This is a genomic window from Enterobacter cloacae complex sp. P13B (assembly GCF_014895915.1).
GTDB lineage: Bacteria > Pseudomonadota > Gammaproteobacteria > Enterobacterales > Enterobacteriaceae > Enterobacter > Enterobacter bugandensis.
This window is the reverse complement of sequence record NZ_JADBQN010000048.1, coordinates 1-57,671: the sequence shown is the minus strand read 5'-3', so window position 1 is coordinate 57,671 and position 57,671 is coordinate 1. Positions and strand designations below refer to the sequence as shown.

Genomic DNA, 57,671 nt, shown 5'->3' with positions numbered 1-57,671 from the left:
GCGCGCCGCGGCCAATCATCACCGCATCGCAGCCGGTGGCTTTCAGGCACGCCTGCGCGCTCTCGTAATCCCAGATTTCGCCGTTGGCGATCACCGGAATAGTAAGTCGTTTGCGGATCTCACCAATCGCCTGCCAGTTAATGCGCTCGGCTTTGTAGCCGTCTTCTTTAGTGCGGCCATGCACCACCAGCTCGGTGGCCCCGGCCTGCTGCACCGCATCGGCAATTTCAAACTGTCGGGCGTCGCTGTCCCACCCCAGGCGCACCTTAACCGTCACCGGCAAATGCGAGGGCACGGCCTCACGCATGGCTTTCGCGCCGCGGTAAATCAGCTCAGGATCTTTCAGCAACGTCGCTCCACCGCCGCTGCCGTTTACCAGCTTCGACGGGCAGCCGCAGTTAAGATCCACCCCGTAAGAGCCAAGCGCTACCGCGCGGGCGGCGTTTTCCGCCAGCCATTCAGGATACTGGCCAAGCAGCTGAATACGCACCAGCGTGCCGGAAGGGGTCCGGCTCTGGCGATGCAGTTCAGGGCAGAGACGATAGAATGACTTTTCTGGCAGCAACATATCGACCACGCGCAGGAACTCCGTTACGCAGAGATCGTAATCGTTCACCTCGGTCAGAAGCTCGCGCACGAGGGAGTCGAGCACGCCTTCCATTGGGGCCAGTAAAACACGCATAGCAGTACCTGTGAAAAAAGACGCGCTATAGTAGCCGCTCTCTATATCGCTGGGAAGCGCTTCTGTTCAGGCAGAAAATCACCCGGCGTTGCCCCAACAATAGCGCGAAACGCCGCCGCAAATGCCGCCGGGCCGGAAAACCCCAGCATCCAGGCCACCTGCTTAACCGGGTATCCGTTGGCGAGGAGATCCAGCGAGGCACAAATCCTTGCGCGCTGTCGCCAGGCCCGGAAGCTAAAGCCGGTATCGTTGATAAACGCACGTGAAAATGTGCGTTCAGACATCGCGGCCCGTTCCGCCAGCCTTTCCAGAGAGAGATCCCAGAGATTGTTGGCAATGATGTCACAGGCCACGCGATGTAAGCGCTCATCCACGGGCATCGGCAGTTCGGCAGAAATCTGCTGCGTCTCGCTGAGGATGTCGAGCAGCAAAACGGCCATGCTGCGCTGGCTTGCCGGCCGGTATTCCGCGCTGAACAGCCCGGCAATCAGCTCTTTGAACAACGCTGTGGCCATAATCACGTGAACCTCGTCTTTCCGCTTAAAAGGTTCGCATTGCGAAATCAGTGCCGGGCTAAACCAGACCGCGCGAAGCTCCGTTGCGGATAACACGCTGTAGGTATGCTCCTGAAAGGGAGGGATCCACAGCGCGCGCTGCGGCGGTATGACCCAGCGTTTGCTGCCGGTTTCAACCAGCATAACCCCCTTAATGGCAAACAAAAGTTGTCCCTGCGAATGCTGGTGAGGCGGATCGACTTCGCCGCGCGTATAGCGAATTGCCCCTCTTGACCATCCGATAGCATCGTCGTGAATTGGCGTTTTATCGATAACGGTTGGCATTTCACATTCCCCCCTTCCTCTTATGATGCTGCTTGTACACGTAACCAGAGAGAGACGCAATGCACATCCATTTTATTATTCATGAACATTTCGAGGCGCCAGGCGCCTATGAAATCTGGGGGAAAAGCCGCGGCTGCAGTCTGAGCTACACCAGAGTGTATCAGGGCGAACCTTTACCTGAGGAACTGGGGGGCACAGACCTGCTTATCATCATGGGAGGCCCGCAATCCCCCGCTACCACGCTCGAGGAATGCCCCTGGTTTGATGCGCAGGCGGAAAAGGCACTCATCAGCCGCGCGATAGAGGCAGGTAAAACGGTGATAGGCGTTTGTCTGGGCTCACAGCTTATCGGCGAAGCGCTGGGCGCAGCGTTTTGCCACAGTCCGGAAAAAGAGATCGGCAAATTTCCCGTCAGGCTCACAGATGCAGGCAAGGCGAACCCGCTGTTTGAGGACTTTGGCAGCGTGCTGAACGTCGGTCACTGGCATAACGATATGCCTGGGTTGACGCCGCAGGCTAAGGTTCTGGCTTACAGCGAGGGCTGTCCCCGCCAGATCGTGCAATACAGCGAACGGGTTTACGGTTTCCAGTGCCATATGGAGCTGACGCCGGAGGTGGTAGAGTTGCTGATTGAGCATTCGCAGAATGACCTCCGCCGTGCGGGTGAATTCCGTTTTGTCGAAACGGCGGAAAAACTCCGCTCGCATGATTATCGCGAAATGAACCAGGTGCTGTTTTCTTTTCTCGATAAACTGACCGCCTGACGCTGATACCTTCTCTGGCGCGTTACTTCGCCAGCGCAATCCCTTTCCTCTAAACTGTAGCCTGCACCAGTAAGGTGATACCGGACGTTCCATTCCGGAATGTCTGGTATGCTCAAAATTCATGATGTGATCCGTGGCACATTTTTAGGTTTAATTGTATGATGAATGCGTTTCAGCAAGGACTATCACCATGAGCAAACCATTGAACATTATCTGGCAATATCTGCGCGCATTCGTCCTGATTTACGCCTGCCTGTATGCCGGCATTTTCATCGCGTCGCTGCTGCCTATCACCATTCCCGGCAGCATTATCGGTATGCTGATCCTCTTCGTTTTACTGGCGCTGCAAATTCTGCCTGCAAAGTGGGTCAATCCAGGCTGCTTCATTCTTATCCGCTACATGGCGCTGCTGTTCGTGCCTATCGGCGTGGGCGTCATGCAGTATTTTGATTTGCTCAAGGCGCAGTTCGGCCCGATTGTCATTTCCTGCGCGGTCAGTACGCTGGTGGTTTTCCTGGTGGTGAGCTGGAGTTCTCATCTGGTACATGGAGAACGTAACGTGGTCGGGGAGAAAACAAAAAAATGATGGCTAATATCTGGTGGTCACTGCCGTTAACCCTGCTGGTATTCTTCGCCGCGCGCAAGCTTGCCGCACGATTTAAAATGCCCTTGCTGAACCCCCTGCTGGTGGCGATGGTGGTGATTATTCCCTTCCTGCTGCTCACCGGCATTCCTTATGAGCGTTACTTTGCGGGCAGCAAAATTTTAAACGACCTCCTGCAGCCCGCCGTTGTCGCGCTTGCCTTTCCTTTATATGAGCAGCTGCACCAGATCCGCGCACGGTGGAAGTCCATCATTACTATCTGTTTTGTGGGAAGCTTGGTGGCGATGATTACCGGCACGTCGGTGGCGCTGTTGATGGGGGCCTCCCCGCAAATTGCCGCCTCTATCCTGCCTAAATCAGTGACCACGCCTATCGCGATGGCGGTAGGCGGCAGCCTCGGCGGTATTCCGGCCATCAGCGCGATGTGCGTGATTTTCGTCGGTATTCTCGGCGCGGTGTTTGGCCACACTCTGCTGAACGGGATGCGTATTCACACCAAAGCGGCGCGCGGGCTGTCGATGGGCACCGCCTCGCACGCGCTGGGTACCGCCCGCTGCGCGGAGCTGGACTATCAGGAAGGGGCGTTTAGCTCGCTTGCGCTGGTGATCTGCGGGATTATCACCTCCCTGCTCGCCCCGTTCATTTTCCCGCTGATTCTGGCGGTGATGGGCTAAAATTTGCGATGCGTCGCGCAAATTTCGTTTTGATTTCATAAGTTGCATACATAATGAGATGTGGATCACATATAAAGGCCTTGCGGCTCCGTAAACTACCGATCCATTAACCTTTATGAGGCAAACGCCATGCACCCACGTTTTCAAGCTGCCTTCGCTCAGCTTGCAGAGAATTTGCAGTCAGCCCTGGCTCCCGTTCTGGCAGATGCACATTTCCCCGCCCTGCTGACGGCGGAGCAGGTCACGGTGCTTAAACAGGCAACCGGGATGGATGAAGACGCGCTGGCTTTCGCACTGCTGCCCCTGGCTGCCGCCTGCGCCCGGGCCGATCTTTCCCACTTCAACGTCGGCGCCATCGCGCGCGGCGTCAGCGGAACCTGGTACTTCGGCGGGAACATGGAGTTCCTCGGCGCAACCATGCAGCAGACCGTTCACGCGGAGCAGAGCGCCATCAGCCACGCCTGGCTGCGCGGTGAGAAAGCCCTGAGCGCCATCACCGTAAACTACACCCCATGCGGCCACTGCCGCCAGTTCATGAACGAGCTGAACAGCGGGCTGCAGCTGCGCATTAACCTGCCGGGCCGCGCGCCGCACACGCTGGGCGATTACCTGCCGGATGCCTTTGGCCCGAAAGATCTTGAGATCAAAACTCTGCTGATGGACGAGCAGGATCACGGTTTCGCCCTGTCCGGCGATGACCTGAACCAGGCGGCCATACGCGCGGCGAACAAGAGCCACACCCCGTACAGCAACTCCCCGAGCGGCGTGGCACTGCAGTGCCGCGATGGCCGTATCTTCACCGGCAGCTATGCGGAAAACGCCGCGTTTAACCCAACGCTGCCGCCGCTGCAGGGCGCACTCAACCTGCTGAGCCTGAACGGCTACGATTATCCGGACATTCAGCGTGCCGTTCTGGCCGAAAAGGCCGATGCGCCGCTGATTCAGTGGGATGCCACCGCCGCAACGCTCAAGGCGTTAGGCTGCACGACGATCGACCGCGTCCTGCTGGCGTAAACCTTCCGGCGGACAGAAATGTCCGCCACGTTGCTGAAAAACCCCTCAGTTGAGTCGCTGTTTCTTGCGCTAACCAGGCGGGTAAAGTAGCCTGAGTTAAATTTCATCCACGAACGAGCCATCTTCATGTTAAAGCGCGTTTTTTACAGCCTGTCTGTCCTGGTCGGCATACTGCTGTTTATCGTGCTGGGTCTCGACCGCTGGATGAGCTGGAAAACGGCCCCCTACATCTTTGATGACCTGCAGGATCTCCCCTACCGTCAGGTGGGCGTGGTGCTCGGCACCGCCAAGTATTACCGCACCGGGGTTATCAACCAGTATTACCGCTACCGCATTCAGGGCGCGCTGAACGCCTACAACAGCGGCAAGGTAAACTACCTGCTGCTGAGCGGCGATAACGCGCTGCAAAGCTATAACGAGCCGGTGACGATGCGGAAGGATTTGATTGCCGCGGGCGTCGATCCGGCCGATATCGTGCTCGACTACGCCGGGTTCCGCACCCTGGACTCCATCGTGCGCACGCGCAAAGTCTTCGATACCAACGACTTCATCATCATCACCCAGCGCTTCCACTGCGAGCGCGCGCTGTTTATCGCCCTGCACATGGGCATTCAGGCCCAGTGCTACGCGGTGCCGTCGCCGAAAGATATGCTGAGCGTGCGCGTCCGCGAGTTTGGTGCCCGCTTTGGTGCCCTGGCCGATCTCTATATCTTCAAACGCGAACCGCGCTTTTTAGGCCCTCTGGTGCCCATTCCGGCGATGCATGAAGTGCCGGAAGACGCGCAGGGTTACCCGGCGGTGACGCCGGAGCAGCTGCTGGATATGCAGAAAAAAGAGAAAAAGTAGGCCTGCCTTTATACTTTCTTTACGCCGGCACTGACGCTTTTTATCCCCCCTTTACGCCAGCTCTTTTAACCTGAGTTCACTGCCGCTACGGCTTCATTGAAGAATGACTATGAACTCGATAATGAATGCGTTTTTCCTCAAAAGTCTCCGCCCTTACTTTAACTTTCCCGGATTATCACTCCCCGGCGCACTTAATTCTGGTCTCTGGCTGGATGAAAAAATTGACGCCCTCCAGCACAATATTGCCGTGGAAGTGGCCGACTATCTGGAACGCTACCCGCAGACGAAACACGTTGACGTTTACCTGAACGATATCAACGGCACGATGCGCGGCAAGCGCCTCACGGTGGAGAGCATGCTGAGTCTGGAAAAAGGCTGTTATTTTCCGCTTTCCGTCTACTCCATGGATCAGAAGGGAAAAATCGCAGCCCCGGTTTATGATGAACCCGACCGGCTGTGCGTCCCGGTCGCCGGTTCTCTGCGTCCCTGTCCGCAGGATCCGGAGCATACCGCGCAGATCCTGCTGACGATGAAGGATAGCGACGGTAACCCCTGCCCGCTTGAGCCACGCACGATACTGCAGAACGTCGTGGCCCGCTTCCACCAGCACGGCCTTTTTCCGGTCATTGCGCCGGAAATCGAGTTTTACCTGACGGGACAGGGCGATCGCGATCCGCAAAATCAGGGCTGTTTTCACATGGACACCTCGTCGGCGCACGCGGCGCTTTTTGACGAGCTGGAACAGCTGGCGCACCTTCAGCGCATCCCGCTGTCAGGGGTGGTAGCAGAAGCCGAGTCCGGACAGTACGAATTAAACCTGAAGCACAGCCAGCGCGTCGTAGAGATCTGTGATAACGTGCTGGCCCTGCGCCGCCTGACCCGCTATGTCGCTGAAAAGCACGGTCTTCAGGCTAACTTTATGGCTAAGCCTTTCAGCCAGCTCTCCGGCAGCGGTTTGCACATCCATTTCAGCCTTAACAACAGCCGTGGCGAGAACGTTTTTGCCTCGCCGGTGAACGCGCTGAGCAGCATGATGCGCTTGTGCATCGCGGGCCAGCTGGCGCTGATGCCCGCCTCCGTCGCCATTCTTGCGCCGGGGGTCAACGCGTTTCGTCGCCTGCGAAAAAACCTGACGGAACCCGTCTTTAACTCGTGGGGCTATAACACCCGCTCCGCCGCCTTGCGCATTCCCTGCTCGGAAGAGAGCAACCGTCGTATCGAGTACCGGCTTGCCGGAGCCGATGCGAATCCGTATCTGGTGGCGGCCACAATCCTGACCGGCATGCTGTACGGGCTGGAACATATCGACGAGGGGGAACTCCAGGAACCACAGCAGGATCAACCGGAACTCCCGCTGTTCCAGCAGGAGGCAATTGAGGCCTTCGCCCGCTGTCAGTATCTCACCGACAGCCTGGGCGACGCCTTTTCCGAACAGTGGGTCGCCTGCAAGCTTTCTGAACTCGAGTGGTTTGAGCGCATTGTGACGCAAGAAGAGTCCCATCTGGCATAGGCCATAAAAAAGCCCGCTCGGTGAGCGGGCCGGGTATGGCGAGTGACGATTACTTCTTACGGGCGTACTTCAGTGAATCCAGCGCCACCGCGAAGATAATGATGGCGCCCTTGATGATGTACTGCCAGTACGGGTTCACGCCGATGTAGGTCAACCCGTAGTTGATGACGGTAAAGATGATCACACCGGTGACCACGCCGAGCACGGTACCCACCCCGCCGCTGAAGGAGACGCCGCCGACCACGCAGGCCGCAATCGCATCCAGCTCGTACATGAAGCCAAGGTTGTTCGTTGCGGAGCCGATACGGCCTGCTTCCAGCATCCCGCCGAAGGCGTAGAACACACCGGACAGCGCGTAAATCATCAGCAGGTTCAGGGCAACGTTTACCCCGGACACTTTCGCCGCTTCCGGGTTACCACCGATAGCGAAGATGTTTTTACCGAAGCGCGTTTTGTTCCACAGGATCCAGACGAACGCCACCGCAATCAGCGCATAGAAGGTAATGTACGACAGGCGGAAGCTGCCCAGCGCGATAAACCCCTGCGTGAAGGTGGAGAAGCCGCTGTCAAAGCCCGAAATCGGCGACGCGCCCACAAAGTCGTAGTACAGGGAGTTGATACCATAAACGATGATCATCGTACCCAGCGTAGTGATAAATGGCGTCACGTTCAGGTACGCGATGATAATACCGTTGATCAGGCCAATCACCGCCCCGATGGCGCAGACAATCAGGATCACCACGAAAATCGGCATAGTCGCCATCTCCGGGAACACCTTGTTGGCGTTTTCCATCGACTGCAGCAGGGTTGCCGCAATAACCGCCGCCAGGCCGACCTGACGACCAGCAGAAAGGTCCGTCCCCTGGGTGACGATAAGGCCCGCCACGCCCAGCGCAATGATGATACGCACGGAGGACTGGGTCAGAATATTACTCAGGTTCAGCAGGCTTAAGAACGTAGGGTCCTGGAAAATAATAATGGCCAGCAGGACTAAAAGAACAACGTAAATACCGCCTTCTTTCAGGTAAGTGAGAAAACTTTTTTTATTTAACGCACTCATGAGGAGCCCCTGATCTTAAAGGTGCAAAGACGCAAGACGCAAAATTTCGTTTTGCGTTGTCGTTTTGGTGTCAACAATACCGGCAACGAGACCATTGCTCATAACCAGAATACGGTCCGTGATCCCTAACAGTTCCGGCATTTCGGAAGAAATAATAATGATCCCTTTATTCTTTTTCGCCAGCTCGGCAATCAGCTGATAAATTTCAAACTTCGCGCCGACGTCAATACCGCGGGTCGGTTCATCCAGCATCAGAATTTCTGGCTGGGTTAATAACCAACGGCCAATAATAACTTTTTGCTGGTTACCACCGGAAAGCGAACCGATTTGGGTACGGTGGCCTGGCGTTTTCACGCGCATGGAGTCAATTACCCACTGGGTATCGCTCTTCATGCGGGAGTTATCCAGCAGCCCGACTTTGTTTTTGTAATTGCGAATATTAGATATTAACGAGTTAAAGTTAATATCCAGATAAGCATAAATACCGGTCGAACGACGTTCTTCCGTCACCAGCGCAAAACCGTTATTAATGGCTTCGTTGGCATTATGGTTGTTAATTTTCTTCCCGTGCAGCGTGATGGTGCCATCGGCCTTCTCGCGGATGCCAAACAGGGTTTCCACGATGTCGGTACGCTTTGCCCCTACCAGGCCAGCAATGCCAAGAATTTCGCCTTTGTGAAGGTCGAAAGAAACATCGCGGATGGACGGCTGGCGCAGCGAGGTCAGATTGCGCACTTCGAGGATTACTTCACCTGGCTTGTTCTCTTTGTCCGGGAAGCGCTGGTTCAGGGAACGGCCGACCATCATGGCGATGATCTTGTCCATGTCCAGCCCTTCAAGCGGCTGCGTGGCAATCCACTGGCCGTCGCGCAGGATGGTAATTTCATCGCACAGCTGGAAGATCTCTTCCATTTTGTGCGAGATGTACACAATGCCGCAGCCGCGCTCTTTCAGCTTACGAATAATGGTAAAAAGGTGATTAACCTCTTTTTCCGTTAATGACGAGGTAGGTTCATCCATGATGACGATTTTCGCATCATAGGAGAACGCTTTGGCAATTTCGATCATCTGCATCTGGGAAACGGATAATGTCCCCACGCGGGCGCGCGGATCGATATCAATATCCAGCTCATCGAAAATCGCTTTGGTGTCGCGATACATTTTATCCTGATCGACAAACACACCTTTAGTTGGGTAACGTCCCAACCACATGTTATCCATTACCGAGCGTTGCAGTACCAGGTTTAATTCCTGGTGAACCATCGAGATACCGTTTTCCAGCGCTTCTTTCGCTGAATGGAAATCGATCTCTTTCCCCTGAAAAAGAATGCTGCCAGAATCTTTTTGATAGATCCCAAAAAGACATTTTAATAACGTTGATTTACCCGCACCGTTCTCCCCCATTAATGCATGAATAGAGTGAGGACGGACTTTTAAATTAACATTATCAAGTGCCTTAACACCGGGGAAGGACTTGTTGACGCCTGTCATTTCCAACAAGTATTCACCGGACGACTGAGTAGTTGTGCTGACCATAATTATACCTTGTTGGCCTCGCATATCGCGTTATAAAAGGGCGCAACGAATTGCGCCCAGTGAAGACAAAACAAAGATCTTATTTACCGATAAACTCAGCCAGGTTGGACTGGTCTACGCCCACGTAAGGCACGCGAACGATTTTGTTGTCAATTTTCCAGTTGGTGCCATCCGCCGCGCCTTTACCGTCGGCGAGGTTTTTCGCCAGATCGAAGGTCGCTTTCGCCTGGTTGTTGGCATCGTTCAGAACAGTACCGGCCATTGCGCCAGATTTAACCAGCGCCAGCGCTTCCGGCAGGGCATCCACGCCAAATACCGGGATGGACGATTTATTGTGGGCTTTCAGCGCTTCAACCGCACCCATTGCCATCGCATCGTTGTTGGCAATGACCACTTCGATTTTGTTCGCGTTCGGGCCAGACAGCCACGCGTCCATCTTATCTTTCGCCTGAGCGGTGTCCCACATCGCGGTATCTAACGCCAGCTGCTGGGTTTTCAGGCCCTTGTCGTTCAGCTCTTTGATAACATAGGTGGTACGCGCTTCAGCATCCGGGTGGCCAGGCTCGCCTTTCAGCAGCACGAACTGGATCTGACCGTCTTTGTTCAGGTCCCAGTTCGGGTTCGCCGCCCAGTGCTTCGCGATCAGATCGCCCTGAATAATGCCGGACTCTTTAGAGTCAGTACCGACGTAATACGCTTTGTCATAGCTGTCCAGCGCTTTACGGGAAGGTTCTTTGTTGAAGAAGACGATTGGCACGTTCTGGCCGCGCGCTTTCTCAATAACCGTGCCTGCTGCAGCCGGGTCAACCAGGTTGATCGCCAGGGCCTTAACGCCTTTAGCCAGCAGAACGTCGATCTGATCGTTCTGTTTGGACTGGTCGTTCTGGGAGTCATTCATCAGCAGCTGTACGTCTGGCGCTGCTTTCGCATCTTTCTCAATTGCTTTACGCACAACAGACATGAAGTTGTCGTCGTATTTATAGATGGTCACACCAATACGGGTATCCGCAGCGTGCGCTGCTGCACCAAAAAGCATGCTTGCCATTACAGCAGACAGGGTCAACACCTTCTTATTCATGGTATCTCCGGTTTTTTTATGCAGGGTAGTTCTTGTGAATAACGATCGGCAGGCAGGTGTTAATAAAACGTTACTGACAGCCGACGTTCACTTATAAAATTTCTATCTTCCGTGGTCGGTAACGCTCCAGAAATGCGTTTTATTCGTTGTTTGCGGCACATTGGCTATGGTGAAAGCGAATAATCACCGTTACATAGCGTTTCAGCCCCTAAAACGCTGACATCATAGTCAGCGCCTTGTTAAGATACTGTGAATTTACTCACAGATTGAAAACGGTTACATCACCTGGTGTAATCAGTTAGTGATCGGAACCACAATTTGCCGGGCGGCGACGGAATGACGGCGCACCAGCGTCGGCATGAAGCAGTGAGTTGCCCCCGGATCCAGCAGCCCAGCCGCTCCCTGTAGCGCCAGCTCGGTCGCCAGTTTTGCCATAGAAGCAATGGGATAGCGCACCGTAGTCAGCTGCGGGTCGGTGTAACGGGCAATCGGAATATCATCGAAACCAATCAATGACAAATGCTGTGGCACCGCAATGCCGTTATCCTTCAGCGCAGTCAGCGCGCCTGCCGCCATGCTGTCGTTATAGGCAAACACCGCAGAAAGCTGCAGATTGCGGCCCAGCAGTTCCACCATTGCCGCCTCACCGCCCTGCATATCCGGCGTGCCGGTGCCAATCCAGCTTTCTGATGGCGTAATACCGTGCTCTTTCAGGGCGTTTTGCCACCCCTCACGCCGCAGCTCGTCATCTTCAATGTGATGGCTGGAGGCCAGATAGCCGATCCGCTGATGGCCGTTATTGATGAGCATTTTGGTGGCCATCATGGCGCCGCTGACGTTATCCAGCCCGACACAGCGGTGGGCATAGCCCGGGACGATGCGGTTGATCAACACCATGCCCGGGATCTGCTCCATAAACCCGACCAGCTCTTCATCGCTTAAGGCTTTTGAGTGAACAATCAGGGCGTTGCAGCGCTGGCGGATCAGCACTTCAATGGCATAACGCTCCTTTTCCGCCTCGTGATAGCTGTTGCCAATCAGCACGTATTTCTGATGCTGCTGGGCGACCACATCGACCGCTTTCACCAGCGCACCGAAAAAGGCGTCCGAGACATCCATTACCACCACGCCGATGGTATCGCTGACCTGTGTTGCCAGCGCCTGCGCGTTGGCATTTGGCCGGTACCCGAGCTGGGTCACGGCTTTCATTACGGTTTCACGGGTTTCAGGGCTGACCAGCGCGCTGTTGTTCAGCACGCGGGAGACGGTAGCCACAGAAACGCCCGCCAGACGGGCGACGTCACGAATGGTGATCATATTCACCATCCTTCAAAGAATTGCAGCAACTCACAGACACCCCCTGTGTTTAGCAAGGTGGCTATTTTGGCAGCGAGAGAAAGGGGACTACGTGAAGAAGCTCACACTCATGAAAACGCTTACATCCGTTTTGTTAATGATTGTGATCCAGATCGTTATCTGGATGTATTACTCAATGATACCCCCGAAGCATGTGCGGTTAACTGACGCCACACCCACTCCAGCGGTCCCTGGCGGAAATAACGCAGCCAGATGACAGAAAACGCCAGGTTTACTATCCAGACCGGAATAACAAACGCCAGTAGTCCGAGGCGGTCGAATTTCATAAACAGGCCAAAGCGATAGAAAAGCGTGGTGCAGATCAGCGTCTGCAGGAGGTAATTACTTAACGCCATCCGCCCAACGCAGGCTACGGCGCTGACGATCCACAGGCGAGAAAGCTGCGGCCAGAAACCATAGATCAGCGCCGCATAGCCGATGGTCTGGAACGGCGAGCTCAATTCACGCGGCGCCTGCAGCAGGAACGCGCACCAGCGGTAATCCCAGTGAAGGTGCCACTGCGCCATCACCGCCGGAAGGTTAATCAGCACGCCCAGCAGGACCAGCCCCGCGCCGGTGCGGCGGTAGTGACGCAGGCTGAATTCCCCTTTCAGCCAGCCGGTGCGCATCAGTGACGCGCCCATCAGCATCATGCCCGCCAGCTGCCAGCCGTATTGCGCCCCCAGGGCAAGCAGATTGTCGCCCATCATATCCGCACGGTTGCTTATCGCTTCCGTACCGCCCTTCAGCTTCCAGTACTGCTCGTACTGGAGGTTAGCGGCGTCCGGGATCCAGGAACGGTTTGTCGCGTCACCGGAGATCAGCCCCAGCAAAAGCAGGACGCCGAGCCCCATGAGATAGAGCATCACGCCGGTGTTAAACAGGCTTTTCACGCTGTGCGCGTCGCGAATCAGCCGCCAGCAGATCAGCCCGACTAACCCATAAGCGAGAAGAATATCCCCGTCCCAGAAGAACAGGCCGTGGATAAAGCCGAGAATTGCCAGCAGCGTTAAGCGCGACTGGATCCAGCGCGTGCCGCGTTTGAGCAGAAGCTGCAGTCCCGCGCCGAACAGCAGCGCAAACAGCGTGAGGAATTTAACCTGAGCAAACAGGTCGAGGATCGCCCACGTCCAGGCATCGCTTCGGGTGATGTCGCCGTACCAGGCGGGATTGAGGTAAGCGGCCTTCGGCAGACCGAAGGCGCTGATATTCAGCAGCAGGATACCCAGAATGGCGACGCCGCGAACAAAATCGAGCGTGACGTTTCGCTCCATGGTCCCTGCCCTGTCTGATTAGTTGTGGTGACGCACGGCGCGCAGGAACTCCTGGCGGGTGTTCTGGCTTGATTTAAACAGGCCGCCCAGTGAGGTGGTGGTGGTCGCACTGGTCGCATCACGCACGCCGCGCGCTTTCACGCAGTAGTGCACCGCATCAATAGAGACCGCCACGTTATTAGTACCCAGCAGCGTTTGCAGCGCGATCAGGATCTGCTGCGTCAGACGCTCCTGCACCTGAGGGCGCTGTGCGAAGAACTGCACAATACGGTTGATCTTCGACAGGCCAATCACCGTGTCTTTCGGGATATACGCCACCGTCGCTTTACCGTCGATGGTCACGAAATGGTGCTCGCAGGTGCTGGTCAGGGTGATATCTCGTACCGTCACCATCTCATCCACCTTCATCTTGTTTTCGATGACGGTAATTTTCGGGAAGTTGGCGTAATCCAGTCCGGAGAAAATTTCGTCAACGTACATTTTCGCGATACGCTTGGGCGTCTCCATCAGGCTGTCATCGCTCAGATCGAGATTCAGCAGTTGCATGATCTCGGTCATATGCCCGGAAATCAGACTTTTACGGGTTTCATTGTCCATATCCTGAACGGGCGGACGCAGTGGCGTTTCAAGACCGCGCGCGAGCAGGGCTTCGTGGACCAGGGCAGCTTCTTTACTGAGTGATGACATTTTGTTCTCCTGCAGGTGTGGCGTCTTTCGCCCTCGTTGTGGCAAAAGTATGCGCTCATTGTGCGTGAGGCGACGCACATAATCCAGTATTCACGACGATAATTATTGCAATTGCTGTTGCCTTTCAGCGTGGCGATTCCAGACCAGGGCACCTGCGACAAACAGCGCAACGCCAGCCAGCCCCAGCGCAGGCTCCAGCCGGTGGGTTAGCCAGGTTGATAACGCCGAGGTCACCGGCCCCACCAATTGCCCGATGGCATACCCGGTGGTGAGCAGCCCCGCCATATAGCGCGTGTGGTGTGGCGCCAGCTCGCGGCCGTATAAAAGAGAGAGCTGCACCGCGCAGAGGAACCCGCCTCCCACCAGCAGCCCGCCCGTCAGCAAGCCGCCAATGCCCGGCAGCAGCCAGGCCGCCAGCACGCCCGCGCCCTGTAACCACAGCACGATAGCCAGCCTGCGGTTAGCCGTTGAGGTGTGGCGCAAAAGAATGCTGAGCGCAATCCCCACCACGGCCGCGGCACCAAAAATCGGCCAGACAAACTGGGCAAACAGGCTGCCGGGAAAACGCACCGCCGCCATTTGCGAAAGGAAGGTCGCCGGAAGGATATAGCCAAATCCCGCCAGGCTGTAGCTCCAGACCAGGCGCTTGAGATCCGTCGTCAGCAACAGCGGCTCTGGCGCGCTGCCGGGTCGATGAAGCTGTCCGGAACGCGGCAAATAGCGCGCCACCAGCGCGACCAATACCAGCGCCAGCACGCCGTAGATTTGCCACGCCGCACCGGCCGAAAGGGATTTCGCCTGAATATAGACCGCGAGCAGGCCGCTCAGGGCGATGCCCGCGCCAGGACCGGCAAACACGGCAGCGCTGAGCCCCGGTTTACCCAACTGCCCCAGCCGCTCGTTGCTCCAGGCGGCAATCAGCACCATTGACCAGCCGCTCATGCAGCCAATCACAAAGCGCAGCAGGCCGTGCACAACCGCGTTATCCGCGGCGGCGGAGAGCAGGGTCAGCGCAACCGCACCGGTGATGCCAAGCCAGAGTCGCGTTTCAACAAAGCGGTGCGCCCGCATGGCATCCCATGCGCCCACCAGATAGCCCAGATAATTCATCGCCGCCACCAGACCTGCGCTGGTGAGCGTGAGTTGCCCGGCGGCAATCATCAGCGGCACCTGAGGCGTAAAGGCGAAGCGCCCTATCCCCATCGCCACCACCAGAACGACAAACCCACTAAGCGCAATACGCAGCGCCATGACAGCTCCAATTGTTAAAAAAAAGTAAATTTATGATGCAGCATCTCGCCGTTCCGCGAAAGTGAAAGTTGCTCACAGGTAAATGAAAACGCTGTATTATGGCTCTAATGAATAGCTATTCTCATTAAGGAGCCCTGCATGGAACTGCTCGAAGAGCACCGTTGTTTTGAAGGTCGACAGCAGCGCTGGCGGCACGACTCCACCACGCTGAACTGCGCCATGACGTTCAGCATTTTCCTGCCCCCGACGGAAAATCCGCCGGTTCTGTTCTGGCTTTCAGGCCTGACGTGTAATGACGAAAACTTCACCACCAAAGCGGGCGCGCAGCGTATTGCGGCCGAGCTGGGCATTGCGCTGGTGATGCCCGACACCAGCCCGCGCGGCGATGATGTGGCGGACGATGCCGGGTACGACCTGGGCAAAGGTGCCGGATTTTATCTCAACGCCACCGAGCAGCCGTGGGCGAGCCATTACCGCATGTATGACTACATTCGCGACGAGCTGCCAGCGCTGATTAAGGCCGAATTTACGGTGAGCGACCGCTGCGCCATCAGCGGCCACTCCATGGGCGGGCACGGGGCGTTAATCATGGCGCTGAAAAACCCGGGGAAATACACCAGCGTCTCTGCGTTCGCGCCGATTGTGAACCCAACGCAGGTGCCGTGGGGACAAAAAGCTTTCACAAACTATCTGGGTAAAGATGAAGAGAAATGGCAGGAATGGGATAGCTGCGCGCTGATGCTGGCAAGCCGGACGGAAGATGCGATTCCGATGCTTATCGACCAGGGTGATGCGGATCAGTTCCTCGCCGGACAGTTACAGCCTGCGGTTCTGGCTGAAGCGGCGCGCCAGAAGGACTGGCCGCTGACGCTGCGCATTCAGGCGGGATACGATCACAGCTATTACTTTATGGCGTCCTTTATTGAAGATCATCTCCGCTTCCATGCGGAACATCTGTTCAGGTAAGTTCAGCCTTTTTGCCCGGTAGCCTCCTGCATACCGGGCCTTTCCCCTCCCCCTCATTTACATAGTTCTATCCGCTTGAATCCAGGCTGGTTTCCTTTCACCCCCTTCAAACACAAATGATTTCAATTATCATTTGTGTTTACAATTCTACATTCTTTTGTACAATTCCAGGCTCTTCTCCATCTTAAAGAGTTCTTAAAAGACAAAAACATACAGTTCTCAGGGTTATCCCGATGGAGTTTTATTCATTTTTATACGGAATGTACAAATGACAATACCCCGCATTAAGCTCCTGGCCGTCGCCGTTGGCGCTGCCACATTCACCCCTCTCGTTCACGCAGCCGATCAGGACACCGTTGTCGTCACCGCGACGGGTTTTGAACAAAAGATCCAGAATGCCCCCGCCTCCATCTCTGTTATTTCGAAACAGCAGATTGAAGATAAAGCCTACCGTGATGTTACCGATGCCCTGAGAGACGTCCCGGGCGTGGTCGTCACCGGCGGCGGGAGTAGCAGTGATATCAGCATTCGCGGCATGGCATCTCAGTACACCTTGTTCCTCGTGAACGGCAAACGCGTCAGTACGCGAAGCACCCGCCCAAACAGCGACAACTCGGGTATTGAACAAGGCTGGCTGCCGCCGCTGGAGTCCATTGAGCGCATTGAGGTTATCCGCGGCCCGATGTCCTCACTTTACGGCTCCGATGCGATGGGTGGCGTCATCAACGTCATTACCAAAAAAGTCTCAAACACTAAAGCCTGGACCGGTTCGTTGCACGGCGATGCAACCTTCCAGGAAAACCATGATTCCGGCGATATCTTCCAGACCAACGCCTACGCTTCTGGTCCCCTGATTGACGGTCTGCTTGGCGCAAAAGTGACGGGGCTGTTGTCACGCCGCGCCGAAGATAAAATCGTGAACGGGTATAACGAGCAGAAAATGCGTAACGGTGGCATTACCCTGAACTTCACCCCGGATGAGAAGAACGATTTCGATCTTGATTTTGCTCGCGAGCTTCAGGACAGAAACAGCACGCCAGGGATGTCGAAAGCGGCTGAAACCTGCCGGGAAACGACCTGTAAGCCAAATACTAAAAGCGACTCACGCTATGAGCACACAACTTACTCCTTAACCCACAGCGGGTATTACGACGACTTCAATACCACCAGCTATATCCAGCAGGAAGAGACCAATAATCCAGGTCGCAAAATGCGCTCGTATAACACCACCTTCAACAACCAGAACCAGATTTTCCTCGGCGATCATACGTTGACCCTCGGCGGGCAGTATCGGTATGAGAAACTGCGCGACGAGGGCAATCAGCTGGAAGCTGCGGACGGCCTGAACAAACTGACGCGCTGGAGCTGGGCCCTGTTTGCCGAAGATGAATGGTCAATGACGGAAAGCTTTACATTGACCGGCGGCCTGCGTATGGACAAAGACCAAAACTACGGGACGAACTGGACGCCGCGCGGTTACGGCGTATGGCACCTGGCCGATCACTGGACGTTGAAAGGCGGGGTTTCGGCTGGCTATCGTGCGCCGGATCTGCGGCAGTCGTCTGCCAGTTGGGGCCAGGTAACGGGTGGCGGCCGTCTTGACGGTATCATCGTTGGCAACCCGGATCTGAAACCAGAGAAGAGTCTGAGCGAAGAGCTCGCCCTGCTCTGGGATAACAACGATAACCTGAATGCCGGCGTGACGCTGTTTAATACCGACTTCAAGGACAAGATTACGGAAGTTCGCCGCTGTAACAGCAGCGCCGATCCCGCCTGTACGATTGGCGATCACAGCTATGATTTCGTGAGCGACCGCGTTAACGTGGACAAAGCCAACATGCGCGGCGTGGAGTCCTCCTTCGGCTGGAAAATCTCGCGCGATGTAAACTGGACCGCAAACTATACCTATACCGAATCTGAGCAGAAGAGCGGTCAGTTCTCAGGCAAGCCGCTGAACAAGATGCCGAAGCACATGTTCAACACCACCCTGGACTGGCAGGCGACGCCCGACGTAGGTTTCTGGAGCCGTCTGAACCTTCGCGGTAAAACATCTGAGTACCTGAGCCGCACGTCAATGTCCCAGGGCATACCGTCCTACACTCAGGTTGATGTCGGTCTGCGCTACAACGCGAACAAAAACCTGCTGGTTACCGCCGGTGTGTATAACGTGCTGGATAAGCAGATTGACTACGACACGTATGACACCGTGCTGGACGGGCGTCGCTATACGGTTGGCATGACCTACAGCTTCTGATCTGCCCATAAAAAAGCCCGCTCGGTTGAGCGGGCTGAAAGAGAGGAAGCGCGGTTATTGTTTAAATCGTTCCGGGAAATCCATTTCACTGTAGCGAACGAAGCGGGTTCCTTTCGTCAGTTTGTAGCCAAACCAGATGATCAGGAACAGCGGAATACCAATGTAGGTCGCCGTGACGGCACCCCAGTCAATGGTGTCCGCAAGGAAGGCCTCATAGTTCTGACCCAGAGTAATGATCAGGCACAGAACGAAGGCGAAAATCGGCCCCAGCGGGAAGAACCCTGAACGGTACGGCAGGTTATTCAGGTCATGACCCTGCATGACGTAGCCGCGACGGAAACGATAGTGGCTGATGGCAATGCCCAGCCAGGCGATAAAGCCCGTCATCCCGGAGGTGTTAAGCAGCCACAGGTACACCGTCTGGTTGCCGAACATGGAGGTCAGGAAGCACAGGCCGGCAATCACCGTGGTGGCATACAGCGCGTTGCGCGGTACGCCGCCGCGGGACAGTTTCGAGAAAATGCGCGGCGCTTTGCCGTCGCAAGCCAGGGTATAAAGCATACGGGTGGAGGCGTACATGCCGGAGTTACCCGCCGACAGCACCGCCGTCAGGATCACCGCATTCATTACCGCCGCCGCTGAGAGCAGGCCCGCGTGCTGGAAGACCAGGGTGAACGGGCTGACGCTGATGTCTTTCACATCGTTACGCAGCAGGCTTGGATCGGTATACGGAATGATCAGGCTGATAATCAAAATAGCGAACACGTAGAACAGCAGGATACGCCAGAACACCTGACGCACCGCGCGCGGAATGTTCTTCTCCGGGTTTTCGGATTCACCGGCCGCGATACCAATCAGCTCCGTGCCCTGGAAGGAGAAGCCGACAATCATCGCCACGCCAATCATCGCCGAGAAGCCCCCGGCAAACGGCGCATCGCCTATCGTCCAGTTGCTCCAGCCCGCAGGTTCAGCCCCTTTGAAAATACCCACGATCATCGCCACGCCGACGACGATAAAGATGATGACGGTTGCCACTTTGATCAAAGAGAACCAGTATTCCGCTTCGCCAAAGCCGCGCACGGAGATGTAGTTCAGCAGGAAGATGACGGCGAGGAACAGGGCGCTCCAGATCCAGCCCGGCGTGTCCGGGAACCACCAGGTCATCACCAGCTGCGCGGCGACGAGGTCCACGGCGATGGTGACGGCCCAGTTGTACCAGTAGTTCCAGCCCAGCGCGAAGCCGAAGCCTTCCTCAACGTATTTTTGTCCGTAGGTCGAAAACGAACCTGACACCGGCATGTATGCCGCCAGTTCGCCCAGGCTGGTCATCAGGAAATAAACCATCAGGCCAATCAGGATATAAGAGAATAATGCCCCACCCGGGCCGGCTGCCGAAATCGTTGCGCCAGAGGCAACGAAAAGACCTGTACCGATTGAGCCGCCAATGGCGATCATCGTCAGGTGACGCGCCTTGAGTTCACGACGTAGCGTGGGCGCTTCTGTGGTTTTAGTTTCTGAAACCATGTGAAAATGCTGTCCATTTAATAAATGAGGCGCGATTGTAGCAGACGATCTGCGTTCCTTCCGGCAGAAATACCCTGTTATAAGAGAGCTTCATGACGCGTCCAGGATTATAAGTAACGCATTATTTTTCCCTCTCCCCTTTGGGGTGAGGGGCGCTTTTACATCTCGCAGTAGCGCAGAAAACGCTGCAGCGAACTGGACAGGTGTTTCTGACGATGGTGGATGCACCACAGCGTGCGCACCAGTTTTGGCAGCGGAACGGGGATTTCCACCAGCGATCCGGTCTCCAGCTGTTCGGCAATCACCCGCCGGGAAAGACAGCTGATGCCCAGGCCATGACGCACCGCGTGCTTAATCGCCTCTGAGTTTCCCAGCTCCATTCCCAGCTGGAAATGCGGCAGATGCGACAGCAGCAGGTAGTCGACAATCTCGCGCGTGCCGGAACCCTGCTCGCGGAGGATCCACTGCGCCTGCGCCAGCCGCTCCAGCGTCACCTCGCCCTGCAATAACGACGAGGCCGGAGACGCAAACACCACCAGCTCATCCTCCAGCCAGGGCTCGGCAATGATATCGACGTTGTGGCAAGGACCTTCGATAAGACCGATATCCACGCGGAAATCAATCACCGCGTTGATCACGTCCTGGCTGTTACCCACGCTCATTTCCAGCGGCAGGGTCGGGAAGTCCCGGCGGTAGCGGGCAATCACTTCCGGCAGGATGTAGTTGCCGATGGTGCTGCTGGCAAAAACGCGGATCGCGCCGTTGTCCTCGCGGAACAGCTGCTCGATTTCAATAGCCTGCTCCAGCAGCGCCAGCGCGCGCGGGTAAAGCAGGCGGCCATGTTCGTTGACCACCAGTCGCTTCCCTACCCTGTCAAACAGCTGGACGCCCAGCTGGCCTTCGAGATCGGTCAACGCCGCGCTGACGGCAGACTGCGAGAGCGCCAGCATTTGTGACGCCTGGGTCGTCGAGCCGCTTTTCAGCACCTCGGCAAACACTTCCAGCTGACGCAATGTAATGTGCATGGTTACTTACCACTTATAAAGATTGATTATAAATATATAATCAATTTTATTTTTAAGCCAGCGCGCCGTAACCTTTAGCCAGACAAAGGAGAAGGTTATGTCAGAAATCACCTTACAACATCATCGTACAGTGTGGCACTTCGTGCCCGGCCTTGCGCTCAGCGCCGTCGTCACCGGCGTGGCCTTATGGGGCGGCAGTATTCCGGCAGTGGCCGGTGCAGGGTTCAGCGCGTTAACGCTGGCCATTTTGCTCGGCATGGTGGTCGGGAACACCGTTTACCCCCATATCTGGAAATCCTGCGACGGCGGCGTGATTTTCGCCAAGCAGCATTTATTACGTCTCGGGATTATCCTTTACGGCTTCCGTCTCACCTTTTCGCAGATTGCGGACGTGGGCGTCAGCGGGATTGCCATTGACGTCCTGACGCTGACCAGCACCTTTTTACTGGCGTGCTTTATCGGTCAGAAAGTGTTTGGCCTGGATAAGCAAACCAGCTGGTTAATCGGCGCAGGCAGCAGCATCTGCGGCGCGGCCGCGGTGCTGGCAACAGAACCCGTCGTTAAAGCCGAAGCCAGTAAAGTGACGGTGGCGGTCGCGACGGTGGTTATCTTCGGTACGCTGGCGATCTTCCTGTATCCGGCCATGTACCCGCTGGTGGCGCACTGGTTTAGCCCGGAAACCTACGGCATCTATATTGGCTCAACCATGCACGAAGTGGCGCAGGTGGTGGCGGCAGGTCACGCCATTAACCCGGAAGCGGAAAACGCGGCGGTCATTGCCAAAATGCTGCGCGTGATGATGCTGGCCCCGTTCCTGATTTTCCTCGCGGCCCGTGTTAAACAGCTGGCACCGGCTGGCGGCAGCGAGAAGAGCAAAATCACCATTCCGTGGTTTGCGATCCTGTTCATCGTGGTCGCTATCTTTAACTCCTTCCACCTGCTGCCAAAAGCGGTAGTGGAGATGCTGGTGACGCTGGATACGGTGCTGCTGGCGATGGCGATGGCGGCGCTGGGGGTGACCACGCACGTCAGCGCGCTGAAAAAAGCCGGTGCGAAGCCGCTGCTGATGGCGCTGGTGCTCTTCATCTGGCTGATTGTCGGCGGCGGTGCGATTAACCTCGCCGTGCACAGCCTGATGGCATAAACCATCTCGTCCTTCTCCTGTTAACCCGCTATCATAAGCGTTTCGGGTTAACAGGAGTTTTTATATGAAATACGTTGGAGCGCACGTCAGCGCTGCAGGTGGCCTGGCGAATGCCGCCATTCGCGCCGCCGAAATCGAGGCGACCGCTTTCGCCCTGTTCACCAAAAACCAGCGCCAGTGGCGCGCCGCGCCGCTCACCGCTGAGGTCATTGACGATTTCAAAGCCGCCTGTGAAAAATACCATTACGGGCCGGGCCAGATCCTTCCCCACGACAGCTATCTGATTAACCTCGGGCATCCGGTGCAGGAAGCGCTGGATAAGTCCCGCGAGGCGTTCCTTGATGAAGTGCAGCGCTGCGAACAGCTCGGGCTGACGCTGCTGAACTTCCATCCGGGTAGTCATCTGATGCAGATTGATGAAGATGCCTGTCTGGCGCGCATTGCCGAATCCATCAACATGACGCTGGATAAGACCAAAGGCGTCACCGCAGTGATTGAAAACACGGCTGGTCAGGGCAGCAACCTCGGCTTTAGGTTTGAACATCTGGCGGCAATCATTGACGGCGTGGAAGATAAGTCTCGCGTGGGCGTGTGCATTGACACCTGCCATGCGTTTGCCGCCGGGTATGACCTGCGCACCACCGAGGCCACGAAAAATACTTTCGAGGAGTTCGAGCGCGTTGTTGGCTTTAAGTATCTTCGCGGTATGCACCTGAACGATGCGAAAAGCGCGTTCGGCAGCCGCGTTGACCGCCACCACAGCCTGGGCGAAGGCAATATCGGTCACGATGCCTTCCGCTTTATTATGCAGGACGCCCGCTTCGACGGTATTCCGATGGTGCTGGAAACCATCAATCCGGATATCTGGGCGGAGGAGATTGCCTGGCTGAAGGCACAGCAAACCGCAGAACAGGCGGCATAAAAAAAGCCGGGTTGCATTAGCACCCGGCTTTTTTATTGCTTACTGCTTACGCTGCTTTTGCCACAACTTCCGCTTCCGGACGTTTCAGCACCGCGTAAGACAGGCCTGCCACCAGCGTACCGGCAACAATCGCCAGCAGATAACCCAGTACTGGGGTGATGGCGCCAGGGATCAGCAGGACGAACAGACCGCCGTGCGGCGCCATCAGCTTCGCGCCAATCGCCATGGAGATGGCACCCGTTACCGCGCCGCCGACGATACAGCACGGCAGAACACGCATTGGGTCACGCGCCGCGAACGGAATCGCACCTTCTGTGATGAAGCACAGGCCCAGCACCAGCGCCGCTTTACCGCCTTCCTGCTGCGCTTTGTCGAACTTACGACGGGCAATAATCGTCGCCAGGCCAAGCGCCAGCGGTGGCACCATACCGGCCGCCATGATCGCCGCCATCGGCGCGTAAGTCTGGGTACTCAGCAGGCCAACGCCAAAGGCGTATGCCGCTTTGTTCACCGGGCCACCCATGTCGGTACACATCATGCCGCCGAGGATTGCGCCCAGCAGCACCGCGTTCGCCGTGCCCATGGTTTGCAGCCAGTGGGTCAGGCCCGCCAGGATACCCGCAACCGGCTTACCAATCAGGTAAATCATCGCCAGACCGACCACCAGGCTGGAGATGAGCGGAATGATCAGGATTGGCTTCAGCGCCTCCATACTCTGCGGCAGCTTCAGCTTTGAGCTAATCAGCTTCGCAACGTAACCCGCGAGGAAACCTGCGATGATACCGCCAATAAAGCCGGAACCAGTGCTCACCGCCAGCATACCGCCGATAAGACCCGGGGTCAGACCCGGACGGTCAGCGATGGAGAAGGCGATAAAGCCCGCCAGCACCGGCACCATCAGCGCGAACGCTGAACCGCCGCCGATCTGCATCAGCGCAGCCGCAAGCGTCCCTTCTTCTTTAAATGCCGTAATACCAAACGCGAACGACAGTGCGATACACAGGCCGCCCGCAACCACCATCGGCAGCATGTAGGACACGCCGGTCAGAAGGTGACGGTATGCGCCCGCAGACTCTTTTTTCCCTTCGGTCGGCGTTTTTGCTGCGCCGGTGGCCTGATACGGTTTGGCTTCTGCCAGGGCCTTATCAAACTCCTGCGCGGTCTTTTTCAGCGCCAGGCCGGTAGAGGTGCGGTACATCGGTTTGCCGGCAAATTTCGCCAGATCCACTTCGATATCTGCCGCCACAATCACCAGATCGGCCTCAGCGACCTCTTCCGGCGTAATGGCATTGCCCGCCCCCACGGAGCCACGGGTTTCAACCTTCACCCACCAGCCGCGTTTTTTCGCTTCGGTTTCAATGGCTTCAGCTGCCATAAAGGTGTGCGCCACGCCCGTCGGGCAGGCCGTGACCGCGACAACGCGTTTCGGACCCGAGGCCGCAGCCGGAGCCGCCGCGACAGGCGCGCTGTAGACGGTCGCGTGACCTTTCGCTTCGCTCAGAAACAGTTCCGGGTGTGCCACCGCGCGATTAATATCGCCCAGCCACACTTTTTTGCCGTTCAGCGCGCTGTCAGCGGGAATTTTATCGCCCAGGACAATCGCCAGTTCGGCATCGCCTGGGTTATCAATGATGTCCAGGTGTGCTTTTTGTGCCGCCGCGCCCAGCAGGGTCTTCGCCATGTAGGCGCGAGCCTGTCCGAGACCGGAGTCAATGATCAGCAGCGTTTTCATTATTCCTCTCCTGCTGTTAGTTAAAAGGTTTTAAGTCAACGCGCGCCATCATCGCGGCTAACTGGGTACGATCGGTAATACCGACATTGCTCTGGCTCACGGCCAGGGCTGCAACGGCGGTGGCAAGACGTAACGTATGTTCACTGGATTCACGCATCAGCAGGCCGTAAATCAGGCCGCCAACCATAGAATCCCCTGCGCCAACGGTGCTCACCACTTCCATTGACGGCGGTTTGGCAATCCATTCACCTGAAGCGTTAACCCACAACGCCCCTTCTGCACCCAGCGAGATCACCACGTGAGCAATACCCTGCTCGCGCAGCGCATGGGCGGCCTCAATCACATCTTTTAATTCCGGCAGCTTGCGGCCTGCCCAGATCTCCAGCTCGCGGCGGTTTGGCTTCACCAGCCATGGAGAGGCTTTCAGACCCGCCACCAGCGCATCACGGCTGCTGTCGAAGATAATGCACGGGCACTGGCTGCGCAGGCGCGTCATCCAGTCGGTAAACGCTTCCGGGCTGACGCCGGACGGCAGGCTGCCGCTGACGCACACCATGTCGAACTGGCCCAGCCAGGTCAGGGAGTCGGTCACAAAGCGCTCCCAGTCAGCTGGTGTCACTTCGAAACCGGAGAAGTTAAGATCGGTCACTTCGCCGTCTTTTTCCGTCAGCTTAACGTTGATGCGGGTACGGCCCTGCACAACCTGGAAACGGTTGGCAATGCCCAGCTCGCTGAACAGCTGCTGGAAGCCATCCTGGTTATCTTTACCGAGGAATCCGCCCACGGTGACGTCGATACCGAGATCCTTGAGCACCTTCGCGACGTTAATCCCTTTGCCCGCAGCATGCAGGCCAGTGGTACGCACGAGGTTAACTTCGCCGCGCTCAATTTCCGGGCAAAACCCCACCAGGTCATAAGCCGGGTTCAGCGTAATAGTCGCAACACGTCTGCTCATTATGCGCCCTCCCCCAGACCTGCCGCGATGGCGTCGCCAATTGCTTTCAGCGCCTGTTCAGCATCTGCGCCCTGCGCGGTGAAGCGCAGGCGATGGCCTTTCTTCACGCCCAGCGCGACGACTTTCATCAGGCTGCGGCCGTTGGCCGGTTTGCCCGAACCATCCAGGTTGGTCACGGTAATCTCGCTTTCAAATTGTTTAATGGTGTTGACCAGCATGGTGCCCGGACGGGCATGCAGGCCGTGTTCGTTACGCACCACGAACTCGGCGTTCAGCACGTCGTCCGTTAGCGCGTCGTCGCTGGTCAGCAGCGCCAGCACGGTCGCCGCATCAGCGTTCAGCAGTTTTTCAGCTTTATTGTTCAGCAGCAGATCGCCCAGACGCTTCAGCACCGAAACCGGCTGCTCATCGTTCATCGCCACGGTCACCAGCATGGCTGCTGTCTCGCCCTCAACGTCGAACGCGGTGGCGGCGCGGCTCACTGCAATTGCGCTGCGCAGGTTGCCTTCAGCGCTGTCGTTCAGCCAGATACCCTGGCCGAGATTCAGCGGTTTATCGTTAATCACGCGCGTCACAAAGGTGGCATCAGCGGCACCCGCTTCTTTCAGGCGACCCGCGTTCAGCGCCTGCAGCGTGACCAGGTCGGAGGCCACAACATCCAGCGTCAGCGTGTCGTTATCCAGCTTCAGCGCTTCACTCTGTTTTTCGCCCATCAGCAACGCCCGCAGCTCTTCAGCGGTTGTTGCAGACTTCAGCTGTTCCGCCACGGAGTCATCGCTTAGGACATGCGTCAGCTGACGCAGCAGGCCTAAGTGTTCGTCGCTGCTCGCCGCGATACCGATAGCAACATAAGCCACCTGGCCATCGCCCCAGAGCACGCCCTGCGGGAACTGATAGACCTTAACGCCGGTTTTCAACACCTGGTCGCGGGTGTCGGTTGTGCCGTGCGGAATGGCAATGCCATTGCCGAGGAAGGTGGAGGTCTGCTGCTCGCGCGCCAGCATACCGTTTACGTAGCCGTCCGCGACGTTACCCGCCTGCACAAGGGCAGCGGCAACCTGACGAATAGCCTCTTCTTTATCCCCGGCCTGAGCGCCCGGGTGAATATCCTGAACAGATAACTGGAACATGGTTCTCCTCTCCTGCTGAAATTGAATCGTTTCAGCTTACATGAGAAAAAATGCGCTAGCCTGCTCCGTTTGTTAAAACAAGATAGCGCTGAAACGTTTCAAAAAGTCTTGCGCTTTCTGCAATGGCTTGCAAGAAATGTCGTATTTCCGATATCAGAATTTAGAGATACTGCACATTTCTTCTGCGTTCAGCTGAATTTTGCTGAACTTCAGCAAACCAGTTTCAGCTAAGTTCAGCCAGGTGGGGAGTAAGTTGAAATGCCATTTTGATTTTTCGTGGGGTAATTGACTTCACCCACTGTTTATTTTTTAACTGACGGCGTAAACTCCGCCCCTCTCTGTTACTCGCTAATTATAAAACATGCATAACACCCCTGCGGCCACCGCGCCGAAGCCCTTTGATTTGACGTCAACGGCGTTCCTGATTGTTGCCTTCTTTACGGGCATCGCCGGTGCGTTGCAAACCCCGACGCTGAGCCTGTTCCTGACTAACGAAGTTCACGCCCGTCCGGCGATGGTTGGCTTCTTTTTTACCGGAAGCGCCATCATCGGCATTCTCGTCAGCCAGTTTCTCGCCGGTCGTTCCGACCGCAAAGGCGATCGTAAAAGCCTGATCGTTTTCTGCTGTCTGCTGGGGGTGCTGGCCTGCGTCCTGTTTGCCTGGAACCGTAACTATTTCGTTTTGCTGTTCATCGGCGTTTTTCTGAGCAGCTTTGGCTCAACCGCCAACCCGCAGCTGTTTGCCCTTGCCCGCGAACATGCCGACCATACCGGGCGGGAAGCGGTGATGTTCAGCTCGATATTGCGCGCTCAGGTGTCGCTGGCATGGGTAATTGGCCCGCCGCTGGCCTACGCGCTGGCGATGGGGTTTGGCTTTACGGTGATGTACCTGAGCGCGGCGGTCGCGTTTGTGGCGTGCGGCGCAATGGTATGGTTTTTTCTGCCGTCAATGCGCAAAGAGCCCAAAGTGGCAACGGGCGTGCTGGAAGCGCCGCGTCGTAACCGCCGCGATGCCCTGCTCCTGTTTGTTATCTGCACGCTGATGTGGGGCACCAACAGCCTGTATATCATTAACATGCCGCTGTTTATTATTGATGAGCTACACCTGCCGGAGAAGCTGGCCGGCATTATGATGGGCACCGCCGCGGGTCTTGAGATCCCGACCATGCTGATTGCAGGCTATTATGCGAAGCGTTTTGGAAAGCGTTTTTTAATGCGCATCGCGGCCGTCGCCGGGCTGCTATTCTACGTTGGCATGCTGACGGTCAATACACCAGCCCTGCTTCTTGCTTTACAGCTGCTGAACGCCGTGTATATCGGCATCCTGGCGGGGATTGGCATGCTCTACTTCCAGGATCTGATGCCGGGGCAGGCAGGTGCCGCCACCACCCTTTATACTAATACCACCCGCGTGGGCTGGATTATCGCGGGCTCGATGGCCGGTATCGTTGCCGAGATCTGGAACTACCACACGGTGTTCTGGATTGCGCTGGTGATGTGTACGCTGACGATTGGCTGTCTGGCGAGGATCAAAGACGTTTAAGGCGCGGTGAGCGCTTCCAGCTCCAGCAGCCATGTCATTGCCTGCGCGCGCGTGCTGCCGCACATTTCAGCTGATGGCTGAAGCCCGGAACAGACCTTCGGGCGCAGGGGAGACTCAAAGATCATACACAGGTTGGATTCAGAGAGCTGAACGCAGCGGGTATTGGCGGGCTTGCCTTCAGGCATGCCTGGAATGGGGCTTGAAATGGACGGAGCGGTACAGCACGCGCCGCAATCTGGACGACAATCCATACATGCTCTCTCGGTGGCGAACACCCGTACAGTCGGGCATCGGGCGCACAGTAACACCTTTTGCGTATTGATAGCAAAAGCCACGAATTCCACTTGCCTGAAAGGCCGCGCGCGAGTAATTTGGCGCGATATTTTTTACCTCCCGTAGACAGGATTACTGCAATGCCAAGAGCGAACGAAATTAAGAAAGGTATGGTACTGAATTACAACGGCAAATTGCTGATTGTGAAAGACATCGACATTCAGGCACCAAGCGCCCGTGGTGCAGCGACGCTGTACAAAATGCGTTTCGCCGATGTGCGTACCGGCCTGAAGGTGGAAGAACGTTTTAAAGGTGACGATATCGTTGATACCGTGACCCTGACCCGCCGCTACGTTGATTTCTCCTACATCGACGGCAACGAATACGTGTTCATGGATAAAGAAGATTACACCCCGTACATCTTCACCAAAGATCAGATCGAAGAAGAGCTGCTGTTCATTCCTGAAGGCGGTATGCCAGACATGCAGGTACTGACCTGGGACGGCGTGCTGCTGGCGCTTGAACTGCCGCAGACCGTGGATCTGGAAATCGTTGAAACCGCGCCGGGCATTAAAGGCGCCTCAGCAAGTGCGCGCAACAAACCAGCGACCCTGACCACCGGTCTGGTTGTTCAGGTGCCGGAATATCTCTCCGCTGGCGAGAAGATCCGCATCCATATTGAAGAAAAACGCTATATGGGTCGTGCTGACTGATTATGGCATTTGTCGGGTGGCGGCTTCGCCACCCGACAATTCCGGTTACAAAAGCTCCGGATACTTCGTCATCTTCAGCGCCAGCTCGACCCCTCGCACTTCCGCCATCCCCTTCAGGCGGCCAATCGCCGAATAGCCCGGGTTGGTTTTCTTACGCAGATCGTCCAGCATCTGGTGTCCGTGATCCGGACGGAACGGAATAGGACGTACATCGCCCGCCTGCTTGCGACGCGCCTCTTCAGCCAGAATAGCGTCCAACACCGCCACCATATTCACATCACCGCTAAGGTGCGCGGCCTCATGGAAGGTCTTTGGATTCTCCTCCCGGCAGGTCGCACGCAGATGCGTAAAGTGAATGCGATCGCCAAAGGTTTCTATCATCCGTACCAGGTCGTTATCAGCGCGCACGCCGTAGGACCCGGTACACATGGTAAAGCCGTTGTGGATGCTGTCGACCGTCTCTTTCAGCCATTGCATATCTTCAATCGTAGACACGATACGCGGCAGGCCGAGGATAGGACGCGGCGGATCGTCCGGGTGTACCGCCAGACGCACGCCGGCTTCTTCCGCAACCGGAACGATAGCGCGCAGGAAATACGCCATGTTTTCACGCAGCTGCTGCTTATCAATATTGCCGTATTCCGCCAGACGCGCGCGGAACTGATCCAGCGTGTACCCCTCTTCCGCACCCGGCAGGCCAGCAATGATATTGCGGGTCAGCTTCTCAACGTCCGCTTCACTGGCGGCATTGAACCATTCAAGGGCCTGCTGCTGCTCTTCAGCGGTGTAATCCGCTTCGGCGCCCGGGCGTTTCAGAATGTGCAGCTCAAACGCCGCAAAGGCAATCTGGTCAAAACGAAGCGCTTTCGAGCCGTCCGGCATCTGATATTCCAGGTCGGTACGCGTCCAGTCCAGAATCGGCATGAAGTTATAGCAGACCGTATCAATGCCGCAGGCCGCCAGGTTGCGAATGCTCTGCTGATAGTTTGCTATCCAGGTCCGGTATTCCCCGGAATGGGTTTTGATATCTTCGTGAACCGGAATGCTTTCTACCACAGACCAGGTTAACCCCTTCTCCGCCAGCAGCGCCTGACGCTGTTGAATCTCCTCAACCGGCCATACCTGGCCGTTAGGAATGTGATGCAGCGCCGTGACGACACCCGTTGCGCCAGCCTGACGCACATCATCAAGAGAAACCGGATCGTTCGGCCCGTACCAACGCCAGGTTTGTTCCATTGCCTCATCCTCTCAAGTTGTTATACCAATATGGGTTACTGCAATGACGACTACCATACATGTTTGCCGTGAAGGGTCAACACGCCGCCACACATTGATTGATCAAACTCACAGAACGGGGATATTTACGGCTTACCAATTTTATTTGCTGTCATATAACTTTAGACTGGCATTGTTAATTAATGGTTAATCAGGTGTGTATTTCATGAAGACAATTGCCTCAACCGCCCTTCCAGCCCAGGTTCAACAACCGCGCTACGATCGTCATCAACTGCGCTCCCGCATCGTCCATTTCGGCTTCGGTGCGTTTCACCGCGCGCATCAGGCATTGTTAACAAACCGGGTGCTGAATGAAAAAGGCGGCGACTGGGGAATTTGTGAGATTAGCCTGTTCAGCGGCGACGTGCTGATGAGCCAGCTGCGCGCGCAGGATCACCTGTTTACCGTGCTGGAGAAAGGTGCTGAAGGAAATCAGCCGATTATTGTCGGGGCCGTGCATGAATGCCTGAATGCAAAGCTGGACTCTCTGCCCGCGATAATAGAGAAGTTTTGCGAGCCGCAGGTGGCGATTGTGTCGCTCACCATTACGGAGAAAGGCTACTGCATCGATCCCGCGACCGGTAAGCTGGATTTACAAAACGCCCGGATCGTCCACGATCTGGAAAATCCCGCTGAGCCGCATTCCGCGCCGGGGATCCTGGTCGAAGCCCTTAATCGCCGCCGTGAGCGCGGCTTGCCTGCGTTTACCGTGCTTTCCTGCGACAACATTCCGGACAACGGACACGTAGTGAAAAATGCGGTGCTTGGCATGGCGCAAAAGCGCTCCCCGGCATTGGCGGAGTGGATCGAGGGCCACGTAAGCTTTCCAGGAACGATGGTCGACAGAATTGTTCCCGCCGCGACGGAGGCCTCGCTTGCGGAAATCGCCGACGCGCTCGGCGTTGACGATCCGTGCGCCATAAGCTGCGAGCCGTTTATTCAGTGGGTAGTGGAAGATAATTTTGTCGCCGGGCGTCCGGAGTGGGAAGTGGCGGGCGTTCAGATGGTGCAGGACGTTCTGCCGTGGGAGCAGATGAAATTACGCATGCTTAACGGCAGCCACTCTTTCCTGGCGTATCTGGGGTATCTCGCCGGGTACGCGCATATTAATGAATGCATGGAGGACGCCACCTTCCGCGAAGCCGCCCGGCGGCTAATGCTGGATGAACAGGCGCCTACGCTGCGTATAAAGGATGTCGACCTGACTGCTTATGCCGACAGTCTGATTGATCGCTTTGCTAACCCGGCGCTGCAGCACCGTACCTGGCAAATCGCGATGGACGGTAGCCAGAAGCTGCCGCAGCGAATGCTGGATGGCATCCGCGTCCACCTTGAGCGTAAAACAGAATGGCCGCTGCTGGCGCTGGGCGTCGCTGGCTGGATACGCTACGTCAGCGGGTTCGACGAACGCGGCAACGCGATTGACGTTCGCGATCCCCTCAGCGATAAAATCCGCACGATTGTCGAGGCCAGCAGCGACGCCGACCGCGTCAATGCGCTGCTGGGGCTGAGCGAGGTCTTCGGTCACGATCTCGCGCAAAATAGCGTTTTCGCTGAGGCTGTTAGCCAGGCCTACCAGCGCATCACCCGCCGTGGCGCACGCCAGGCTGTTATTGAAACGTTAAATCTTTAGCGATTATTGCGCTTAATGCGAACGGACATTGCCTCCGTTCGCCCTCCCCCTTCTCATTGCGCCCGTTTTTCGCCAGGATAAGAGCATAGTGTTATAGCATCACAATTCTCTTGCGGAGCGCACGTGACCAAAACCAACCTCATCACCGGTTTTCTCGGCAGCGGTAAAACCACCTCTATTCTTCATCTGCTGGCGAATAAAGATCCCGCCGAGAAATGGGCCGTGCTGGTCAATGAATTCGGCGAAGTGGGCATTGATGGCGCGTTGCTATCATCCAGCGGCGCAATGATTAAAGAGATCCCCGGCGGATGCATGTGCTGCGTAAACGGCTTACCGATGCAGGTAGGCCTCAATACGCTGCTGCGTCAGGGCAAACCGGACCGCCTGCTGATTGAACCTACCGGTCTGGGCCACCCGAAGCAGATCCTCGATTTACTGACCGCCCCGGTTTACGAGCCGTGGATCGATCTTCGCGCCACGCTGTGCCTGCTCGATCCGCGTCAGCTTCTGGATGAAAAAGCGGTGGCCAATGAGAACTTTCGCGATCAGCTCGCCGCAGCAGACGTTATTGTCGCCAATAAAGAAGATCGCGCCACGGCGGAAAGCCGGGCCGCGCTGGACGCGTGGTGGCAGCATTTCGGCGGCAATCGGACGCGGGTGCAGGCCACGCAGGGGAATATTGATAGCGCCCTGCTGGATCTTCCCCGCCTGAACCTGGCGCAACTCCCGGCCAGTGCAGAGCATGCGCATCACCATTCTGCAAAGCAGGGTCTGGCCGCGCTTAGCCTGCCGGAACACCAGCGCTGGCGTCGTAACCTTAACAGCGGTCAGGGGTATCAGGCCTGCGGATGGATTTTCGATGCCGACACCGTTTTCGACACCATTGGCATCCTTGAGTGGGCCAGGCTTGCGCCGGTCGACCGCGTGAAAGGGATCATGCGCACGCCAGACGGACTGGTGCGGATCAACCGCCAGGGCGACGATTTCTTTATCGAAACGCAAAACGTCGCGCCACCTGACAGCCGAATAGAGTTAATTAGTGCGGTTAATGCCGACTGGAATGCCCTGCAGTCCAGCCTGTTGAAGCTTCGTTTAAGTTCGGGCGGCTAACGTTGCCCCAGTTTTCACTCAATGCAGAACGTTATGACGACTCGAATTCCCCAGATACTACTGCTTAATGTCGCCGGTCTGGCGCTCTTTTTCTCCTGGTATATCCCGGTGAATCACGGTTTCTGGTTCCCGCTGGATTCATCCCTGTTTCATTTCTTCAACCAGGGGCTGGTGAAGAGTGACGCCTTTCTGTGGCTGGTGGCGATTACCAATAACCGCGCCTTTGACGGCTTTTCCCTGCTGGCCATGGGCTGCCTGATGCTCTCTTTCTGGCTCAAAGAGGATGACACGGGGCGTCGCCGCATCCTGATTATCGGACTGGTGATGCTTCTGGCTGCGGTGATCATTAATCAGCTGGCGCAACATCTGATGCCGGTAAAACGTGCAAGTCCTTCGCTCTCTTTCCCGAATATTTATCGCGTGAGTGAACTGCTGCATATTCCAACAAAAGATGCCTCGAAGGACAGTTTCCCGGGCGATCACGGCATGATGCTGCTTATTTTTTCTGGGTTCATGCTGCGCTATTTCGGTAAGAAGGCGTTCGCAATCGCCCTGCTTATTGTGGTGATATTTGCCTTCCCGCGCGTGATGATTGGCGCGCACTGGCTGACGGATATTGTCGTGGGTTCCCTTTCCGCGGTGCTGATTGGTCTGCCGTGGGTTCTGATGACGCCTTTGAGCGATCGCCTAATTACCCTTTTCGATCGTTATCTTCCGCGCAGAAAGCAACAAAAATTGAACAAATAATTACCATTTTTTAACGTAAACTATCGGGGATCATCACGATCCCTGATAACGCCCTTCCCGCGATCTTTCTGCGCTGTCATATTCTTGTGATCACATTCGTGACAAAAATGAAGCAATTGCACGATTACGCGGCGGATCTGCCGCTATTTTGTGCAATGACAAATTTTTACTTTCTGTATCACAATTTCTTATAAAAAAAAGGCTCTTTTTACTCGCAATAGCCCTGGCAATCGGTTAATCTCGAACTCGTTTTGCCCCATGGAGATAATTATTTCGATGGTGAATAATTTTGTGCGCTGCACCACAAATGTCACCAGAAACAATTGTCTCAATGTGAACAGATAATTAGTCTCGTCACGTTTGGCATTTTTATAACGATATTTGTCGTTAAGGACTTCAAGGGAAAATAAACAAAATGGTCAAATCTCAACCGTTTCTGAGATATATCTTACGGGGGATCCCGGCGATAGCAGTCGCGGTACTGTTATCTGCATGTAGTACATCGAACACCGCAAAGAATATGCATCCTGAGACGCGTGTTGTGGGAATGGAAGATTCCTCTTCACTGCAAGCCTCTCAGGATGAATTTGAAAATATGGTACGTAATCTGGACGTGAAGTCCCGCATTATGGACCAGTATGCTGACTGGAAAGGCGTGCGTTACCGTCTTGGCGGCAGCACTAAAAAAGGCATTGATTGTTCCGGCTTTGTACAGCGTACCTTCCGCGAGCAATTTGGGTTAGATCTTCCGCGTTCGACCTACGAACAGCAGGAGATGGGCAAGTCGATTTCACGTACCAAACTGCGCACCGGCGATTTAGTGCTGTTCCGTGCAGGTTCTACCGGTCGACATGTGGGCATCTACATTGGTAATGACCAGTTTGTACATGCCTCCACCAGCAGCGGTGTGACCATTTCCAGCATGAATGAACCGTACTGGAAGAAGCGCTACAACGAAGCGCGCCGCGTACTGACCCGCAGTTAATATGATAATTGTATCGTTGGTTATCCCTTGGCTGGCGATACAATAAAAAAAAAGCACTGCTTCGGCGGTGTTTTTTTTTGCCCGTTACAATGAATACAATCAGCGGCAATTCAGGAACCACGACGTTTATGCTCACCCGCTACTTCTCCAGTCATCGAAAGATACTGTTCCTCAGTATCATTACCGGCCTGATCGCCGCCCTGCTCCTGGGTTCATTGCAATTTTTCTGGAGCTACCACAAGCGGGAAATCCGATTCGATACGTTGATCATGGATGTGCGCATCTACATGGAGAGCTATTTTGACGAGCTGAAAGCCTCCATCGACGTGCTCCAGCCGCTGACGCTCAATAATTGCCAGGATGTTAACGCGGAGCTGACCTCGCGCGCGGCCTTCAGCCTCAACGTACGCGCCTTCCTGCTGGTAAGAGACAAAATGGCGTTCTGCTCGTCAGCCACAGGGCCAATGAATGCCCCGATGGAGGAGCTGATACCCGAGCTGCACATCAACAAGCAGGTTGATATCGCACTGCTCCCCGGCACGCCCATGCTGCCCAATAAGCCCGCGATTGCCATCTGGTATCGTAATCCACTTGTGAAGGACGGCGGCGTATTCACCTCGGTGAATCTGAACCTGACGCCGTACCTGCTTTACACCGCGCGCCAGGACGAGTTTGCAGGCATCGCGATCGTCATCGGCGACAATGCGTTATCCACTGCCTCAAGCGCCCTCGTCAAAGCGAAGGATTTACATGAAACGCCGGCGCGCACCGCGACGCTCAAAGACGTTCCTCTGACCATCAACCTGTACGCCGAGGAGTGGACGACCGATGAGATACTTTACGCCCTGTTCTTCGGGCTGGTGTGCGGGATTGCGGCAGGGTCGCTTAACTTCTACATCCTCACGACGCGTCTCAATCCGGGCAAAGAGATTCTGAGCGCCATCAAGCGCGGCCAGTTTTATGTGGTTTATCAGCCCGTTGTCGACGCCAAATCGCTCAGGATGACCGGGCTTGAAGTGCTGATGCGCTGGAAGCACCCGACCATGGGTGAGATCCCGCCGGACGCCTTTATCAATTTTGCCGAAGCGCAGAAGCTGATTGTTCCGCTCACGCTGCATCTTTTTGACCTGATTATTCACGATGCGCCAGTGCTACAGACCGTGCTGCCGCCGGGTGCCAAAGTGGGCATTAATATCGCGCCGGGGCATCTGCATGCGGAAAGCTTCAAAGACGATATGCGCACCTTCAAAGCCCTGCTGCCGCCTGATTACTTCCAGATCGTACTGGAAATTACCGAGCGCGACATGCTGAACCATCGGGAAGCTAACAGCCTCTTCGAATGGCTTCATAACGAAGGGTTTGAAATTGCCATCGACGATTTCGGCACCGGCCACAGCGCGCTGATTTATCTTGAACATTTCACCATGGACTACCTGAAAATCGACCGTGGTTTTGTCAACGCCATTGGCACAGAAACCGTGACCTCCCCGGTGCTGGATGCCGTACTGACGCTGGCAAGACGACTGAATATGTCGACCGTTGCGGAAGGGGTGGAAACACCGGAACAGGCGGCCTGGCTGCGCGAGCATGGGGTTAATTACCTGCAGGGTTACTGGATTAGCCGCCCGATGCCGCTGGAGCAGTTCCGCACGTGGCAAAATACGGTGTCGCCTGACGGGGAATAATTTCACATTGCCCGTGGCGTCACTTATTATTCAGCTTAACTGAGCCGGTCTGTAAAAGAGGGAGCCGCCGCGAGATGTTTATGCGCTTTATGTTGCTTTGGTTGGCAGTCGTGAGCCTGTCCAGCCAGGCGCAAACCATCAAAGAGAACATCGCGTTCGCCGTGATTGGCGAGCCAAAATACGCGGTCAATTTTACGCACTTCGATTACGTCAATCCTGCCGCCCCTAAGGGTGGAAAGGTCACGCTCTCGGCTACGGGAACGTTCGACAACTTTAACCGCTTCGCCCTGCGCGGCGTGGCCGCGGCGCGAACGGAATCGCTCTATGACACGCTTTTTGTCACGTCGGATGATGAACCCGGCAGCTATTACCCGCTGATTGCCGATAACGTGCGCTATGCGGATAACTTCGCCTGGGCCGAAATTACCCTAAACCCCCGGGCCCGCTTTCACGACGGCACGCCGGTCAAGGCCAGCGACGTCGCTTTTACGTTTCATAAATTTATGACCGAAGGCGTTCCTCAGTTCCGCATTGTGTATAAAGGCGCAACGGTGCGCGCCATTGCGCCCCTCACCGTACGCATTGAGCTGAGCGAACCGAACAAAGAGAATATGCTTAGCCTGTTCTCGTTGCCGGTGATGCCTGAATCGTTCTGGAAAAACCATAAGTTAAGCGACCCGCTCTCCACGCCGCCGCTGGCCGGTGGCCCTTACCGCATTACCGACTGGCGCATGGGGCAGTACGTGGTCTATTCCCGCGTGAAAGATTACTGGGCGGCTAACCTGCCGGTAAACCGCGGGCGCTGGAATTTCGACACCCTTCGCTATGACTACTACCTCGACGATAACGTGGCGTTTGAAGCGTTCAAGGCCGGCGCCTTCGATTTACGCGTGGAGAACAGCGCCAAAAACTGGGCGACCCGCTATATCGGCAAAAACTTCACGAAAGGCTACATCGTCAAAGACGAGCACAAAAACGAATCCGCCCAGGACACGCGCTGGTTGGCGTTTAATATTCAGCGCCCGGTATTTACCGACCGCCGCGTTCGGGAAGCCATTTCCCTGGCCTTCGATTTTGAATGGATGAACAAAGCCCTGTTTTACGGGGCGTACAGCCGCGCAAACAGCTATTTCCAGAACACCGAATATGCCGCGCGCGACTACCCTAAAGCTGACGAACTGCTCCTGCTGGCGCCGCTGAAAGCGGAAGTGCCGCCGGAGGTGTTTACCACAGTGTTTCAGCCGCCCGCTTCAAAGGGTGACGGCTACGACCGCGACAACCTGCTGAAGGCCAGCAAGCTGCTGGATGAGGCAGGCTGGCAGCTGAAGAACCAGAAACGCGTCAATGCGAAAACCGGCAAGCCTTTAAGCTTTGAACTGCTGCTCTCCTCCGGCGGCAACGATCAGTGGGTGCTGCCGTTTAAGCACAACCTTGCGCGGCTGGGGATCACCATGAACATTCGCCAGGTCGATAACGCGCAGATCACCAACCGCATGCGCAGCCGCGATTACGACATGATGCAACGCCTGTGGCCCGCACAGCCGTGGCCCAGCTCGGATCTGCAAATCTCCTGGGCCTCCAGCTACATCGACTCCTCGTACAATGCGCCAGGCGTAAAAAGCCCGGCGATTGATGCCCTGATTGCGAAAATTGTGGCGGCGCAGGGCGATAAAGATAAGCTCTTGCCGCTTGGTCGCGCCCTCGACAGGGTGTTAACCTGGAACTACTACATGCTGCCCATGTGGTATATGGGCGAAGACCGCCTTGCGCGCTGGGACAAGTTCTCCGTGCCTGCCGTGCGCCCTGTCTATTCTCTGGGCTTTGACACCTGGTGGTATGACGTGAATAAAGCCGCCAGACTGCCCGCCGAGCGGCGATAAGGAATTATCATGGGTGCCTATTTAATACGCCGACTTCTGCTGGTCATTCCCACGCTGTGGGCCATTATCACCATTAACTTTTTTATCGTGCAAATTGCCCCGGGCGGGCCGGTCGACCAGGCCATTGCCGCCATTGAGTTTGGCAACAGCGGCGGCATGCCCGGCGGCGGTGGAGAAGGCATGGGCGCCAGCCATGCGCGAACCGGCGTGGGGAATATCAGTGAAAGCCACTACCGCGGCGGGCGCGGGCTGGATCCTGAAGTGATCGCCGAGATCACCCATCGCTACGGCTTTGATAAGCCGATACACGAGCGCTATTTCAAGATGCTCTGGGATTATATCCGCTTTGATTTTGGCGATAGCCTGTTCCGCAGTGCGTCCGTATTAACGTTGATCAAGCAAAGCCTGCCGGTTTCGGTCACGCTGGGGCTGTGGGGGACGTTGATTATCTATCTGGTCTCTATACCGCTCGGGATCCGAAAAGCGGTGCATAACGGCAGCCGCTTCGATATCTGGAGCAGCACCTTCATCATCATCGGCTATGCTATTCCGGCGTTTCTGTTTGCCGTTCTGCTGATTGTCTTCTTTGCCGGAGGCAGCTATTTCGACATCTTCCCCCTGCGGGGGCTGGTCTCCGCCGATTTCAGCACGCTGCCGTGGTACCAGAAAATCACCGACTATCTCTGGCATATCACGCTGCCGGTGCTGGCGACGGTGATCGGCGGGTTTGCCGCCCTGACCATGTTGACCAAAAACGCCTTTCTCGATGAAATCCGCAAGCAGTATGTCGTGACCGCCCGCGCCAAAGGGGTCAGCGAGAAGCAGATTATGTGGAAACACGTTTTCCGCAACGCCATGCTGCTGGTGATTGCCGGATTTCCAGCCACATTCATCAGCATGTTTTTTACCGGCTCACTGCTGATTGAGGTGATGTTCTCGCTCAACGGTCTCGGCCTGCTGGGCTACGAAGCCACCGTATCGCGCGATTATCCGGTAATGTTTGGCACGCTCTATATTTTCACCCTGATTGGCCTGCTGCTGAATATCATCAGCGATATCAGCTATACGCTGGTCGATCCCCGAATTGATTTTGAGGGCCGCTGATGCCGCGTTTAAGCCCCGTTAACCAGGCCCGCTGGGCCCGTTTTCGCCATAACCGCCGCGGCTACTGGTCGCTGTGGATTTTTGCTGTCCTGTTTGTCCTGAGCATGTGTTCGGAGCTGATCGCCAACGACAAACCGTTGCTGGTGCACTTTAACGACCGCTGGTACGTGCCGGTACTGGCTAACTACAGTGAAAGCGACTTCGGCGGCCCGTTTGCCACCCCGGCGGAGTACCAGGATCCGTGGCTGCGCCAGCAGATCGAACAGCACGGCTGGGCCCTCTGGGCTCCGGTGCGCTTTGGCGCCAACAGCATTAACTTCGCGACCACAACCCCCTTCCCTTCTCCGCCCTCTGCGCAAAACTGGCTGGGAACAGACGCCAACGGCGGCGACGTGCTGGCGCGCATCCTCTACGGTACGCGGATTTCTATTCTCTTTGGATTGATGCTGACCGTCTTCTCCAGCGTAATGGGCGTAGTGGCCGGCGCCGTTCAGGGCTACTACGGCGGAAAAATTGACCTGTGGGGGCAGCGTATCATCGAAGTCTGGTCCGGTATGCCAACGCTGTTTCTGATCATTCTGCTTTCCAGCGTGGTACAGCCGGGCTTCTGGTGGCTGCTGGGCATCACCGTTCTGTTTGGCTGGATGGCGCTGGTGGGCGTGGTGCGGGCAGAGTTTCTGCGCACCCGTAATTTCGACTATATTCGCGCCGCGCAGGCGTTAGGCGTGAGCGATCGCGCAATCATCTTCCGCCATATGCTTCCCAATGCGGTGGTGGCGACCCTCACCTTCCTGCCCTTTATTCTGTGCAGCTCTATCACCACCCTCACCTCGCTGGACTTTCTGGGCTTCGGCCTGCCGCTGGGGTCGCCGTCGCTCGGCGAACTGCTGCTGCAGGGCAAGAACAACCTGCAGGCGCCGTGGCTGGGCATCACCGCCTTTCTTTCCGTGGCCGTGCTGCTTTCGCTGCTGATTTTTATTGGCGAAGCCGTGCGCGATGCCTTCGATCCCAACAAGGCGGTATAAGATGACGCAGCCTCTTCTCAGTATTGATCGCCTGTCGATTGCCTTCTCGAAGCAGGGCGAGACCCGTACCGTGGTCACCGACCTGTCGCTGCAGATCCAGCGCGGTGAAACGCTGGCGCTGGTGGGTGAATCCGGTTCGGGCAAGAGCGTCTCGGCGCTCTCCATCCTGCGTCTGCTGCCCTCCCCGCCCGTGAGCTATCCGCAAGGGGATATTCTGTTCCACGGCAGTTCGCTGCTGCACGCTGATGAACATACCCTGCGCGGTATTCGCGGCAATAAGATTGCCATGATCTTCCAGGAGCCGATGGTGTCGCTCAACCCACTGCATACGCTGGAAAAACAGCTCTATGAAGTGCTGTCACTTCATCGGGGGATGCGCAAAGAGGCCGCGCGGGGCGAAATTCTGGATTGTCTGGAACGTACAGGCATACGCAACGCGGCCAAACGGCTGAATGATTTTCCGCATCAGCTCTCCGGCGGCGAACGCCAGCGGGTAATGATTGCCATGGCCCTGCTCACGCGCCCCGAACTGTTGATTGCCGACGAGCCGACGACGGCGCTGGACGTCACGGTGCAGGCGCAAATTCTGACGCTCTTGAGGGAGCTGCGTGACGAGCTGGACATGAGCCTGCTGTTTATCACGCACAACCTGAGCATCGTGAAAAAGCTGGCCGACAGCGTCGCGGTCATGCAAAACGGGCGCTGCGTTGAACAGAATACCGCGTCCACGCTGCTGAACGCGCCGCAGCATCCCTATACGCAGCGCCTGCTCGACAGCGAACCTTCCGGCGACCCGGTGCCTCTCACGGCAGACAGCACACCGCTGCTGCGCGTCGATGATTTATCCGTCTCGTTCCCGATCCGCAAAGGCGTTCTGCGGCGCATCGTTGACCAGAACCCGGTGCTGAAAAATATCCGCTTCTCGCTGCGACCGGGTGAATCCCTGGGGCTGGTGGGCGAATCCGGTTCGGGTAAAAGCACTACCGGTCTGGCGCTGCTGCGCTTAATTGCCTCTCAGGGCGAGATCCTGTTTGACGATATGCCGCTGCACCGCTGGAACCGCCGCCAGATGCTGCCCGTGCGGCCCCGCATGCAGGTGGTATTTCAGGATCCCAACTCCTCGCTTAACCCGCGCCTCAGCGTGTTGCAGATTATCGAAGAGGGCCTGCGCGTTCACCAGCCTGGCCTGAGTGCGCAACAGCGGGAACAGGAGGTCATGCGGGTGATGGCGGAAGTGGGCTTAGATCCCGACACTCGCCACCGCTACCCTGCGGAATTTTCCGGCGGACAGCGCCAGCGTATCGCCATCGCCCGCGCGCTGATCCTGAAACCGGAGCTGATTATTCTGGATGAACCGACCTCGTCTCTGGACAGAACCGTACAGGCGCAGATCCTGGCGCTACTCAAAGGGCTACAGGAAAAGCACCGGCTGGCCTATATCTTTATCAGCCATGATCTACAGGTGGTTCGGGCGCTATGCCATCAGGTGATTGTGCTACGACAGGGTGAGGTGGTCGAACAGGGTGATTGCCAGCGCGTATTTACTGCGCCAACGCAGAACTACACGCGCCAGCTGCTCGCGGCAGACTAGCGCTTAAAACGGATACTGGCCGGAGAAAGGTTCAGCAATCGCAACGCCAAAGTTTTTCAGGCGGCAGGTCGCGGCGAATTCGTCCTGGCTTTTGACAAACAGGCACGGCTCCCCTTCGCACTCCAGTACGGAGCTGTCCACTTCGATATCCGTCAGGGCCTGGCTGAGACGCTCCATCACCCGCCACGCATTTTCGTCGCTCGGGCTCAGCAGCTTGAGCGCCACCAGGCAATTCTCACAGCCCGCGACGCTTTGCGGAATCGGTTCAACTTTCGAACCTGCAAAACCCGCCGACCAGCGATAGCTCTGGGGCAAGCGATGGACAATGGAGAGTTGTAATGTATTCACGTTCGTTCCCCGGAAGCAAAATTTACTTCACAATTTATTTACATTTATAGTAACACATCATCGCCAACCTGCACTATTCAGCGCTTTTTTATCGGTATTGAGGCTCGCGTCGGCGCTATATGTACCCGTTTCTGCGATCTAACTCAACCTTTTTGAATACAATGATGTGACTTTTTACATAAATAGATTTTACATAAAATAAACAAACACGGAATAAACGAACGCGAGTTTGGTTGATATGCGTCAACAAAAAAGGCCCTTTCGGGCCTTATCTGCGCGTTAGTGCGCCGCTTTTCGCGGCCGGCTGGCGTAAAGACAGAAAAGCACAGAGCTGGTTGCGCAAAAAGCCATCGCCCACAGCATAGGCCAGGCCGTAGTAAAGGTCGCCATAGAGAGTAACGCCCCGACGATGGCACCAATCCCGAAGCGGAAGGTTCCCGCCAGTGACGATGCGGTTCCCGCCATGTGCGGGAATTCGTCGAGGATCACCGCCATCGCATTGGACGAGATCATCGACACGCAGCCGACAAAGGCCGCCACGCCGATCACCAGCGCCCAGAAGCCCACGTCCAGAAACGCGCTCACCACCAGCCAGACCGCCATCACAAACTGGATCCACAGCCCGGCGCGGAACATGTTCAGCGCGCCCACCCGCCGGACAAAGCGGCTGTTAATGATGGTCAGGACAAACAGGAAGACGATATTGAGCGCAAAATAATAGCCAAAATGCTGCGGCGAAACGTGGTTCAGTTCGATATAGACAAACGGCCCGGCGCTCAGGAAGGAGAACATTCCGGCGAAGCTGAACCCGCTCGCCAGCATGTAGCTCAGCACCCGCTTGTGGCGAAACAGCGAGGCAAAGTTGCCTATCGTGGTTCGAATATGAAATTTCTGGCGGCGCTCGACGGGCAGCGTTTCATCAATAAAGAAGAAAATCATCGCCGAGGCCAGCAGCGCGGCCAGCGCCAGGATCCAGAAAATCGCGTGCCAGCTAAACCACACCAGCACCGCACCACCGGCCATCGGTGCCACCAGCGGCGCAATCGTCGTCACCAGCATGACGAACGACATCATGCGGGAGAACTCTTCTTTCGGGTAGATATCACGCATCAGGGCGTTGATCACCACGCTCGCGGCAGCGGCGGCCAGCCCGTGCAGGAAGCGCATGATAATCAGCTGATCGATACTCTGCGCCAGCGCACAGGCGACCGCTGCGGCCGCAAAGACCAGCGTCCCGCCAAGAATAACCGGCTTACGCCCCAGGCTGTCGGCCATTGGGCCATACAGCAGCTGTCCGAGCGCGAAACCGAGAATATAGGTGCTGAGCGTCATCTGCGCGCTGCCTGCCGGTACGCCAAACTGGGCGGAAATCACCGGCAGCGCAGGCAGATACATGTCGATAGACAGCGGCATCAGCATCGCCAGCAGGCCAAGAATGAAGACAATTTTGAACGACGAGTGTGGCCTGGTGGTCACAGGGTTCTCCTGAAATTAGTGCGAAGGCAGACCGACGCTGGCAATCTCTTCTTCCGTCAGCGGACGATATTCACCGGGCGCCAGGTCGGGATCGAGCGCAATCGCACCGATACGTTCACGGTGCAGGCCCACAACGTGGTTACCCACGGCGGCAAACATGCGTTTCACCTGATGGTAGCGTCCTTCGCTGATGGTCAAACGGACCTCCGTCGGGGTGATGACCTCAAGCACGGCGGGTTTGGTCAGATCCTTTTCATTATGCAGCTGAACGCCTTTCGCGAATTGCTCTGCCGTGTCATCCGCAACCGGTGACTCCAGCGTGACCAGATAGGTTTTCTCGCAGTGGTGGCGCGGGGAAGTGATGCGATGCGACCACTGTCCGTCGTCGGTCATCAGCACCAGACCGGTGGTGTCGATGTCGAGGCGGCCCGCGGCGTGCAGCTTATGCGCCACCGGTTCGTCGAGGAAATAGAGCACCGTCGGGTGATCCGGATCGTCCGTTGAGCAGACATAGCCTTCCGGCTTATTGAGCATGAAATAGCGGGGACCGTGCTGCTGGGTCAGCGGATTGCCGTCGTACTCAACCTGATGGTCAGGCTGCAGTTTGAACGCGCTGTCTCGCACAATGTCGCCATCCACGGTAACGCGGTTGGCGCGAATTTCGCGCCCGGCAATAGCGCGGCTTACGCCGAGTTGCTGAGCGATAAACTTATCAAGTCGCATGAAATTTTTTTAGCCTTAATGGTGCTGGAAGTCGGACCGTGCGTCCGAAAAAAGAAGCAGTCAGGAACGGTTCAGTATAATGGTCTGGTTGCGCCACTCAAGGGAAAAAGTTTCGTGGCATACTATATGCGGATTAACGAAACCGAGACCCCATGACTTTTACACTTCGTCCCTATCAGCAGGAAGCCGTTGACGCGACGCTCGCCTGGTTCCGTAAACACCGGGAACCGGCGGCCATTGTCCTCCCGACCGGTGCAGGCAAGAGCCTGGTCATTGCCGAACTGGCGCGCCTGGCGCGCGGTCGCGTGCTGGTATTGGCCCACGTCAAAGAGCTGGTGGCGCAAAACCATGCCAAATATTGTGCGCTGGGGCTGGAAGCCGACATTTTCGCCGCCGGGCTGAAGCGCAAAGAGAGCCACGGCAAAGTGGTTTTCGGCAGCGTACAGTCTGTGGCCCGCAACCTGGATCTGTTCCGCAGCGAGTTTTCGCTGCTGATTGTCGACGAATGTCACCGCATCAGCGATGACGACGACAGCCAGTATCAGCAAATCCTCACTCACCTTAAAGAGGTGAACCCTCACTTACGCCTGCTCGGCCTGACGGCAACCCCGTTTCGTCTGGGCAAAGGCTGGATCTACCGCTTTCATTATCACGGCATGGTGCGCGGCGACGAGAAAGCGCTGTTCAGCGACTGTATCTATGAACTTCCGCTGCGCTACATGATTAAGCACGGCTACCTGACGCCGCCCGAGCGGCTGGATATGCCGGTCGTGCAGTACGATTTCAGCCGCTTACAGGCGCAGAGCAACGGGCTGTTCAGCGAGGCGGATCTTAACCATGAGCTGAAAAAACAGAAGCGGATCACGCCGCATATCATCAGCCAGATTGAAGAGTTCGCGCAAACGCGTAAAGGGGTGATGATTTTTGCTGCCACCGTCGAACACGCGCGCGAAATCACGGGACTGCTACCCGCTGACGACGCAGCGCTGATCACTGGCGAAACGCCCGGCCCGGAGCGCGACAGGCTGATTGAGGCTTTCAAAGCCCAGCAGTTCCGCTACCTGGTGAATGTCTCCGTATTAACCACCGGATTTGACGCTCCGCACGTCGACCTGATTGCGATTCTGCGCCCGACCGAATCCGTCAGCCTTTATCAGCAAATTGTCGGCCGTGGCCTGCGCCTGGCGCCGGGCAAAACCGACTGCCTGATACTGGATTACGCCGGCAACCCGCACGATCTGTACTCCCCGGAAGTGGGCGCGCCAAAAGGCAAAAGCGACAACGTGCCGGTACAGGTGTTTTGCCCGGCCTGCGGCTTTGCCAACACCTTCTGGGGAAAAACCACCGCCGACGGCACGCTGATTGAACACTTTGGCCGCCGCTGTCAGGGCTGGTTTGAGGATGATGAGGGGCATCGCGAGCAGTGCGATTTCCGCTTCCGCTTCAAAAACTGCCCGCAGTGCAACGCCGAAAATGACATCGCCGCCCGCCGTTGCCGCGAGTGCGACACGGTGCTGGTGGATCCGGACGACATGCTGAAAGCGGCGCTGAAGCTGAAAGATGCGCTGGTGCTGCGTTGCTCCGGCATGGCGCTGCAGCCCGGCGCGGATGAAAAAGGCGAATGGCTGAAAATCACCTATTACGACGAGGATGGCGCTGACGTCAGCGAACGGTTCAGGGTTCAGACGCCTGCCCAGCGCACGGCATTTGAGCAGCTGTTTATCCGGCCGCATACCCGTACGCCTGGCGTGCCGCTGCGCTGGATAACCGTGGCGGATATCGTGCATCAGCAGGCGCTGCTGCGCCACCCCGACTTCGTGGTCGCCCGTAAGAAAGGCCAGTTCTGGCAGGTTCGCGAGAAGGTCTTTGACTATGAAGGTCGCTTCCGTCGGGCAAATGAATTGCGCGGTTAACGGGACTTTTCATTGATGTGCGGGGCATTTGAGTATAAAATGCCGCCCGCTTCACATCCGTGGGGCAGAACACTCACCTGCTGCTGGGTCGCCTGTAGTAGGGTTTTAAATACAGAGAGAAATCAATGTTCACTATCGAAGCAGAAGTACGTAACGTGCAGGGTAAGGGTGCGAGCCGCCGCCTGCGTAACGCTAACAAGTTCCCGGCTATCGTTTACGGTGGCGAAGCTGCTCCAGTTGCTATCGAACTGGATCACGACAAAGTGTGGAACATGCAGACCAAAGCTGAGTTCTACAGCGAAGTTCTGACCATCGTTGTTGGCGGTAAAGAAGAAAAAGTGAAGGTTCAGGCTGTTCAGCGTCACGCGTTCAAGCCAAAACTGACTCACATCGACTTCGTTCGCGCGTAATCGCAAACCTGTCGAGAAAACCCCGCTTCGGCGGGGTTTTTTTATGGCTGCTATTTACCGCCAGACGTGCGGCGCTGAAGCTGATCGCGCAGGTTCGGCGGCGTACCTTTGATGGTCAGGGTATCGGTGGCCGGATCCCAGAAGATGCGTTCCCCCAACAGCATGGCGTCAAAGTTGATGGTTAACCCGCCGCCGCTGCCGGCAAATTTGGTTAACTGACGCAGCGTGCTGCGATCCGCCGGGAAACTCTCCTCAAGCTCATAGCCCTTTTCCGCAGTGAATTGCTGGAAGCTCACTTCGCTGACGCCCGCCAACTCTTTTGACAGGGACTCCAGCTCAATCTCTTCCCCGGCCTGCAGCTGCTCGTTGCAGTAGCTGTAAACCTGCTGACGTACGGTCTGGCGTTCAGATTTATCGAGTTGCGCTTCCGCCGTGAAGTCATCAACGGCCTGCAGCAGCCCTTTGTTCTGCGCTTTGGCGTTCAGGCCTTCGCTGGCACCGAGGAAGTCCATAAAGAAATCCGCCACTTTGCGGCCCACCCGCCCCTTCAGGAAGGTGAGGTAGCGGGTCGACTCCGGGTTAGTTTCCCACTCGGTCAAATCAATGCGTGCCACAATATCCGCATGGTTGATATCCAGATAGTGCGTTGAGCTGATGTCCAGCTGCTCGTTCACGCGCATGCTGCTTAAGTTATTCAGCACGGTAACCAGCAGGTACTCGACCGCCAGGTAACGATAGTGGCAGAACAGGACAATACCGCCGTCGGCGAACGGATATTTCGCCAGCTCGTCGCGCAGACGCCCGGTTGCCGCGCGGCTAAACGCCAGGAAATCCTCTTCACCCTGACGCTGCAGGCGCAGGCTATCGGCCAGCTCACTCTCTTCGCTGAACAGACCATAGGCTTTATTTTTAGCGCTGTAGACGCGATGCAGCTCTGCCATCATTTCCACAACGGTTGCCGTGGGTTCCAGTAACGAATCGCGTAGCACCACTTCAAGGGTTTGCTCATCACGCTTGATAAGCTGGTGCAAGGCAATCTGGTTGATTTCCAGACTCATGATAAACTCTCCTTTTAGACCGGGCGGTATTCAACCACCACCAGGACATGTGTGCAACAACAGATAAAAAAGGGGAAAAAAAGCTGTTGCTACGGTAATATGTTGCCCTTTCATCAACAAACTGATTTTGATTTATGCCACAACATTCCCGCTACAGTGATGAACACGTTGAACAACTGCTCAGTGAGCTGGTCAACGTACTGGAAAAACATAAAACGCCGACCGATCTCTCCCTGATGGTTTTGGGAAATATGGTCACCAACCTTATCAACACCAGCGTTGCTCCGGCTCAGCGTCAGGCGATCGCCAAATCTTTCGCCCAGGCGTTACAGTCATCCGTCAGCAACGACCAGGCCCATTAAGGGAAACGAACAACAGTTTATGGTGACGAATCGTCAGCGCTACCGTGAAAAAGTCTCCCAGATGGTCAGCTGGGGACACTGGTTTGCCCTGTTCAACATTCTGCTAGCGACGGTAATTGGCTGTCGTTATCTGTTTGTCGCAGACTGGCCCACAACGCTAACCGGGCGTATCTACTCCTGGATAAGCGTTGTTGGTCACTTTAGCTTTTTGGTATTCGCCACCTATCTGCTGATCCTGTTTCCTCTGACGTTTATCGTCATGTCGCAGCGTTTGATGCGGTTTTTGTCCGCAATCCTTGCGACGGTGGGGATGACGCTGCTGCTTATCGACAGTGAAGTGTTCACCCGCTTCCACCTGCATCTCAACCCTATCGTCTGGGAACTGGTGATCAACCCCGACCAGAACGAAACGGCCCGCGACTGGCAGCTGATGTTCATCAGCGTCCCGGTGATCCTGTTGATTGAGATGCTGTTTGCCACCTGGAGCTGGCAAAAGCTCCGCAGCCTGACCCGACGCCGCCATTACGCGAAGCCCGTCGCCGCGCTCTTTTTCGTCTCATTTATCAGTTCGCACCTCATGTATATCTGGGCGGATGCGAACTTCTATCGCCCTATTACCATGCAGCGCGCTAACCTGCCGCTCTCTTATCCGATGACGGCCCGTCGTTTCCTTGAGAAACACGGCCTGCTTGATGCCCAGGAGTACCAGCGCCGTCTGGTCGAACAGGGCAATCCGGAAGCGGTTAGCGTGCAGTATCCACTGAGCGATCTGCGCTATCGCGATATGGGTCGCGGGCAAAACGTCCTGCTGATTACCGTCGATGGCCTCAACTATTCTCGTTACGAGAAGCAGATGCCTGCGCTGGCCGATTTCGCGAGTCAGAACGTATCGTTTACCCAACATATGAGTTCAGGTAACTCAACCGATGCAGGTATCTTTGGCCTGTTCTATGGCATTTCTGCCGGATACATGGACGGCGTGCTGTCTTCGCGCATTCCTGCGGCGCTGATCACCGGGCTTAATCAGCAGGGCTATCAGTTAGGGCTGTTCTCATCGGACGGCTTCAACAGTTCACTGTACCGCCAGGCGCTGCTCTCTGATTTCTCACTGCCTGCCGCGCAGAGCCAGTCTGATGCCCAGACCGCAAACCAGTGGATAAACTGGCTGCAGCGCTACGCGCAGGAAGATAACCGCTGGTTCTCGTGGGTGGCCTTTAACGGCACAACGCTTAACGACAGCAACCAGGCAGGCTTTGCGCGCCGCTACGGCCGCGCGGCCAGCGATGTTGACGCACAGATTGGCCGCGTGCTTGACGCGCTACGTGAATCAGGCAAGCTTGATAACACGGTCGTGATCGTGACCGCAGGGCATGGCGTACCGTTAGGCGACGAGACGAAGAGCATGAGCTGGTCACGTCCAAACCTGCATGTTCCGCTGGTGATCCACTGGCCGGGAACGCCGGCGCAGCGCATCAATATGCTCACAGAACATAAAGACGTCATGACGACCCTGATGCAGCGCCTGCTGCACGTCAGTACCCCAGCAAACGAGTATTCGCAGGGTCAGGATCTCTTCAGCGCCACGCGCCGCCATAACTGGGTGACTGCAGCTGACGGCAAGACGCTGGTGGTGACCACGCCGAAGCTGACGCTGGTGCTGAACAGCAACGGGAACTATCAGACCTATAATCTGCAGGGTGAACGGCTGAAGGACCAGAAACCACAGCTGAGCCTGCTGTTACAGGTTCTGACGGATGAGAAGCGCTTCATCGCTAACTGATTAATAATAAACCAGTTAGCGACGGATTCCCTTGCATTCGAAACGGAATCGAGTAGTATTCTTTCTATGCGTCGGCACGTAGCGCAGCCTGGTAGCGCACCGTCATGGGGTGTCGGGGGTCGGAGGTTCAAATCCTCTCGTGCCGACCAAAAACACATTGAAAACCAGCCTCTTACGGCTGGTTTTTTATTTTGCCTCGTCCGGTGTTTTGCGCAGGTACATCAGCGTAACCAGACAAATCACGGCTCCGGCATAAAACGTATATTCCGCGCCAAACGTTTCCCAGATGGCCCCGGCGCCCAGGCTGGCGACTAACAATCCCACGCCGCTGACCAGACTAAAAATGCCGTAGGCGGTACCGCGCAGATCCGCAGGTGCCGTTTTTGCGATCATTGCCGCCAGCAGCCCCTGCGTCATCCCCATATGCACTCCCCAAAGCGCAACGCCCAGAAGCATTCCAGCCCAGTGGGTGCTTAGCGCCAGCACAATATCTGCCCCAATCAGCATCACCAGGCCCCACTGCAGTAGTCGGGTGTGGCTCATCCCGTCCGATAACTTGCCAAACGGATAGGCTGAAAGGAAATAGAGCAAATTCATGGCCACCATCACCAGCGGGATCAGCGCCAGCGGCACCCCCGACTGCTGTGCGCGCAGGACAAGAAAGGCTTCACTGAAACGTGCGAGCGTGAAGATGGCGCCCAGGCCAATAACCCACCAGCAGCCTTTCCCGAGGCGCCTGAGGTTCTCTTTTTTGATGGGGTTCGTGCGTTTATGTTCGACGGGCGTTTTCGGCTCATGCAGGCCGAAGAAAAGCAGCGCCACGGCGAGGACGCCGGGGATCACCGCAATCCAGAAAATCGTGCGGAAATCATCGTTCCACAGCAGCATTAAGCCTACGGCCAGCAGCGGCCCGAGAAATGCGCCGACGGTATCCATCGACTGACGCAGCCCAAAGGCCGCGCCGCGAAGTTCCGGCGGCGTAACGTCAGCGACCAGCGCATCGCGCGGCGCGCCCCGGATCCCCTTCCCTACCCGGTCGATTAAGCGTGCCCCCAGAATCATGCCCGACGAAGAGGCGATAGCGAACAGCGGCTTACTCAGCGCGCCAAGACCGTAGCCCAGCACCGCCAGTCCTTTACGTTTACCCAGGTAGTCACTGATGGCACCGGAAAAAACTTTGATAAACAGCGCGGTGGCTTCAGCCAGGCCTTCAATCAAGCCAATGAAAATCACGCTGGCTCCCAGCGTCGTGACCATAAACAGCGGCAGCAGGCTGTGAATGATCTCCGAGGAGATATCCATCAGCATACTGACCCCACCCACAACCCAGACGCCTTTCGGGATCCGGCTGAGCGTTGCAAACCGGGATAACATTGAACATCTCCTGCTTTATGTCGAACGACCTTGTTCGACACAGAATACCCTGGAAATGCGAATAAATATCATCACATATAAAAAAGCCAGCCCGCAGGCTGGCTTCTTATAGCAGGTGAATGCTCAGTGTTTTTCACGTCCGCCCAGGAAGAAAATGCCCAGCGGAATGGCCAGCAGAACGGTGAAGACAAGGCTGTAAACGAAGATCATCGCCGACTGCAGCACATACATGCTGGTAGTCCAGGCGGAGAGAGGAATGTTGTACTGTTCAATGACGCCAACAATGGTGGCCCGCCCGACGCACGCGGCAGCAATCATAAACACGACGAGTAGCGCCAGGAGGAACTTGCGGCCTTCAGGTGTTTTCAGTTTTGCACGAACCATCTCTCTTCCCTTTCACAGATGAATAACATTATCGATGGACTAAAATAACACGAACGCCCGTCACACTCCACACCAGTACAAACACCTGCCAAAACGGTTAATATTAAGTTTATTACGCTGCATATAATGAAAATGTAAGTAAATCACACCAATCATTCATACTCGTTATGTTAGTCTGTTCAGGACCGTTTTGACATAAAGGAATGACAATGAAAAACGCACCTAAATTTGCCATCGCGCTTCTCGCCGCCGCGTGCGTCAGCACCAGCGCTTTCGCCAGCGACGCCCAAAAAGCGCAGCCGCTGGAAAAAGTTGCACCCTATCCGCAAGCGGAAAAAGGCATGAAGCGTCAGGTGATTCAACTGCCGGTTCAGCAGGACGAAGCGAATTACAAAGTCGAACTGTTAATTGGCAAGACGCTGGAAGTGGACTGCAATCAGCATCGTCTGGGCGGCCAGCTGGAAAGCAAAACCCTGGAAGGCTGGGGTTATGACTATTACGTCTTTGATAAAGTGACCTCTCCGGTCTCTACCATGATGGCCTGCCCGGACGGCAAGAAAGAGAAGAAATTTGTGACGGCCTATCTGGGCGACAACAGCCTGCTGCGCTACAACAGCAAGTTGCCGATCGTGGTATATACGCCTGAAAACGTGGAAGTAAAATATCGCGTGTGGAAGGCAGAAGAGACGGTCGGACAAGCGGTAGTACGTTAAAAACAAGTCGGGTGGCGGCTTCGCCTTACCCGACCTGCTAAACTAAAAACGGTAACAGATGTTACCGTTTTGCTTTTATCTTACAGCGCGATATCCGCAACCGGCTTGTTTTCCGGCTGAGGCTTCAGCTCCGCCTTCGGCGCAGCATCCGCAGCCTGCGGCTTCACGTACTGCAGCTGCAGCACGCGGCTGGTGTACTCCAGCTCTTGTTCCGTCGCATCCACGTTACCGTTCAGCTTCGTGCCGTAGGATGGAATAATGGTTTTCAGCTTCGCCTGCCATTCCGGGCTGGCAACTTTGTCTTTAAACACTTTTTCCATCAGGTGCAGCATGATTGGCGCAGCGGTAGATGCACCCGGTGACGCACCCAGCAGCGCGGCAATCGTGCCATCCTTATCGCTCACCACTTCGGTACCCAGACGCAGCACGCCGCCCTCTTTCGGATCGCGCTTGATGATCTGCACGCGCTGACCCGCCTGCCACAGACGCCAGTCTTCTTTCTTCGCCTGCGGATAGTACTCTTTCAGCGCCTCGAAGCGTTCTTCATCAGAAAGCATCACCTGGCTAATCAGGTATTTCACCAGGTCGAAATTATCCAGGCCCACGTCCATCATCGGTTTGACGTTAGAGGTGGTGGTCGCGCTCAGCAGATCCCAGAGGGAGCCGTTTTTCAGGAACTTGGTTGAGAAGGTCGCGAACGGTCCGAACAGCACCACGCGTTTACCGTCAAGCATACGGGTATCGATATGCGGGACGGACATCGGTGGCGCACCGACGGAAGCCTGACCGTACACTTTTGCCAGGTGACGGTTCACCACTTCCGGGTTCTCGGACACCAGGAACTGGCCGCCGACCGGGAAGCCCGCGTAGTCGTCAGCTTCAGGAATACCGGATTCCTGCAGCAGCTTCAGCGCCGCGCCGCCCGCACCGATGAAGACAAATTTAGCCTTAATGACGTGCTCGGCTTCATTGTTTTTCAGATCGGCAACCGTCACGCTCCAGCTGTTGTCCGCATTGCGCTTAAAGCCGCGCACTTCGGTGCTGAGCTGCAAATTGAAGTTATCTTTCTTCTTCAGGGATGCCACCAGCTGACGGGTAATTTCGCCGTAGTTCACGTCGGTGCCAATTTCGGTACGGGTCGCCGCCACTTTCTGGTTCGGGTCACGGCCTTCCATGACCAGCGGCGCCCACTCTTTAATCTGCGCGTGGTCTTCGGAGTATTTCATCCCACGGAACAGGGTGCTCTGCTGCAGCGCAGCGTAGCGCGCGCGCAGGAAATTCACGTTTTGCTCGCCCCACACAAAGCTCATGTGCGGCACGGTATTGATGAAGGAGTGCGGGTCGTGCATCACGCCGCTGTTGACCTGGTGAGACCAGAACTGACGCGAGATCTGGAACGCTTCATTGATCTCTACCGCCTTCTCGATACTAATGGAACCGTCCTTTTTCTGCGGCGTATAGTTCAGTTCCATGAGTGCCGAATGGCCCGTACCAGCGTTATTCCAGCCGTTCGAACTCTCCTGCGCCACGCCATCGAGGCGCTCGACCATGGTCATGGACCAGTCCGGCTGCAGTTCTTGCAGATAGGTTCCCAGCGTGGCGCTCATGATGCCGCCACCAATTAAAAGGACGTCCGTTTCCTGCTCTTTTGGTGCGTCTGCTTTCGCTGCCATTGAGACGGCGTTGAGCCCGACGGCCAGAGAAAAGAGCATGGCAGTCATTTTTTTCATAATTTATGCCTTAGTGTAAAAGTGCTTGATGCGTGGAAATTGCAGGTGAAAAAAGCTGCGTGGGCACGGTAACAACTTTTAAATATTGTTTAAAGGTTACGAAATTATTGTAATTGTGAAATTTAATGATGGATTGTTTGTAGGGGATTGCGGCGCGCAACTGGTATAAGGAGGAATTTATGGCTACTATGCTGCACTTTGTGATCGCGCGCATGGAAGCCTGCCCTAACCAGCGAACTGTTATGTCCTTACCTCATTCTGCCGTATCCCCTGAAGACAGTGTAGCCAGTGTGCTGCACTCCCCTAAACAACTGGCGCGTGAAACGCTGGCGGGCGTGATTACCGCTCTGGCGCTGATCCCCGAAGTGATCTCATTTTCCGTGGTGGCGGGCGTTGACCCGAAGGTCAGCCTGATCGCCTCCGTGGTGCTGTGTCTTGCGCTCTCCGTGCTGGGCGGTCGTCCGGCGATGGTCACGGCTGCGGCCGGTTCCGTAGCGCTGGTGATTGGCCCGATGGTGCATCAGCACGGGGTGCAATACATTCTTCCCGCCGTGCTGATGGCTGGCGTGATCCAGATTCTGTTTGGCGTGCTGGGCATGGCAAGGCTGATGCGCTTTATTCCCCAGTCGGTGATGACCGGATTTGTTAACGCCCTTGGCATTTTGATTTTCTTCGCTCAGGTGCCGCATTTCTGGAGCCGAAGCCCGCTGATTGTGGGCCTGTTCGTGCTGACGCTGCTGATTGTGCTGTGGGTGCCGCGCTATATTAAAAGCGTCCCTTCCCCGCTGATTGCGATTGTGCTGTTAACCCTTTTCACCGTCACCACCGGTCAGATCCTGCCGACTGTCGGTGATGAAGGCTCAATGACTGGCGGTCTGCCTGGATTTACCGAGCTGCTGGTGCCGCTTAATTTACAGACGCTGAACATTATCTGGCCGTGCGCGTTGAGTATTGCCTTCGTCGGTCTGCTGGAGTCCCTGCTGACGGCAAAACTCGTGGATGAACTGACGGTTACGCCTTCCAGCAAGCGTCGCGAGAGCATCGGGCTGGGCGTGGGGAATATCATGGCCGGGCTCTACGGTGGCATTGCGGGCTGCGCGATGATCGGACAAACCATCGTTAACGTGGAGATGGGGAAAGGACGAAGCCGCATTTCAACCATTGCGGCGGGCATCGTGCTGCTGCTCCTGGTAACGGCGCTCAGCGAAGTGATGGCCAAAATCCCGATGGCGGTGCTGGCGGGGATTATGGCGATTGTTGCCGTCAAAACCTTCAGCTGGCACAGCCTTCAGCCCGCCACGATAAAAAATGCCCCGGTTGCCGAAACGGTGGTGATGCTGGTGACGGTCGCCGCCACGGTATCAACCGGCAATCTGGCGGTTGGCGTGCTGGGCGGGATTATCGTCATGGCACTGATCCCCGCCCGCATTAAGCGTCGGGTTAAAGCAGAAAAATCGTTGCCAGCCCAAGAAAAATAAAGAAACCGCCGGTATCGGTGATGGCGGTGATCATCACGCTCGACCCCACCGCGGGGTCGCGCCCCAGTTTGGTCATCGTCAGCGGGATAATGACGCCCATCATCGATGCCACCAGCAAATTCAGCACCATCGCCAGCATCATCACGCCGCCTAAGGCCATATCGTCATACAGCCACCACGTGATGCCGCCCATAATGCCGCCCCACACCAGGCCGTTAATCAACGCCACGCCCATTTCCCGGAAGATCAGAAAGGCGAAGTTACCGGGCTGAATATTTTCCAGCGCCAGCGCGCGGACGATCATGGTGATGGTCTGGTTTCCGGTGTTGCCGCCAATTCCGGCCACAATCGGCATCAGCGAGGCCAGCGCCACCAGCTGCGAAATGGTGTGTTCAAAGCCGTCAATCACACGGGAGGCGATGAAGGCGGTACACAGGTTAATAGCCAGCCAGGCCCAGCGGGTTTTCACCGCCTTACCGACGGAGGCGTGGACGTCATCTTCGGCGCTGATCCCGCCTAGCGCGCGCAGGTCGTTATCGGTCTCTTCATAAACCACGTCAACGATTTCATCGATGGTCAGACGGCCCATCAGCTTGCCAACGGAGTCTACGACCGCCGCACTCACAAGGTCATCACGTTCAAAGGTACGCGCCGCTTTTTCCGCATCGTCTTCCGGGGAGAAGACCATCGGCTCGTTTTCCATCACCTCGCTCACCCGCTGCTGGGAGCTGTTGAGCAGGATGGTTTTCAGCTCCAGCTCGCCGAGCAGGGTTTTATCCCGCGAGGTGACAAACAGCTTATCGGTGTTGTCCGGCATTTTGCCCAGGCGGCGCAGGTAGCGCTGCACGGTACCGAGCGTGACGTCCGGACGTACCGTGATAACGCCGAACTCCATGATCGCGCCGACGCTGTTTTTCTCGTAGTGCATCACCTGACGCACGCGCGCACGTTCATCGGCAGGCAGAGAGGCCAGCAGGCGCCCGGTCAGGTTACGCGGCAGATGCTGTACAAGGTAAATCTGCTCGTCGATATCCAGGGTTTGCAGGGCGTCGAGGATATCCCGATCGCTCATCTCGTCGATCAGGTCATCCCAGACGTTTTCGGAGGCTTCAAGCAGAACCTGGCCGCGCTCGTGATCCTGTACCAGGCGCCAGAGGGCGTGACGTTCTTCCGAAGGAAGCGCTTCCAGGGTATCCGCCAGATCCGGCGGCGGTAAATGAGCAACCAGCGCACCTACCTCAGCAATATCGTCGGCTAAGGTGCCGACATCATATTGCTCAGCCAGGGTCAGTTTGCCTAATAGCGTAGACGTGACCGCTTTATCGGTCGTGAGAAGCCAGATGAGTCGCGCACGTTCCTGGTCACGCTGCCTGGCGCTGTTTTTCTTTAATACCGACATCAATCATAAATCCATTAAATGAGTTGAGACTAAGCATAGCGCGAGGATATGTAAATAAGAATAAACAGCGAGGCGGGATGGAGAAAAAAGCGGCATTAAGGCCACGATTATCCCCTCTCCCCGTGGGCTGAG

Annotated in this window: 51 protein-coding genes and 1 tRNA gene (1 of these 52 running past the window's edge); 28 read left to right on the top strand and 24 right to left on the bottom strand. The window is 56.2% G+C overall.

Annotation, left to right across the window (positions count from 1 at the left end; genetic code table 11):
* Together dusC and IM273_RS19485 are read right to left on the bottom strand one after the other, a co-directional pair.
* Positions 1-682 carry the 5' portion of a tRNA dihydrouridine(16) synthase DusC gene (gene dusC, locus IM273_RS19490; RefSeq protein WP_193051500.1) on the bottom strand. The gene continues 251 nt to the left of window position 1, outside the view, so the window shows 682 of its 933 coding nt (coding positions 1-682); its start codon is at positions 680-682; its stop codon lies off the left edge, out of view.
* Between the two features lie 41 nt (positions 683-723).
* Entirely contained in the window at positions 724-1,521 is a 798-nt protein-coding gene (locus IM273_RS19485) for a helix-turn-helix domain-containing protein (RefSeq protein ID WP_045259735.1), read from the bottom strand.
* Between the two features lie 59 nt (positions 1,522-1,580).
* On the opposite strand from IM273_RS19485, the gene IM273_RS19480 reads away from it, so the two are divergent.
* From IM273_RS19480 to IM273_RS19455, 6 genes are all read left to right on the top strand, one after another.
* The gene (locus tag IM273_RS19480; protein ID WP_028013853.1) at positions 1,581-2,285 is read left to right on the top strand and encodes a type 1 glutamine amidotransferase; all 705 of its coding nucleotides are present in this window, start codon (positions 1,581-1,583) and stop codon (positions 2,283-2,285) included.
* Between the two features lie 190 nt (positions 2,286-2,475).
* Positions 2,476-2,871: a CidA/LrgA family protein gene (locus IM273_RS19475; protein WP_193051499.1), complete on the top strand. Its 396-nt coding sequence runs from the start codon at positions 2,476-2,478 to the stop codon at positions 2,869-2,871.
* Entirely contained in the window at positions 2,868-3,563 is a 696-nt protein-coding gene (locus tag IM273_RS19470) for a CidB/LrgB family autolysis modulator (protein ID WP_041909023.1), read from the top strand. Before IM273_RS19475 ends, IM273_RS19470 begins: the two co-directional genes overlap by 4 nt.
* 129 nt (positions 3,564-3,692) lie before the next feature.
* Positions 3,693-4,577 carry a cytidine deaminase gene (cdd, locus tag IM273_RS19465; RefSeq protein WP_126300525.1) on the top strand — a complete coding sequence of 295 codons (885 nt, stop codon included), beginning with the start codon at positions 3,693-3,695 and terminating at the stop codon, positions 4,575-4,577.
* A gap of 126 nt (positions 4,578-4,703) precedes the next feature.
* Positions 4,704-5,423, top strand: a complete 720-nt coding sequence (gene sanA / locus IM273_RS19460; protein WP_028013857.1) for an outer membrane permeability protein SanA — start codon at positions 4,704-4,706, stop codon at positions 5,421-5,423.
* Between the two features lie 121 nt (positions 5,424-5,544).
* Complete coding sequence (locus tag IM273_RS19455; RefSeq protein WP_193051510.1) at positions 5,545-6,933, top strand: glutamine synthetase family protein; 1,389 nt, start codon at positions 5,545-5,547, stop codon at positions 6,931-6,933.
* A 49-nt stretch (positions 6,934-6,982) separates the two neighbouring features.
* On the opposite strand, the gene mglC is transcribed toward IM273_RS19455, so the two are convergent.
* The 7 genes from mglC to IM273_RS19420 form a co-directional block, all read right to left on the bottom strand.
* Complete coding sequence (gene mglC, locus IM273_RS19450) at positions 6,983-7,993, bottom strand: galactose/methyl galactoside ABC transporter permease MglC (protein ID WP_013097952.1); 1,011 nt, start codon at positions 7,991-7,993, stop codon at positions 6,983-6,985.
* A 15-nt stretch (positions 7,994-8,008) separates the two neighbouring features.
* Entirely contained in the window at positions 8,009-9,529 is a 1,521-nt protein-coding gene (gene mglA / locus IM273_RS19445) for a galactose/methyl galactoside ABC transporter ATP-binding protein MglA (protein ID WP_028013859.1), read from the bottom strand.
* A 79-nt stretch (positions 9,530-9,608) separates the two neighbouring features.
* Complete coding sequence (gene mglB, locus IM273_RS19440) at positions 9,609-10,607, bottom strand: galactose/glucose ABC transporter substrate-binding protein MglB (protein WP_008500923.1); 999 nt, start codon at positions 10,605-10,607, stop codon at positions 9,609-9,611.
* Between the two features lie 294 nt (positions 10,608-10,901).
* Positions 10,902-11,924, bottom strand: coding sequence for an HTH-type transcriptional regulator GalS (gene galS / locus IM273_RS19435; protein ID WP_048960194.1), 1,023 nt, complete (start codon positions 11,922-11,924; stop codon positions 10,902-10,904).
* A gap of 155 nt (positions 11,925-12,079) precedes the next feature.
* Positions 12,080-13,237, bottom strand: a complete 1,158-nt coding sequence (yeiB, locus tag IM273_RS19430; RefSeq protein ID WP_193051498.1) for a DUF418 domain-containing protein YeiB — start codon at positions 13,235-13,237, stop codon at positions 12,080-12,082.
* 18 nt (positions 13,238-13,255) lie between these two features.
* Positions 13,256-13,924, bottom strand: a complete 669-nt coding sequence (gene folE / locus IM273_RS19425; protein ID WP_023330924.1) for a GTP cyclohydrolase I FolE — start codon at positions 13,922-13,924, stop codon at positions 13,256-13,258.
* A 102-nt stretch (positions 13,925-14,026) separates the two neighbouring features.
* Positions 14,027-15,175: a YbfB/YjiJ family MFS transporter gene (locus tag IM273_RS19420; protein WP_063943449.1), complete on the bottom strand. Its 1,149-nt coding sequence runs from the start codon at positions 15,173-15,175 to the stop codon at positions 14,027-14,029.
* Between the two features lie 138 nt (positions 15,176-15,313).
* On the opposite strand from IM273_RS19420, the gene fghA reads away from it, so the two are divergent.
* Together fghA and IM273_RS19410 are read left to right on the top strand one after the other, a co-directional pair.
* A complete protein-coding gene (gene fghA / locus IM273_RS19415; RefSeq protein WP_028013863.1) occupies positions 15,314-16,141 on the top strand; it encodes an S-formylglutathione hydrolase in 828 nt (275 codons plus the stop codon).
* A gap of 268 nt (positions 16,142-16,409) precedes the next feature.
* Positions 16,410-18,395, top strand: a complete 1,986-nt coding sequence (locus tag IM273_RS19410; protein WP_193051497.1) for a ligand-gated channel protein — start codon at positions 16,410-16,412, stop codon at positions 18,393-18,395.
* A 54-nt stretch (positions 18,396-18,449) separates the two neighbouring features.
* On the opposite strand, the gene IM273_RS19405 is transcribed toward IM273_RS19410, so the two are convergent.
* Together IM273_RS19405 and yieE are read right to left on the bottom strand one after the other, a co-directional pair.
* Positions 18,450-19,919, bottom strand: a complete 1,470-nt coding sequence (locus IM273_RS19405) for an amino acid permease (protein WP_028013865.1) — start codon at positions 19,917-19,919, stop codon at positions 18,450-18,452.
* Positions 19,920-20,077: 158 nt separating this feature from the next.
* Complete coding sequence (yieE, locus tag IM273_RS19400) at positions 20,078-20,944, bottom strand: DNA-binding transcriptional regulator YeiE (protein ID WP_045629869.1); 867 nt, start codon at positions 20,942-20,944, stop codon at positions 20,078-20,080.
* Positions 20,945-21,041: 97 nt separating this feature from the next.
* Here yieE and IM273_RS19395 point away from each other — a divergent pair, with 97 nt between their 5' ends.
* Positions 21,042-22,088, top strand: a complete 1,047-nt coding sequence (locus IM273_RS19395) for a YeiH family protein (RefSeq protein ID WP_028013867.1) — start codon at positions 21,042-21,044, stop codon at positions 22,086-22,088.
* A 64-nt stretch (positions 22,089-22,152) separates the two neighbouring features.
* A complete protein-coding gene (gene nfo, locus IM273_RS19390; protein ID WP_041909003.1) occupies positions 22,153-23,010 on the top strand; it encodes a deoxyribonuclease IV in 858 nt (285 codons plus the stop codon).
* Between the two features lie 46 nt (positions 23,011-23,056).
* Here nfo and fruA read toward each other — a convergent pair whose 3' ends face one another.
* Genes fruA through fruB form a run of 3 tightly spaced genes read right to left on the bottom strand, consistent with a single transcriptional unit; the run spans position 23,057 to position 26,827 of the window.
* Positions 23,057-24,742 carry a PTS fructose transporter subunit IIBC gene (fruA, locus tag IM273_RS19385; RefSeq protein ID WP_028013869.1) on the bottom strand — a complete coding sequence of 562 codons (1,686 nt, stop codon included), beginning with the start codon at positions 24,740-24,742 and terminating at the stop codon, positions 23,057-23,059.
* Between the two features lie 16 nt (positions 24,743-24,758).
* Positions 24,759-25,697 (bottom strand): 1-phosphofructokinase, encoded by a 939-nt coding sequence (fruK, locus tag IM273_RS19380; protein ID WP_010433510.1) that lies wholly within the window; start codon positions 25,695-25,697, stop codon positions 24,759-24,761.
* Entirely contained in the window at positions 25,697-26,827 is a 1,131-nt protein-coding gene (gene fruB / locus IM273_RS19375) for a fused PTS fructose transporter subunit IIA/HPr protein (RefSeq protein ID WP_028013870.1), read from the bottom strand. Before fruB ends, fruK begins: the two co-directional genes overlap by 1 nt.
* 361 nt (positions 26,828-27,188) lie before the next feature.
* Between fruB and setB the strand changes: the two genes are divergently transcribed.
* The gene (setB, locus tag IM273_RS19370) at positions 27,189-28,370 is read left to right on the top strand and encodes a sugar efflux transporter SetB (protein ID WP_193051495.1); all 1,182 of its coding nucleotides are present in this window, start codon (positions 27,189-27,191) and stop codon (positions 28,368-28,370) included.
* On the opposite strand, the gene IM273_RS19365 is transcribed toward setB, so the two are convergent.
* Positions 28,367-28,621, bottom strand: a complete 255-nt coding sequence (locus IM273_RS19365) for a YkgJ family cysteine cluster protein (RefSeq protein ID WP_028013872.1) — start codon at positions 28,619-28,621, stop codon at positions 28,367-28,369. The two genes, setB and IM273_RS19365, sit on opposite strands and share 4 nt — an antisense overlap.
* A 162-nt stretch (positions 28,622-28,783) precedes the next feature.
* On the opposite strand from IM273_RS19365, the gene yeiP reads away from it, so the two are divergent.
* Positions 28,784-29,356, top strand: coding sequence for an elongation factor P-like protein YeiP (gene yeiP, locus IM273_RS19360; RefSeq protein WP_008500940.1), 573 nt, complete (start codon positions 28,784-28,786; stop codon positions 29,354-29,356).
* Positions 29,357-29,401: 45 nt separating this feature from the next.
* Here yeiP and uxuA read toward each other — a convergent pair whose 3' ends face one another.
* Positions 29,402-30,592: a mannonate dehydratase gene (gene uxuA, locus IM273_RS19355; protein WP_193051493.1), complete on the bottom strand. Its 1,191-nt coding sequence runs from the start codon at positions 30,590-30,592 to the stop codon at positions 29,402-29,404.
* Positions 30,593-30,797: 205 nt separating this feature from the next.
* Here uxuA and IM273_RS19350 point away from each other — a divergent pair, with 205 nt between their 5' ends.
* The 9 genes from IM273_RS19350 to yejF all read left to right on the top strand — a co-directional run bounded on the left by IM273_RS19350 (position 30,798) and on the right by yejF (position 42,391).
* Positions 30,798-32,264, top strand: a complete 1,467-nt coding sequence (locus IM273_RS19350) for a mannitol dehydrogenase family protein (protein ID WP_045629871.1) — start codon at positions 30,798-30,800, stop codon at positions 32,262-32,264.
* A 123-nt stretch (positions 32,265-32,387) separates the two neighbouring features.
* Complete coding sequence (locus IM273_RS19345; protein ID WP_048960965.1) at positions 32,388-33,374, top strand: GTP-binding protein; 987 nt, start codon at positions 32,388-32,390, stop codon at positions 33,372-33,374.
* Between the two features lie 33 nt (positions 33,375-33,407).
* On the top strand, positions 33,408-34,121 hold the full coding sequence (locus tag IM273_RS19340; protein ID WP_028013876.1) for a phosphatase PAP2 family protein: 714 nt from the start codon (positions 33,408-33,410) through the stop codon (positions 34,119-34,121).
* A gap of 415 nt (positions 34,122-34,536) precedes the next feature.
* Positions 34,537-35,106 carry a bifunctional murein DD-endopeptidase/murein LD-carboxypeptidase gene (gene mepS / locus IM273_RS19335; RefSeq protein WP_028013877.1) on the top strand — a complete coding sequence of 190 codons (570 nt, stop codon included), beginning with the start codon at positions 34,537-34,539 and terminating at the stop codon, positions 35,104-35,106.
* 128 nt (positions 35,107-35,234) lie between these two features.
* On the top strand, positions 35,235-36,791 hold the full coding sequence (locus tag IM273_RS19330; protein WP_047367968.1) for a cyclic di-GMP phosphodiesterase: 1,557 nt from the start codon (positions 35,235-35,237) through the stop codon (positions 36,789-36,791).
* 74 nt (positions 36,792-36,865) lie between these two features.
* Positions 36,866-38,671, top strand: coding sequence for an extracellular solute-binding protein (locus IM273_RS19325; RefSeq protein WP_028013879.1), 1,806 nt, complete (start codon positions 36,866-36,868; stop codon positions 38,669-38,671).
* A gap of 9 nt (positions 38,672-38,680) precedes the next feature.
* Positions 38,681-39,775, top strand: a complete 1,095-nt coding sequence (locus IM273_RS19320; protein WP_028013880.1) for a microcin C ABC transporter permease YejB — start codon at positions 38,681-38,683, stop codon at positions 39,773-39,775.
* Positions 39,775-40,800: an ABC transporter permease gene (locus IM273_RS19315; protein WP_028013881.1), complete on the top strand. Its 1,026-nt coding sequence runs from the start codon at positions 39,775-39,777 to the stop codon at positions 40,798-40,800. Before IM273_RS19320 ends, IM273_RS19315 begins: the two co-directional genes overlap by 1 nt.
* A 1-nt stretch (position 40,801) precedes the next feature.
* Positions 40,802-42,391 carry a microcin C ABC transporter ATP-binding protein YejF gene (gene yejF / locus IM273_RS19310; protein WP_193051491.1) on the top strand — a complete coding sequence of 530 codons (1,590 nt, stop codon included), beginning with the start codon at positions 40,802-40,804 and terminating at the stop codon, positions 42,389-42,391.
* Between the two features lie 3 nt (positions 42,392-42,394).
* Here yejF and IM273_RS19305 read toward each other — a convergent pair whose 3' ends face one another.
* The 3 genes from IM273_RS19305 to rsuA all read right to left on the bottom strand — a co-directional run bounded on the left by IM273_RS19305 (position 42,395) and on the right by rsuA (position 44,938).
* A complete protein-coding gene (locus IM273_RS19305; RefSeq protein WP_028013883.1) occupies positions 42,395-42,739 on the bottom strand; it encodes a YejG family protein in 345 nt (114 codons plus the stop codon).
* Positions 42,740-43,018: 279 nt separating this feature from the next.
* A complete protein-coding gene (locus tag IM273_RS19300; RefSeq protein WP_041908984.1) occupies positions 43,019-44,215 on the bottom strand; it encodes a Bcr/CflA family multidrug efflux MFS transporter in 1,197 nt (398 codons plus the stop codon).
* A 15-nt stretch (positions 44,216-44,230) separates the two neighbouring features.
* Positions 44,231-44,938: a 16S rRNA pseudouridine(516) synthase RsuA gene (rsuA, locus tag IM273_RS19295; RefSeq protein WP_028013885.1), complete on the bottom strand. Its 708-nt coding sequence runs from the start codon at positions 44,936-44,938 to the stop codon at positions 44,231-44,233.
* 152 nt (positions 44,939-45,090) lie between these two features.
* Here rsuA and IM273_RS19290 point away from each other — a divergent pair, with 152 nt between their 5' ends.
* Entirely contained in the window at positions 45,091-46,851 is a 1,761-nt protein-coding gene (locus tag IM273_RS19290) for a DEAD/DEAH box helicase (RefSeq protein WP_047363059.1), read from the top strand.
* A gap of 125 nt (positions 46,852-46,976) precedes the next feature.
* Positions 46,977-47,261 carry a 50S ribosomal protein L25 gene (gene rplY, locus IM273_RS19285; protein WP_028013887.1) on the top strand — a complete coding sequence of 95 codons (285 nt, stop codon included), beginning with the start codon at positions 46,977-46,979 and terminating at the stop codon, positions 47,259-47,261.
* Positions 47,262-47,311: 50 nt separating this feature from the next.
* On the opposite strand, the gene yejK is transcribed toward rplY, so the two are convergent.
* Positions 47,312-48,319 (bottom strand): nucleoid-associated protein YejK, encoded by a 1,008-nt coding sequence (yejK, locus tag IM273_RS19280; protein ID WP_049137288.1) that lies wholly within the window; start codon positions 48,317-48,319, stop codon positions 47,312-47,314.
* A gap of 134 nt (positions 48,320-48,453) precedes the next feature.
* Between yejK and IM273_RS19275 the strand changes: the two genes are divergently transcribed.
* The 3 genes from IM273_RS19275 (at position 48,454) to IM273_RS19265 (ending at position 50,610) form a co-directional block, all read left to right on the top strand.
* A complete protein-coding gene (locus IM273_RS19275) occupies positions 48,454-48,681 on the top strand; it encodes a YejL family protein (protein ID WP_014884596.1) in 228 nt (75 codons plus the stop codon).
* 19 nt (positions 48,682-48,700) lie between these two features.
* Positions 48,701-50,461: an LPS biosynthesis-modulating metalloenzyme YejM gene (gene yejM, locus IM273_RS19270; RefSeq protein WP_193051489.1), complete on the top strand. Its 1,761-nt coding sequence runs from the start codon at positions 48,701-48,703 to the stop codon at positions 50,459-50,461.
* A 72-nt stretch (positions 50,462-50,533) separates the two neighbouring features.
* Positions 50,534-50,610 (top strand) — tRNA-Pro (locus tag IM273_RS19265).
* Positions 50,611-50,647: 37 nt separating this feature from the next.
* Here the strand turns inward: IM273_RS19265 and IM273_RS19260 are convergent.
* Positions 50,648-51,835 (bottom strand): MFS transporter, encoded by a 1,188-nt coding sequence (locus IM273_RS19260; protein WP_028013889.1) that lies wholly within the window; start codon positions 51,833-51,835, stop codon positions 50,648-50,650.
* Positions 51,836-51,958: 123 nt separating this feature from the next.
* Positions 51,959-52,219, bottom strand: coding sequence for a DUF2534 family protein (locus IM273_RS19255; RefSeq protein ID WP_008500962.1), 261 nt, complete (start codon positions 52,217-52,219; stop codon positions 51,959-51,961).
* A gap of 209 nt (positions 52,220-52,428) precedes the next feature.
* Between IM273_RS19255 and eco the strand changes: the two genes are divergently transcribed.
* Entirely contained in the window at positions 52,429-52,932 is a 504-nt protein-coding gene (gene eco, locus IM273_RS19250; RefSeq protein WP_028013891.1) for a serine protease inhibitor ecotin, read from the top strand.
* 80 nt (positions 52,933-53,012) lie between these two features.
* Here eco and mqo read toward each other — a convergent pair whose 3' ends face one another.
* A complete protein-coding gene (mqo, locus tag IM273_RS19245; RefSeq protein ID WP_028013892.1) occupies positions 53,013-54,662 on the bottom strand; it encodes a malate dehydrogenase (quinone) in 1,650 nt (549 codons plus the stop codon).
* Positions 54,663-54,850: 188 nt separating this feature from the next.
* Here mqo and IM273_RS19240 point away from each other — a divergent pair, with 188 nt between their 5' ends.
* A complete protein-coding gene (locus IM273_RS19240; RefSeq protein ID WP_193051508.1) occupies positions 54,851-56,140 on the top strand; it encodes a SulP family inorganic anion transporter in 1,290 nt (429 codons plus the stop codon).
* Here the strand turns inward: IM273_RS19240 and mgtE are convergent.
* Positions 56,103-57,539 (bottom strand): magnesium transporter, encoded by a 1,437-nt coding sequence (gene mgtE / locus IM273_RS19235; protein ID WP_193051487.1) that lies wholly within the window; start codon positions 57,537-57,539, stop codon positions 56,103-56,105. The genes IM273_RS19240 and mgtE overlap by 38 nt on opposite strands.
* Between the last annotated feature and the right edge of the window lie 132 nt (positions 57,540-57,671).

What these genes read in the sequence shown, in the direction of transcription:
- IM273_RS19485 (WP_045259735.1), bottom strand. Translation starts at nt 1,521, where the DNA reads ATGCCAACCGTTATCGATAAAACGCCAATTCACGACGATGCTATCGGA.
- IM273_RS19480 (WP_028013853.1), top strand. Translation starts at nt 1,581, where the DNA reads ATGCACATCCATTTTATTATTCATGAACATTTCGAGGCGCCAGGCGCC.
- IM273_RS19475 (WP_193051499.1), top strand. Translation starts at nt 2,476, where the DNA reads ATGAGCAAACCATTGAACATTATCTGGCAATATCTGCGCGCATTCGTC.
- IM273_RS19470 (WP_041909023.1), top strand. Translation starts at nt 2,868, where the DNA reads ATGATGGCTAATATCTGGTGGTCACTGCCGTTAACCCTGCTGGTATTC.
- cdd (WP_126300525.1), top strand. Translation starts at nt 3,693, where the DNA reads ATGCACCCACGTTTTCAAGCTGCCTTCGCTCAGCTTGCAGAGAATTTG.
- sanA (WP_028013857.1), top strand. Translation starts at nt 4,704, where the DNA reads ATGTTAAAGCGCGTTTTTTACAGCCTGTCTGTCCTGGTCGGCATACTG.
- IM273_RS19455 (WP_193051510.1), top strand. Translation starts at nt 5,545, where the DNA reads ATGAATGCGTTTTTCCTCAAAAGTCTCCGCCCTTACTTTAACTTTCCC.
- mglC (WP_013097952.1), bottom strand. Translation starts at nt 7,993, where the DNA reads ATGAGTGCGTTAAATAAAAAAAGTTTTCTCACTTACCTGAAAGAAGGC.
- mglA (WP_028013859.1), bottom strand. Translation starts at nt 9,529, where the DNA reads ATGGTCAGCACAACTACTCAGTCGTCCGGTGAATACTTGTTGGAAATG.
- mglB (WP_008500923.1), bottom strand. Translation starts at nt 10,607, where the DNA reads ATGAATAAGAAGGTGTTGACCCTGTCTGCTGTAATGGCAAGCATGCTT.
- galS (WP_048960194.1), bottom strand. Translation starts at nt 11,924, where the DNA reads ATGATCACCATTCGTGACGTCGCCCGTCTGGCGGGCGTTTCTGTGGCT.
- yeiB (WP_193051498.1), bottom strand. Translation starts at nt 13,237, where the DNA reads ATGGAGCGAAACGTCACGCTCGATTTTGTTCGCGGCGTCGCCATTCTG.
- folE (WP_023330924.1), bottom strand. Translation starts at nt 13,924, where the DNA reads ATGTCATCACTCAGTAAAGAAGCTGCCCTGGTCCACGAAGCCCTGCTC.
- IM273_RS19420 (WP_063943449.1), bottom strand. Translation starts at nt 15,175, where the DNA reads ATGGCGCTGCGTATTGCGCTTAGTGGGTTTGTCGTTCTGGTGGTGGCG.
- fghA (WP_028013863.1), top strand. Translation starts at nt 15,314, where the DNA reads ATGGAACTGCTCGAAGAGCACCGTTGTTTTGAAGGTCGACAGCAGCGC.
- IM273_RS19410 (WP_193051497.1), top strand. Translation starts at nt 16,410, where the DNA reads ATGACAATACCCCGCATTAAGCTCCTGGCCGTCGCCGTTGGCGCTGCC.
- IM273_RS19405 (WP_028013865.1), bottom strand. Translation starts at nt 19,919, where the DNA reads ATGGTTTCAGAAACTAAAACCACAGAAGCGCCCACGCTACGTCGTGAA.
- yieE (WP_045629869.1), bottom strand. Translation starts at nt 20,944, where the DNA reads ATGCACATTACATTGCGTCAGCTGGAAGTGTTTGCCGAGGTGCTGAAA.
- IM273_RS19395 (WP_028013867.1), top strand. Translation starts at nt 21,042, where the DNA reads ATGTCAGAAATCACCTTACAACATCATCGTACAGTGTGGCACTTCGTG.
- nfo (WP_041909003.1), top strand. Translation starts at nt 22,153, where the DNA reads ATGAAATACGTTGGAGCGCACGTCAGCGCTGCAGGTGGCCTGGCGAAT.
- fruA (WP_028013869.1), bottom strand. Translation starts at nt 24,742, where the DNA reads ATGAAAACGCTGCTGATCATTGACTCCGGTCTCGGACAGGCTCGCGCC.
- fruK (WP_010433510.1), bottom strand. Translation starts at nt 25,697, where the DNA reads ATGAGCAGACGTGTTGCGACTATTACGCTGAACCCGGCTTATGACCTG.
- fruB (WP_028013870.1), bottom strand. Translation starts at nt 26,827, where the DNA reads ATGTTCCAGTTATCTGTTCAGGATATTCACCCGGGCGCTCAGGCCGGG.
- setB (WP_193051495.1), top strand. Translation starts at nt 27,189, where the DNA reads ATGCATAACACCCCTGCGGCCACCGCGCCGAAGCCCTTTGATTTGACG.
- IM273_RS19365 (WP_028013872.1), bottom strand. Translation starts at nt 28,621, where the DNA reads ATGGATTGTCGTCCAGATTGCGGCGCGTGCTGTACCGCTCCGTCCATT.
- yeiP (WP_008500940.1), top strand. Translation starts at nt 28,784, where the DNA reads ATGCCAAGAGCGAACGAAATTAAGAAAGGTATGGTACTGAATTACAAC.
- uxuA (WP_193051493.1), bottom strand. Translation starts at nt 30,592, where the DNA reads ATGGAACAAACCTGGCGTTGGTACGGGCCGAACGATCCGGTTTCTCTT.
- IM273_RS19350 (WP_045629871.1), top strand. Translation starts at nt 30,798, where the DNA reads ATGAAGACAATTGCCTCAACCGCCCTTCCAGCCCAGGTTCAACAACCG.
- IM273_RS19340 (WP_028013876.1), top strand. Translation starts at nt 33,408, where the DNA reads ATGACGACTCGAATTCCCCAGATACTACTGCTTAATGTCGCCGGTCTG.
- mepS (WP_028013877.1), top strand. Translation starts at nt 34,537, where the DNA reads ATGGTCAAATCTCAACCGTTTCTGAGATATATCTTACGGGGGATCCCG.
- IM273_RS19330 (WP_047367968.1), top strand. Translation starts at nt 35,235, where the DNA reads ATGCTCACCCGCTACTTCTCCAGTCATCGAAAGATACTGTTCCTCAGT.
- IM273_RS19325 (WP_028013879.1), top strand. Translation starts at nt 36,866, where the DNA reads ATGTTTATGCGCTTTATGTTGCTTTGGTTGGCAGTCGTGAGCCTGTCC.
- IM273_RS19320 (WP_028013880.1), top strand. Translation starts at nt 38,681, where the DNA reads ATGGGTGCCTATTTAATACGCCGACTTCTGCTGGTCATTCCCACGCTG.
- IM273_RS19315 (WP_028013881.1), top strand. Translation starts at nt 39,775, where the DNA reads ATGCCGCGTTTAAGCCCCGTTAACCAGGCCCGCTGGGCCCGTTTTCGC.
- yejF (WP_193051491.1), top strand. Translation starts at nt 40,802, where the DNA reads ATGACGCAGCCTCTTCTCAGTATTGATCGCCTGTCGATTGCCTTCTCG.
- rsuA (WP_028013885.1), bottom strand. Translation starts at nt 44,938, where the DNA reads ATGCGACTTGATAAGTTTATCGCTCAGCAACTCGGCGTAAGCCGCGCT.
- IM273_RS19290 (WP_047363059.1), top strand. Translation starts at nt 45,091, where the DNA reads ATGACTTTTACACTTCGTCCCTATCAGCAGGAAGCCGTTGACGCGACG.
- rplY (WP_028013887.1), top strand. Translation starts at nt 46,977, where the DNA reads ATGTTCACTATCGAAGCAGAAGTACGTAACGTGCAGGGTAAGGGTGCG.
- yejK (WP_049137288.1), bottom strand. Translation starts at nt 48,319, where the DNA reads ATGAGTCTGGAAATCAACCAGATTGCCTTGCACCAGCTTATCAAGCGT.
- IM273_RS19275 (WP_014884596.1), top strand. Translation starts at nt 48,454, where the DNA reads ATGCCACAACATTCCCGCTACAGTGATGAACACGTTGAACAACTGCTC.
- yejM (WP_193051489.1), top strand. Translation starts at nt 48,701, where the DNA reads ATGGTGACGAATCGTCAGCGCTACCGTGAAAAAGTCTCCCAGATGGTC.
- IM273_RS19260 (WP_028013889.1), bottom strand. Translation starts at nt 51,835, where the DNA reads ATGTTATCCCGGTTTGCAACGCTCAGCCGGATCCCGAAAGGCGTCTGG.
- IM273_RS19255 (WP_008500962.1), bottom strand. Translation starts at nt 52,219, where the DNA reads ATGGTTCGTGCAAAACTGAAAACACCTGAAGGCCGCAAGTTCCTCCTG.
- eco (WP_028013891.1), top strand. Translation starts at nt 52,429, where the DNA reads ATGAAAAACGCACCTAAATTTGCCATCGCGCTTCTCGCCGCCGCGTGC.
- mqo (WP_028013892.1), bottom strand. Translation starts at nt 54,662, where the DNA reads ATGAAAAAAATGACTGCCATGCTCTTTTCTCTGGCCGTCGGGCTCAAC.
- IM273_RS19240 (WP_193051508.1), top strand. Translation starts at nt 54,851, where the DNA reads ATGCTGCACTTTGTGATCGCGCGCATGGAAGCCTGCCCTAACCAGCGA.
- mgtE (WP_193051487.1), bottom strand. Translation starts at nt 57,539, where the DNA reads ATGTCGGTATTAAAGAAAAACAGCGCCAGGCAGCGTGACCAGGAACGT.